Annotated in this window: 56 protein-coding genes, 2 tRNA genes and 1 pseudogene (1 of these 59 cut by a window edge); 27 read left to right on the top strand and 32 right to left on the bottom strand. The window is 59.7% G+C overall.

Translation table 11 applies throughout. The features are described from left to right. The 6 genes in view from CFE428DRAFT_RS37405 to CFE428DRAFT_RS37395 are tightly spaced (at most 9 nt apart) and all read right to left on the bottom strand, a layout consistent with a single transcriptional unit that may run on beyond the window. Positions 1-68 carry the start of a hypothetical protein gene (locus CFE428DRAFT_RS37405; protein WP_006980581.1) on the bottom strand. The gene continues 79 nt to the left of window position 1, outside the view, so the window shows 68 of its 147 coding nt (coding positions 1-68); its start codon is at positions 66-68; the stop codon falls past the left edge of the window. Next, entirely contained in the window at positions 65-1,453 is a 1,389-nt protein-coding gene (ccoG, locus tag CFE428DRAFT_RS15750) for a cytochrome c oxidase accessory protein CcoG (RefSeq protein ID WP_006980580.1), read from the bottom strand. The genes CFE428DRAFT_RS37405 and ccoG overlap by 4 nt, the downstream gene beginning before the upstream one ends. A gap of 3 nt (positions 1,454-1,456) precedes the next feature. Beyond that, positions 1,457-2,047, bottom strand: coding sequence for a cbb3-type cytochrome c oxidase N-terminal domain-containing protein (locus tag CFE428DRAFT_RS15745; RefSeq protein ID WP_006980579.1), 591 nt, complete (start codon positions 2,045-2,047; stop codon positions 1,457-1,459). Further along, the gene (locus CFE428DRAFT_RS37400; protein WP_006980578.1) at positions 2,040-2,207 is read right to left on the bottom strand and encodes a hypothetical protein; all 168 of its coding nucleotides are present in this window, start codon (positions 2,205-2,207) and stop codon (positions 2,040-2,042) included. Before CFE428DRAFT_RS37400 ends, CFE428DRAFT_RS15745 begins: the two co-directional genes overlap by 8 nt. 9 nt (positions 2,208-2,216) lie before the next feature. Next, a complete protein-coding gene (ccoN, locus tag CFE428DRAFT_RS15740) occupies positions 2,217-4,544 on the bottom strand; it encodes a cytochrome-c oxidase, cbb3-type subunit I (RefSeq protein ID WP_006980577.1) in 2,328 nt (775 codons plus the stop codon). Further along, on the bottom strand, positions 4,534-4,734 hold the full coding sequence (locus CFE428DRAFT_RS37395) for a hypothetical protein (RefSeq protein ID WP_006980576.1): 201 nt from the start codon (positions 4,732-4,734) through the stop codon (positions 4,534-4,536). The genes ccoN and CFE428DRAFT_RS37395 overlap by 11 nt, the downstream gene beginning before the upstream one ends. A 392-nt stretch (positions 4,735-5,126) precedes the next feature. Between CFE428DRAFT_RS37395 and CFE428DRAFT_RS15730 the strand changes: the two genes are divergently transcribed. From CFE428DRAFT_RS15730 to CFE428DRAFT_RS41140, 7 genes are read left to right on the top strand one after another with little or no spacing between them, the layout of a single operon-like run. After that, a complete protein-coding gene (locus CFE428DRAFT_RS15730) occupies positions 5,127-6,026 on the top strand; it encodes a helix-turn-helix domain-containing protein (protein ID WP_006980574.1) in 900 nt (299 codons plus the stop codon). A 59-nt stretch (positions 6,027-6,085) separates the two neighbouring features. Next, a complete protein-coding gene (locus CFE428DRAFT_RS33785) occupies positions 6,086-6,766 on the top strand; it encodes a PAS domain-containing protein (RefSeq protein WP_006980573.1) in 681 nt (226 codons plus the stop codon). A 59-nt stretch (positions 6,767-6,825) separates the two neighbouring features. Next, positions 6,826-7,266, top strand: a complete 441-nt coding sequence (locus tag CFE428DRAFT_RS15720) for a sensor histidine kinase (RefSeq protein ID WP_162145273.1) — start codon at positions 6,826-6,828, stop codon at positions 7,264-7,266. Positions 7,267-7,290: 24 nt separating this feature from the next. Further along, entirely contained in the window at positions 7,291-7,737 is a 447-nt protein-coding gene (locus CFE428DRAFT_RS15715) for a response regulator (RefSeq protein WP_006980571.1), read from the top strand. Between the two features lie 9 nt (positions 7,738-7,746). Beyond that, positions 7,747-9,144: a hybrid sensor histidine kinase/response regulator gene (locus CFE428DRAFT_RS15710; RefSeq protein ID WP_006980570.1), complete on the top strand. Its 1,398-nt coding sequence runs from the start codon at positions 7,747-7,749 to the stop codon at positions 9,142-9,144. After that, a complete protein-coding gene (locus CFE428DRAFT_RS15705; RefSeq protein ID WP_202797442.1) occupies positions 9,141-9,806 on the top strand; it encodes a response regulator transcription factor in 666 nt (221 codons plus the stop codon). The genes CFE428DRAFT_RS15710 and CFE428DRAFT_RS15705 overlap by 4 nt, the downstream gene beginning before the upstream one ends. Further along, positions 9,764-9,871: a hypothetical protein gene (locus CFE428DRAFT_RS41140; protein WP_202797441.1), complete on the top strand. Its 108-nt coding sequence runs from the start codon at positions 9,764-9,766 to the stop codon at positions 9,869-9,871. The genes CFE428DRAFT_RS15705 and CFE428DRAFT_RS41140 overlap by 43 nt, the downstream gene beginning before the upstream one ends. Before the next feature lie 113 nt (positions 9,872-9,984). Here CFE428DRAFT_RS41140 and CFE428DRAFT_RS15700 read toward each other — a convergent pair whose 3' ends face one another. The 8 genes from CFE428DRAFT_RS15700 to CFE428DRAFT_RS15665 all read right to left on the bottom strand — a co-directional run bounded on the left by CFE428DRAFT_RS15700 (position 9,985) and on the right by CFE428DRAFT_RS15665 (position 16,351). Continuing rightward, positions 9,985-10,503 carry a pyridoxamine 5'-phosphate oxidase family protein gene (locus CFE428DRAFT_RS15700; protein ID WP_006980568.1) on the bottom strand — a complete coding sequence of 173 codons (519 nt, stop codon included), beginning with the start codon at positions 10,501-10,503 and terminating at the stop codon, positions 9,985-9,987. Between the two features lie 25 nt (positions 10,504-10,528). After that, positions 10,529-11,149, bottom strand: a complete 621-nt coding sequence (locus CFE428DRAFT_RS15695; protein ID WP_006980567.1) for an SCO family protein — start codon at positions 11,147-11,149, stop codon at positions 10,529-10,531. Then, positions 11,146-11,946 carry a formylglycine-generating enzyme family protein gene (locus CFE428DRAFT_RS15690; protein WP_006980566.1) on the bottom strand — a complete coding sequence of 267 codons (801 nt, stop codon included), beginning with the start codon at positions 11,944-11,946 and terminating at the stop codon, positions 11,146-11,148. Before CFE428DRAFT_RS15690 ends, CFE428DRAFT_RS15695 begins: the two co-directional genes overlap by 4 nt. Positions 11,947-11,950: 4 nt before the next feature. Beyond that, positions 11,951-13,501 carry a copper-containing nitrite reductase gene (gene nirK, locus CFE428DRAFT_RS15685; protein WP_006980565.1) on the bottom strand — a complete coding sequence of 517 codons (1,551 nt, stop codon included), beginning with the start codon at positions 13,499-13,501 and terminating at the stop codon, positions 11,951-11,953. A 294-nt stretch (positions 13,502-13,795) separates the two neighbouring features. Beyond that, positions 13,796-14,323: a universal stress protein gene (locus tag CFE428DRAFT_RS35750; protein WP_006980564.1), complete on the bottom strand. Its 528-nt coding sequence runs from the start codon at positions 14,321-14,323 to the stop codon at positions 13,796-13,798. After that, positions 14,298-15,302: a universal stress protein gene (locus tag CFE428DRAFT_RS15675; protein ID WP_006980563.1), complete on the bottom strand. Its 1,005-nt coding sequence runs from the start codon at positions 15,300-15,302 to the stop codon at positions 14,298-14,300. Before CFE428DRAFT_RS15675 ends, CFE428DRAFT_RS35750 begins: the two co-directional genes overlap by 26 nt. 296 nt (positions 15,303-15,598) lie before the next feature. Next, a tRNA-Gly gene (locus CFE428DRAFT_RS15670) sits at positions 15,599-15,669 on the bottom strand. A gap of 16 nt (positions 15,670-15,685) precedes the next feature. Continuing rightward, positions 15,686-16,351 carry a type II secretion system protein gene (locus CFE428DRAFT_RS15665; protein ID WP_006980562.1) on the bottom strand — a complete coding sequence of 222 codons (666 nt, stop codon included), beginning with the start codon at positions 16,349-16,351 and terminating at the stop codon, positions 15,686-15,688. 254 nt (positions 16,352-16,605) lie between these two features. Here CFE428DRAFT_RS15665 and CFE428DRAFT_RS15660 point away from each other — a divergent pair, with 254 nt between their 5' ends. Together CFE428DRAFT_RS15660 and CFE428DRAFT_RS15655 are read left to right on the top strand one after the other, a co-directional pair. Further along, the gene (locus tag CFE428DRAFT_RS15660; RefSeq protein WP_006980561.1) at positions 16,606-17,529 is read left to right on the top strand and encodes an aldo/keto reductase; all 924 of its coding nucleotides are present in this window, start codon (positions 16,606-16,608) and stop codon (positions 17,527-17,529) included. Between the two features lie 35 nt (positions 17,530-17,564). Then, positions 17,565-18,482 (top strand): NADP-dependent oxidoreductase, encoded by a 918-nt coding sequence (locus tag CFE428DRAFT_RS15655; protein WP_042725106.1) that lies wholly within the window; start codon positions 17,565-17,567, stop codon positions 18,480-18,482. Between the two features lie 127 nt (positions 18,483-18,609). Here CFE428DRAFT_RS15655 and CFE428DRAFT_RS35745 read toward each other — a convergent pair whose 3' ends face one another. From CFE428DRAFT_RS35745 to CFE428DRAFT_RS15630, 6 genes and pseudogenes are all read right to left on the bottom strand, one after another. Then, positions 18,610-18,819 carry a DUF2188 domain-containing protein gene (locus CFE428DRAFT_RS35745; RefSeq protein WP_006980559.1) on the bottom strand — a complete coding sequence of 70 codons (210 nt, stop codon included), beginning with the start codon at positions 18,817-18,819 and terminating at the stop codon, positions 18,610-18,612. Between the two features lie 143 nt (positions 18,820-18,962). Further along, positions 18,963-20,396, bottom strand: a pseudogene (locus CFE428DRAFT_RS15645) (cytochrome B6); the annotation flags it as partial. A gap of 212 nt (positions 20,397-20,608) precedes the next feature. Then, on the bottom strand, positions 20,609-22,663 hold the full coding sequence (locus CFE428DRAFT_RS15640) for an amylo-alpha-1,6-glucosidase (protein WP_006980557.1): 2,055 nt from the start codon (positions 22,661-22,663) through the stop codon (positions 20,609-20,611). Continuing rightward, positions 22,632-24,563, bottom strand: a complete 1,932-nt coding sequence (gene treZ, locus CFE428DRAFT_RS15635) for a malto-oligosyltrehalose trehalohydrolase (RefSeq protein WP_006980556.1) — start codon at positions 24,561-24,563, stop codon at positions 22,632-22,634. The genes CFE428DRAFT_RS15640 and treZ overlap by 32 nt, the downstream gene beginning before the upstream one ends. Positions 24,564-24,601: 38 nt before the next feature. After that, positions 24,602-24,766 carry a hypothetical protein gene (locus CFE428DRAFT_RS37390; RefSeq protein ID WP_157447536.1) on the bottom strand — a complete coding sequence of 55 codons (165 nt, stop codon included), beginning with the start codon at positions 24,764-24,766 and terminating at the stop codon, positions 24,602-24,604. Between the two features lie 4 nt (positions 24,767-24,770). Beyond that, on the bottom strand, positions 24,771-25,019 hold the full coding sequence (locus tag CFE428DRAFT_RS15630) for a hypothetical protein (protein ID WP_006980555.1): 249 nt from the start codon (positions 25,017-25,019) through the stop codon (positions 24,771-24,773). Positions 25,020-25,218: 199 nt separating this feature from the next. On the opposite strand from CFE428DRAFT_RS15630, the gene CFE428DRAFT_RS15625 reads away from it, so the two are divergent. Further along, complete coding sequence (locus CFE428DRAFT_RS15625) at positions 25,219-25,719, top strand: YciE/YciF ferroxidase family protein (protein WP_006980554.1); 501 nt, start codon at positions 25,219-25,221, stop codon at positions 25,717-25,719. A gap of 64 nt (positions 25,720-25,783) precedes the next feature. Here the strand turns inward: CFE428DRAFT_RS15625 and CFE428DRAFT_RS15620 are convergent, their stop codons facing one another. After that, positions 25,784-26,122: a hypothetical protein gene (locus tag CFE428DRAFT_RS15620; RefSeq protein WP_006980553.1), complete on the bottom strand. Its 339-nt coding sequence runs from the start codon at positions 26,120-26,122 to the stop codon at positions 25,784-25,786. 98 nt (positions 26,123-26,220) lie between these two features. Between CFE428DRAFT_RS15620 and CFE428DRAFT_RS15615 the strand changes: the two genes are divergently transcribed. The 4 genes from CFE428DRAFT_RS15615 to CFE428DRAFT_RS15600 all read left to right on the top strand — a co-directional run bounded on the left by CFE428DRAFT_RS15615 (position 26,221) and on the right by CFE428DRAFT_RS15600 (position 29,574). Continuing rightward, complete coding sequence (locus tag CFE428DRAFT_RS15615) at positions 26,221-26,712, top strand: DUF421 domain-containing protein (RefSeq protein ID WP_006980552.1); 492 nt, start codon at positions 26,221-26,223, stop codon at positions 26,710-26,712. 61 nt (positions 26,713-26,773) lie between these two features. After that, positions 26,774-28,069 (top strand): Nramp family divalent metal transporter, encoded by a 1,296-nt coding sequence (locus CFE428DRAFT_RS15610; protein WP_083805197.1) that lies wholly within the window; start codon positions 26,774-26,776, stop codon positions 28,067-28,069. A gap of 11 nt (positions 28,070-28,080) precedes the next feature. Beyond that, complete coding sequence (locus CFE428DRAFT_RS15605; RefSeq protein ID WP_083805184.1) at positions 28,081-29,121, top strand: ATP-dependent DNA ligase; 1,041 nt, start codon at positions 28,081-28,083, stop codon at positions 29,119-29,121. Between the two features lie 117 nt (positions 29,122-29,238). After that, the gene (locus CFE428DRAFT_RS15600; RefSeq protein WP_157447535.1) at positions 29,239-29,574 is read left to right on the top strand and encodes a hypothetical protein; all 336 of its coding nucleotides are present in this window, start codon (positions 29,239-29,241) and stop codon (positions 29,572-29,574) included. Positions 29,575-29,961: 387 nt separating this feature from the next. On the opposite strand, the gene CFE428DRAFT_RS15595 is transcribed toward CFE428DRAFT_RS15600, so the two are convergent. Next, entirely contained in the window at positions 29,962-30,552 is a 591-nt protein-coding gene (locus CFE428DRAFT_RS15595; RefSeq protein ID WP_006980548.1) for a cysteine hydrolase family protein, read from the bottom strand. A 90-nt stretch (positions 30,553-30,642) separates the two neighbouring features. Between CFE428DRAFT_RS15595 and CFE428DRAFT_RS15590 the strand changes: the two genes are divergently transcribed. Then, on the top strand, positions 30,643-31,161 hold the full coding sequence (locus CFE428DRAFT_RS15590; RefSeq protein ID WP_006980547.1) for a hypothetical protein: 519 nt from the start codon (positions 30,643-30,645) through the stop codon (positions 31,159-31,161). A gap of 20 nt (positions 31,162-31,181) precedes the next feature. Here CFE428DRAFT_RS15590 and CFE428DRAFT_RS15585 read toward each other — a convergent pair whose 3' ends face one another. Then, positions 31,182-31,532: a four-helix bundle copper-binding protein gene (locus CFE428DRAFT_RS15585; RefSeq protein WP_006980546.1), complete on the bottom strand. Its 351-nt coding sequence runs from the start codon at positions 31,530-31,532 to the stop codon at positions 31,182-31,184. 216 nt (positions 31,533-31,748) lie between these two features. Here CFE428DRAFT_RS15585 and CFE428DRAFT_RS15580 point away from each other — a divergent pair, with 216 nt between their 5' ends. After that, the gene (locus CFE428DRAFT_RS15580) at positions 31,749-33,275 is read left to right on the top strand and encodes an FAD-dependent oxidoreductase (protein WP_006980545.1); all 1,527 of its coding nucleotides are present in this window, start codon (positions 31,749-31,751) and stop codon (positions 33,273-33,275) included. A 547-nt stretch (positions 33,276-33,822) separates the two neighbouring features. On the opposite strand, the gene CFE428DRAFT_RS15575 is transcribed toward CFE428DRAFT_RS15580, so the two are convergent. Further along, positions 33,823-34,713, bottom strand: a complete 891-nt coding sequence (locus tag CFE428DRAFT_RS15575; RefSeq protein WP_006980544.1) for an SDR family oxidoreductase — start codon at positions 34,711-34,713, stop codon at positions 33,823-33,825. Positions 34,714-35,108: 395 nt separating this feature from the next. Between CFE428DRAFT_RS15575 and CFE428DRAFT_RS15570 the strand changes: the two genes are divergently transcribed. The 4 genes from CFE428DRAFT_RS15570 (at position 35,109) to CFE428DRAFT_RS15555 (ending at position 38,647) form a co-directional block, all read left to right on the top strand. Next, positions 35,109-35,672 carry a TraR/DksA family transcriptional regulator gene (locus CFE428DRAFT_RS15570; RefSeq protein WP_006980543.1) on the top strand — a complete coding sequence of 188 codons (564 nt, stop codon included), beginning with the start codon at positions 35,109-35,111 and terminating at the stop codon, positions 35,670-35,672. A 45-nt stretch (positions 35,673-35,717) separates the two neighbouring features. Then, entirely contained in the window at positions 35,718-36,806 is a 1,089-nt protein-coding gene (locus CFE428DRAFT_RS15565; protein ID WP_006980542.1) for a DNA topoisomerase IB, read from the top strand. 55 nt (positions 36,807-36,861) lie between these two features. Continuing rightward, positions 36,862-38,064: an NAD(P)/FAD-dependent oxidoreductase gene (locus CFE428DRAFT_RS15560; RefSeq protein WP_006980541.1), complete on the top strand. Its 1,203-nt coding sequence runs from the start codon at positions 36,862-36,864 to the stop codon at positions 38,062-38,064. Between the two features lie 76 nt (positions 38,065-38,140). Further along, positions 38,141-38,647: a ferritin-like domain-containing protein gene (locus CFE428DRAFT_RS15555; protein WP_006980540.1), complete on the top strand. Its 507-nt coding sequence runs from the start codon at positions 38,141-38,143 to the stop codon at positions 38,645-38,647. Positions 38,648-38,838: 191 nt separating this feature from the next. On the opposite strand, the gene CFE428DRAFT_RS15550 is transcribed toward CFE428DRAFT_RS15555, so the two are convergent. Together CFE428DRAFT_RS15550 and CFE428DRAFT_RS15545 are read right to left on the bottom strand one after the other, a co-directional pair. After that, positions 38,839-38,912: transfer RNA gene (locus CFE428DRAFT_RS15550), tRNA-Gly, on the bottom strand. Positions 38,913-38,931: 19 nt separating this feature from the next. Then, on the bottom strand, positions 38,932-39,603 hold the full coding sequence (locus CFE428DRAFT_RS15545) for a type II secretion system protein (protein WP_006980539.1): 672 nt from the start codon (positions 39,601-39,603) through the stop codon (positions 38,932-38,934). A gap of 151 nt (positions 39,604-39,754) precedes the next feature. Between CFE428DRAFT_RS15545 and CFE428DRAFT_RS15540 the strand changes: the two genes are divergently transcribed. Both CFE428DRAFT_RS15540 and CFE428DRAFT_RS35740 read left to right on the top strand, forming a co-directional pair. Continuing rightward, positions 39,755-40,549: an alpha/beta hydrolase gene (locus CFE428DRAFT_RS15540; protein WP_049975654.1), complete on the top strand. Its 795-nt coding sequence runs from the start codon at positions 39,755-39,757 to the stop codon at positions 40,547-40,549. Positions 40,550-40,620: 71 nt separating this feature from the next. Next, positions 40,621-40,776 carry a small basic protein gene (locus CFE428DRAFT_RS35740; RefSeq protein WP_006980537.1) on the top strand — a complete coding sequence of 52 codons (156 nt, stop codon included), beginning with the start codon at positions 40,621-40,623 and terminating at the stop codon, positions 40,774-40,776. A gap of 90 nt (positions 40,777-40,866) precedes the next feature. On the opposite strand, the gene CFE428DRAFT_RS15535 is transcribed toward CFE428DRAFT_RS35740, so the two are convergent. Both CFE428DRAFT_RS15535 and CFE428DRAFT_RS15530 read right to left on the bottom strand, forming a co-directional pair. Further along, a complete protein-coding gene (locus tag CFE428DRAFT_RS15535) occupies positions 40,867-41,688 on the bottom strand; it encodes an arylamine N-acetyltransferase family protein (RefSeq protein ID WP_042725104.1) in 822 nt (273 codons plus the stop codon). A gap of 719 nt (positions 41,689-42,407) precedes the next feature. After that, positions 42,408-43,565: a XylR family transcriptional regulator gene (locus tag CFE428DRAFT_RS15530; protein ID WP_006980535.1), complete on the bottom strand. Its 1,158-nt coding sequence runs from the start codon at positions 43,563-43,565 to the stop codon at positions 42,408-42,410. An 89-nt stretch (positions 43,566-43,654) separates the two neighbouring features. On the opposite strand from CFE428DRAFT_RS15530, the gene CFE428DRAFT_RS15525 reads away from it, so the two are divergent. From CFE428DRAFT_RS15525 to CFE428DRAFT_RS35735, 5 genes are all read left to right on the top strand, one after another. Beyond that, positions 43,655-44,221: a DJ-1/PfpI family protein gene (locus tag CFE428DRAFT_RS15525; RefSeq protein WP_085951227.1), complete on the top strand. Its 567-nt coding sequence runs from the start codon at positions 43,655-43,657 to the stop codon at positions 44,219-44,221. 469 nt (positions 44,222-44,690) lie between these two features. Next, on the top strand, positions 44,691-45,602 hold the full coding sequence (locus CFE428DRAFT_RS15520) for a sugar phosphate isomerase/epimerase family protein (protein ID WP_006980533.1): 912 nt from the start codon (positions 44,691-44,693) through the stop codon (positions 45,600-45,602). Positions 45,603-46,051: 449 nt separating this feature from the next. After that, complete coding sequence (locus tag CFE428DRAFT_RS15515; protein ID WP_131989993.1) at positions 46,052-48,154, top strand: c-type cytochrome; 2,103 nt, start codon at positions 46,052-46,054, stop codon at positions 48,152-48,154. Then, positions 48,151-49,446, top strand: a complete 1,296-nt coding sequence (locus CFE428DRAFT_RS15510; RefSeq protein ID WP_006980531.1) for a DUF7133 domain-containing protein — start codon at positions 48,151-48,153, stop codon at positions 49,444-49,446. The genes CFE428DRAFT_RS15515 and CFE428DRAFT_RS15510 overlap by 4 nt, the downstream gene beginning before the upstream one ends. Before the next feature lie 16 nt (positions 49,447-49,462). Beyond that, positions 49,463-49,642, top strand: coding sequence for a hypothetical protein (locus CFE428DRAFT_RS35735; RefSeq protein WP_006980530.1), 180 nt, complete (start codon positions 49,463-49,465; stop codon positions 49,640-49,642). A gap of 851 nt (positions 49,643-50,493) precedes the next feature. On the opposite strand, the gene CFE428DRAFT_RS15505 is transcribed toward CFE428DRAFT_RS35735, so the two are convergent. The 4 genes from CFE428DRAFT_RS15505 to CFE428DRAFT_RS38250 form a co-directional block, all read right to left on the bottom strand. Continuing rightward, the gene (locus tag CFE428DRAFT_RS15505; protein WP_157447534.1) at positions 50,494-51,315 is read right to left on the bottom strand and encodes a toprim domain-containing protein; all 822 of its coding nucleotides are present in this window, start codon (positions 51,313-51,315) and stop codon (positions 50,494-50,496) included. Between the two features lie 289 nt (positions 51,316-51,604). After that, the gene (locus CFE428DRAFT_RS15500; RefSeq protein WP_006980527.1) at positions 51,605-53,323 is read right to left on the bottom strand and encodes a DEAD/DEAH box helicase; all 1,719 of its coding nucleotides are present in this window, start codon (positions 53,321-53,323) and stop codon (positions 51,605-51,607) included. Continuing rightward, the gene (locus tag CFE428DRAFT_RS33780) at positions 53,320-54,225 is read right to left on the bottom strand and encodes a ParB N-terminal domain-containing protein (protein WP_006980526.1); all 906 of its coding nucleotides are present in this window, start codon (positions 54,223-54,225) and stop codon (positions 53,320-53,322) included. The genes CFE428DRAFT_RS15500 and CFE428DRAFT_RS33780 overlap by 4 nt, the downstream gene beginning before the upstream one ends. After that, positions 54,218-54,466 (bottom strand): hypothetical protein, encoded by a 249-nt coding sequence (locus CFE428DRAFT_RS38250; RefSeq protein WP_042725102.1) that lies wholly within the window; start codon positions 54,464-54,466, stop codon positions 54,218-54,220. The genes CFE428DRAFT_RS33780 and CFE428DRAFT_RS38250 overlap by 8 nt, the downstream gene beginning before the upstream one ends. Between the last annotated feature and the right edge of the window lie 507 nt (positions 54,467-54,973).

Raw genomic sequence — 54,973 nt, 5'->3', positions numbered from 1 at the left:
GCAGACATGGCGAAGAGGTAGCCGGCGAGGATGAACAACCAGGGACGATTGAGGATGGCTTCTTTCATGGCGTGGTCAGGAAGTCGGGGCCGACAAACGACACCGTCTTTTCAATTTGGGTTTCGTGTTCGAGGGAACGGATGCGAACGGTTACAGGAAAAGAGCCGTGCAGTTCGGAGCGCGAGGTCACCAGCACCAGCGTGCGCGTTTCTTCGCCGAGCGGTCCGACCTCGACGGCCGTTTCGCCACCGGTGGCGCGGAGAGATTTCACATTGCCCGCGACGCTCATGGAGAAGTGCTGCACGGTATTGCGCTTGTTGAGCACGCGGACGAGGAACTGGTTGCGGACCTCGTCGCCTTCCACGACGTAGGGCATCCCTGTCATCCGAACGACGCTGACAGTGACCGGCCGTAAAGTGGAAATGGCCGCGGTCATCGCAGCGGCGCCGAGGAGCAGCAGCGCTGTGTAGAGAATGAGGCGGGGCCGGAGGATGTGCCGCGACTTTCCGGTAAAGCCGTTTTGCGAATCGTAGCGAATCAAACCACGGGGGCGATCCAGCCGGGTCATGATTTCATCGCAAGCATCGATGCAAGCCGCGCATCCGATACATTCCATTTGCAAGCCCTGGCGGATGTCGATGCCCGTGGGGCAGACGCTCACACAGCGGCGGCAATCCACGCAATCTCCTGCGCCGGTTGCCCCTTTCTTGCCTCGCGGTTCCCCGCGCTTGGTGTCGTAGCCGATGACCAGCGAGTCGTTGTCGATGAGGGCCGACTGCAGACGCCCGTAAGGACAAATGACGATGCAAAATTGCTCGCGAAACCAGGCGAAGTCGAACCACAGCGCGCCAGCGACGAGGAAGACGAAGAGGAAGCTACCCCAGTTTTCCCCCGGCGCATGCCGCATCATGACATATAGCCGCGGCAGCGAGACGAAGTAGGAGAGGAAGACGTGGGCGATCACGAGCGCGAAAAGGGCGAAGAGCGCCTGGGTGAGACCGCGGCGGATGGTTTTTTCAAAAGTCCATGGCAACCGATCCAGTCGCTCGCGGGCCGGCACGCTTCCCTCCACCCAGCGTTCGATGCGGCGCACCGTGTCGAGAAAAAGGGTTTGTGGGCAGGCCCACCCGCACCACACCCGGCCCAGGAGCGCGGTGAGGTAAAAGAGCGAAAAGCCGAGGCCGCTGATGAGGAAAAATGCCACCCACAGATCCTGCATCACGAGCGTGAGGCCGAAGAAGTGGAACTGGCGCTGGGCCAGGTCGAGAAACACCGCGGGATTTCCGTTGATGGGAATCCATGGGAGCGCGACATAGACCAGGAGCGCGGCCACGCCAAACAGGGTGCGCCAAGTGGTGAACCGCCCTTGTGCGGTCGCAGGATGAATGAATCGCCGCGAGCCATCCTCACGAATGGTCGTAACAGATTCGAGACTGGGCGTAGTCGGGATCATGGGTTAGTTGCCGGCGACGGGTGTCTGCATGACCTGGCCAGGAATCCAGGGCGGAGCCTGCTTGATCGGTTCTCCCCGTTGGTGATGGCTGAAGATGAAGGCGACCACTTCCGTGATTTTTTGTTGGCCCAACACCGGCCCCCAAGTCGGCATGCCTTTTTCGATCTCGCCCTTTTCGATGGTGTTGGCGACTTCGAGTGGAGTGCCACCGTGGAGCCAGTATTCGTCCACCAGGCTCGGTCCGATTTGCCCGGTCAAGGTCGGCAGGTGACAGGAAGCGCAGTTCGCCAGAAACGTCGCCTTGCCAGCGTCTACGGTTTTTTGGTCCCGGCTGAGCGTCCAGAGGGAATCGTTCGTCAGCACGCTGGATTTCGCCGAGGCTCTCTCCCGATTTTCCGTCATTTGGATCTCCACCGCGAGCCCGGGTTCATGCCCAAAGTGAAACTCTTGATAGTAGAGCCAGTAGCCGATGGCAAAAGCGATCGCCCCCCAGAGGGTCATCAACCACCAGTTGGGCAGTCGCTTATCGTATTCCTGGATACCGTCGTAAGAATGGGGACGGATCAGCTCTTTCTCTTCGGACGGGTTATTCATGAGAATCCTTTTCCAACGGGAGCGCTTCGAGGTGACGGACGCGATCGCGTCCCAGACGCAGCGCGCGAGCGAGGGTGAGAAGAAATACGGCAGCGAAAATGCCGAAACTCAGGATGGTTAATGCGCGCTGCCAGTCTTCGACGAGGATGCGATGAAACATAGGTAGGTGTTATTTGGAGGCGGTGGGCGCTTGGGCAGATGTCGAGTTGACCTTCTCGGATTTGCCGAGCTTCTGGAGATAGGAGATCAGGGCGACGATCTCGCGGTCTGGCGGGATCTCCGCGCCGGCGGCTTTTAAGTCCGCGGCGATGGTCTGTTCCTGGATCGTGACGCACTGGGTGAGTTCCTCCGGCGTCTGCTCGGCGAAAGGAACGCCCAGCCGGCGCTGGACTTCGATCTTGTGCGGCAGCAGATCGACCTCCGTCTTCTGCGTGTAAAGCCAGGGATAGTTCGGCATGATCGAGCCCGGGCTGATTTGCCGCGGATCGCGCATGTGATGGAAGTGCCAGATGCTGGGATATTTTCCACCTTCGCGTGCCAGATCCGGGCCGGTGCGTTTGGATCCCCACTGGAACGGGTAATCATAGATCGATTCGCCGAGCTTGGAGTAGGCACCGTAACGCAGCACGTCACCCACCAGTGTACGGATCATTTGCGAATGGCAGTTGTAACAGCCCTCGCGCACATAGATGTCCCGGCCGGCGAGTTCCAATGGCGTGTAGGGTATCTGCCGAACCCCCTCGATGCACTCCGCCTTGTTGACGATGATGGTGGGGACGATCTGGACGATGCCGCCGATGACCACGGCCAAGGTAGTCAAGGCCGTGAATGGCAACGAATTCTCGAGTAACTGTTCATACCATTGGTTCCAGGTCGCCTTGCTCACATCCTTGTGGATGAGAAGGGCGAGACTGATCGAGAATATGCCGACGAAGGAGAAGGCGGAATAGATTCCGCTTGTCGCTGCCCAGCCGACGGCGAACAGGACATAGAGCATCGAGTAAACCACCGGGGCATTGATGAAGCCGCGCTTCAGGCCCATCGGCCTGGCGGGATGCGCGGGTTCGACGAAGACCTCGATGGTGCCGTTGACGGGCTCCGCGCCATGCGCTGTCTTGAAGATGTTCCAAGCGAGCATGATGAAACCCGAGAGATACATGGCACCGCCGAGGGCGCGGATGTGCATGAGCGATTTGGTCGAGGTGACGGCATCGAGGAAGTTCGGATAGGCGAGAACGGTGCCGGACTCGCGAGTGGCGCTGAGCATCAAGCCTTGAGTAATCCCCGAGACCCACATCGCGGCGACGTAGAGAAGGATGCCCACGAGGCCGAGCCAGAAGTGCATGTTGGCCAGCGAGGGCGAGTAGAGTTTGCGATTCCAAAGGCGCGGCGCCAGCCAGTAGAACATGCCCGCGGCCATGAAACCGTTCCATCCGAGGGTGCCGCTATGCACGTGGCCGATCGTCCAGTCGCTATAGTGTGAGAGTGCGTTGACCGACTTGATGGCCAGCAGGGGACCTTCAAAGGTCGCCATGCCGTAAAAGGTCACGCCGGCGGCGAAGAATTTCAGGACCGGGTCGGTGCGTAGCTGGTGCCAGGCTCCGCGGAGGGTGAGCAGGCCGTTGAGCATGCCTCCCCAGCTTGGCGCCCAGAGCATGAGTGAAAAGATCATGCCCAGCGATTGCAGCCAGGAAGGCAGCGCGGTGTTGAGCAGGTGGTGCGGTCCCGCCCAGATGTAGACAAACACCAGCGACCAGAAATGGACGATGGACAGCCGGTAGCTATAGACCGGACGCCCCGCGGCCTTCGGCAAGTAGTAATACATGATGCCGAGGATGGGAGTGGTCAGGAAGAAGGCGACGGCGTTATGTCCGTACCACCACTCCACCAGGGCGTCCTGCACACCGCCAAAAACCGGATAGCTATGGGTGAAGCTGGTCGGAAGCGAAAGGTGATTGACGATATAGAGCATCGCCACGGTGATGATAGTGGCGATGTAGAACCAGATGGCGACGTAGAGTGACGGCTCGTTGCGGCGCGCGATGGTCCAGAAGAAGTTGATCGCGAAGACGACCCAGATGAGAGCGACGGCGATATTGATGGGCCAGATCAGCTCCGCGTATTCCTTGCCGCGCGTCAGACCGAGCGGCAGGGTGATCGCCGCCGCCACGATTATGGCCTGCCAACCCCAGAAGTGCAGCTTGGAAAGAAAATCCGAAGCCAGCCGTGCCTTCACCAGGCGTTGCAGCGAGTAGTAAATGCCCGCGAACATCATATTGCCCACGAAAGCGAAGATGGCGGCATTCGTGTGCAATGGACGCAGGCGGCCGAAGGTGAGATAAGGGCTGTTTAAATTGACCTGCCAAAACGCGAGCTGGGTGGCGATGACCACACCGACTAACATGGCGACGATGGCCCAAAAAATGGAGGCCACCATGAAATGGCGTACGGTGCGATCATCAAACTCGATGACGGTCTTTGTAGGGTTATTGGTCATAAGAATGGCGCGGGCGCTGAGCCGATTTCCGGTGTCCCTTTTCAAACGTGCGTGGCTCCTCGCCGCTGAGAGGGAGGAGTGCATCGCGTTCACTCGACCCACGTGGGTCCGTCACGTCCCGGAGAAACAGGGCGACGAAGAAAAGAACCAGCACGACGCCGATAAAGACCATGAGGAGGAGAACGTTCATAGCTTCGCCGGTGTCGGCGGGTTGGTGCGGGCTGCGGGAGATGGAAGAGAGTCAGTCCGCCAGGAGGCGGTCTCGATAGCGCGCGTCTTCTCGCAGCAGCAGCGGGAGCAATCGGAGCATTTGGCCGGGGCCATGGATTTGCGAGCGGTGGTCTTGCGTCTCATTGATAAGGGCATCATGTCCCAACTCGCGGACCCGCTGCTTAACCGGCATTGCGCAAGATTGCCCCTCTCTTGCATAAGTTTCGCTTTAGAGGGACCTAGGACTTTTTCCTAGTTCTCATGGGAGAAGATGCCCGGTCACGGATGGACCTGTGGCTAATTGGGGCCAAAGCACAAAGCGCTTAGGATCGGAATCGTCACCAGCCGAACTCCCAACCTATTTCCCATACCGTGAATATCACCGCTGCCAATCACACCGTTCTGGACCGCCTCAGCCGCTCGGAAATCTACAAAGACTACGAACGTGCTTTCAACGAAGCCACCGGCCTGCCGCTGCAGCTCAGCCCCATTGACGACTGGCATCTCAGTCATCGCGGGCGGCGCCATGAAAATCCCTTTTGCGCCTTGCTCGCCAAACAGAACAAGGCGTGCGCAGCGTGCTTGCAAACCCAGCACGAGCTTTCGACGACGGCTCAAAATGAAGCGAAAACGGTGACCTGCTTTGCCGGGCTTTGTGAGACAGCGGTGCCCTTGAAAGCCGGTGACCAGCTCATTGGATATTTGCGCACCGGCGAAGTGCTTCCGCAGCCGCCCACCGCGCAGAGCTATATGAAGGTGGTGAGGCAACTGGAAAAACTGGGGGCAAAGGTCGATTCCGAGAAATTGCGCGAAGCCTATTTTCATTCGCGGGTTTTCTCTCCCAAACGGTATGAAGCGGTGCTGAAACTGCTCCAGATTTTCGCTCAACACCTTTCGATGATGGCCAACCAGGTCGTCTTCCGGAGCGAAAATGCCGAGCCGCCGAACATCGCGCGGGCCCGCCAGTTTATCGATGAACATCACGGCGAAGATCTTTCGCTGGCCGCAGTCGCACAGGCCGCGCACATGAGCACCTTCTACTTCTGCAAGCAGTTCAAGAAGGCGACCGGCCTGAGTTTTACCGAATATTTAGGGCGCGTGCGTGTGGAGAAAGCGAAAGAGCAGCTTCTCAAGCCGCACATGCGGGTCAGCGAGGTGGCCTACGAAGTGGGATTTCAATCGCTCACTCATTTCAACCGGGTGTTTAAGAAGCTAAACGGTGAGTCGCCGACGACATATCGCACGCACCTCCCGTTGGCCATGGCGGCGTGATGACATATTCGTTCGACCACAATGTTCGGTCAGTGCCATATTCCGACAGTCGATCGCCCATGAATTCCATATCCTCGAAGCCTCACAAACCGGTGGTCGATAACGGGGAAGTTGCGCGCGAACTCATCGATATCAAAGCGGCCCTGGACGCGCATTCCATCGTGGCGATTACCGATGCCGCGGGAAGAATCACCTATGTCAACGACAAGTTCTGCGAGATCTCCAAATACTCGCGGGAGAATCTGCTGGGGCAGGATCACCGGATCATCAACTCGGGTTACCATCCCAAATCGTTCTTTACCGACCTCTGGAGGACCATTGCCAGCGGCAAGGTGTGGAAGGGAGAAATCAAGAATCGCGCGAAGGATGGATCCTACTATTGGGTGGATACCACGATCTATCCATTCCTGGATGCCAAAAATCGGCCGTATCAGTACATCGCCATTCGAACGGATATCACCCAACGCAAAGAGGACGAATTGCGGCTGAAATTTTTGGCCGCGGAGCTGGCTGCCAAAAACAAAGAACTCGAGACCGTCGTCTACGTCGTCTCGCATGACCTGCGTTCTCCGCTGCTGAATGTGCAGGGTTTTGGGAATGCCTTGGTGCGGGCATGTGAACAATTGAACGAGCGGCTCAAATCCTTCGAAGACACCGAGATGAAACGCCTGTTCGACGTCGAGATCCCCAGGGCACTCCATTTATCGAAGCCGGCGTCACAAAGATGGACATGCTCCTGACCGGCTTTTTGCGGTTCTCGCGGCTGGGGCGGGTGTCGCTACAGATTCAATCTGTGCCCATGAACAAGCTCGTCCATGGAGCCGCTCAGGCGCAGAAATTCCAAACGGAGGAGGCAGGAGCGAGCGTCAGGATCGACCATCTTCCCGACTGCAAGGGAGACCCCACGCTCATCGGGCAGGTATTTTCCAATTTAATCGATAACTCCCTCAAGTATCGCGCCAAGGAGCGTCCTTGTGTCATCTCGATTACCGGCCGTGTGGAGGGTGACCAGGCTATCTATTGTCTGGAGGACAATGGAATCGGCATCGCAACCGAGCATCAACCGCAAGTTTTCGAGCTGTTCCATCGACTGGATCCCAAGAAAACTCAGGGAGAAGGTCTGGGGCTTTCAATCGCCCAGCGTGCCTTGGAGCGGCAGCAAGGCCGTATCTGGTTGGAATCGCGGCCAGGAGAGGGGACTCGTTTTTTTGTAACGCTGCCCGCGATTGCTTCCACGTAAACGGAGCGTTATAGCCATGCTGTTATGAGCGATATTCCCACCATTCTCATCACGGACGACGACGATGGCCATGCCTTCCTCATCGAGGACAATCTGCGCCGCTCCGGCGTGAATGCGCCCTTCCTGCGATTTAGCGACGGACAGGAAATCCTGGACTTCCTTTTTAGCCGCACCCAGGAACCGTCATTTGAGCCGGATCAGCCGTATTTGTTGTTGCTGGATATTCGGATGCCCAAAGTCGACGGAGTTACTGTGCTCCGCCAGATCAAGGCGGATCCGAAGTTGCGCAAGCTGCCGGTCATCATTCTGACCACGACCGAAGACCCGCGCGAGGTTGAGCGGTGCCACGACTTGGGATGCAACGTGTACATGCAAAAGCCGGTATCGTACGAAAACTTCGCGGCGGCGATCGGCAAACTCGGGTTGTTCCTCTCGCTTTTGCAATTGCCGCGATTCACGCCTCAATCCTGAAGAGTCCCGATGACCGATGTTCCTCCGAAAAAAACTGCGCGGCTGTTGATTGCGGATGACGAAGAAGGGCTTCTCTACCTCATGGCGGACGGCCTGCGACGGGAGGGCTACGAAGTGGAGTCATTTGACTCGGGAGAAGAGGCGCATCGATGGTTGGCGCGCGAGCGGGCCGACTTGTTGGTTCTCGATCTCAAGTTGACCGACCTGCCGGCCCTTTCCCTCATCGAGCAGCTGCGCAAAGAGGGTCGCGAATGTCCGTTCATCATCGTCACTGGACATGGCGATGAACGAACGGCGGTGAATGCGATGAAGGAGGGAGCGCTCGATTACGTGATGAAAGATGCGGGCATGCTCGAACTTCTGCCCAGCATCGTGCGCCGGGCGCTTGCGGTGGTGGAACGCGAAAGAAAATTGAGCGAAGCAAATGAAACGATTCGTTTGCGTGACGAGCGTCTGCAGCATGTCATTCAAACTGCGCTCGACGGTTTTTTACGTTTCGAACGGAACGGCCGCTTGTTGGAAATCAATGAGGCGCTGTCCGAGACACTCGGTTACAGCATGAACGAGATGCTGGGCAGATCCATTTTCGATTCGGAAGCGGTGGCTTTCCCTCGGGAGGTAAAAGAGCACGTGGCCACGTTGGAAGTAGGCGGGACTTGCAAGTGCTTTACCCAATTGCAGCGGCGCGACGGAGCCCCGATCGAGGTCGAGGTTTCGATGAGAGACGATCAGGGAGAGATATTTGCTTTCGTCCATGATGTCTCCGAACAGCGCCGATTGGAGCGCAAGGTCCTGGAAATTGCTTTCGACGAACGGCGTCAATTCGGCCGGGAGTTGCATGACGGTCTCGGCCAGCAGCTCACGGCGTTGGAGTTGATGACGCACACGCTGGCTCGCGAACTGAAAGTCGTCGCGCCGAAACAGGCGAAAACCGCTTGGGAAATTACCAAGTACATGCGGCGTGCGGTGACGCAAACGCGTGAGTTGGCGCATGGCCTTTCCCCCGTGGCGGGAGATGGCGAGGGATTGATGCAAGCGCTGCAGGAGCTGGCGGAGATGGCAAAAACGGCGGGAACGCCCTGTGAGTTCGAATGTCCGCAGCCGGTAAAAATCAAGGATGAGACGATCGTGGGGAATCTCTACCGAATAGCCCAGGAGGCGATCGCCAATTCTCTCAAGCATGCCGCCCCGAAGCGCATCACGCTGCGTCTTTTGAATGAAGGTCCAGACATCCATCTCGCTGTCGAAGACTGCGGACGCGGCTTGCCACGGGGCAAGTCCGCCAAACCGGGAATGGGGATGCAGGTGATGCAGCATCGGGCGCGGGTCATCGGCGCCCAATTGCAGATTCATTCCGCTCCCGGAAAGGGTGTAAAAGTGATTTGCTCCCTGCGAAAGCCCTCGTGAAAAAAACCGCTGCTTCCAAACCTAAAAAGCGGACTGTTCCATCCGCGAAACCGCTCCCGCCCAAAGAAGCGCCGAAAAAGCGCGTCTTTCTGGTCGATGACCATCCGATGATGCGCGACGGCATGGGACGCTTGATCGACAGCGAGCCCGGGTTGACCTGTTGTGGCGGCGCCAAAAGTGCCGAAGAAGCCATCAGTGAGATTGCCCGATGCAAACCCGACCTGGTCATTACCGATATTACGCTGCCCAAGCGTAGCGGTCTCGAGCTGATCAAGGACATTACGACGATGTATCCGGAGGTCGCTGTTTTCGTCTATTCCATGCATGACGAGAACTTTTACGCGGAGCGATCCTTGCGGGCGGGGGCGCGTGGATATCTGATGAAAGAAGCGGGTAGCGAGAAGATGCTCGAGGCCATTCGCCAGGTTCTGGCGGGAGAGGTTTTTGTTAGTGCCTCCATGGCATCGAAAATCCTGAAGTCATTCTCGGCGCCGCCGGCGCGCGGTTCGAACTCGCCCGTGCAAACATTGACCGACCGCGAATTCGACGTGTTTCAACTCATCGGGCAGGGCAAATCGACCAAAGAGATCGGGGCCAATTGCATCTCAGCCACAAGACGGTGGCTGTCCATCGCGGTCATATCAAAGACAAGCTCGGGCTGACCAGTTCGGCCGAGTTGGTGCACCAGGCCATTCGCTGGGCGGAAAATCCAATTCCAAAGAGCTGAGGACCGTCCCGTTTGCGACGCCGGTGGTTCGGGCTCGTCCCCGAACCGATCGGAGCCTGGAGCGAGACACCGTGCGACCGCTCGCGGTGTGTATTGAGAGGAGCTTCGGACGGCTAGGCGTTCGGTGGAGATGGATGGGCGTGTGCGAGGAGTTCCGGAGATACGGTGAAGTGCAGCGCGTTGCAGGGGGATGTGCATTCGATCACTTCCACGGTGGTTTCGATGACGACGAACCCGGGGGCTTTGGCGTACTGCTTGAGAAAATACGCGTGCGACTTGTCTTCGATCTTCTGCCAGACGCGCTTGAGAGTCGGCGTGTCGGTCAGCACACGCGCTCTGCCGATCAGGTTCAGGATCAAGCTGAGATTGTGATTGGAGAACATCCAATTCACTGAGGGATGATGCTTGATTTGTTCTACTTTGCGGCTGTGAGGATGCGTCAGCGTGTAAAAGCGAGGAAAGTCATCGAAGGAGAGGGTGGACATCCAGCGCACCTCCGGTTTCCCGTCTTGATTGATGGTACTGAGCACGCCGAAATGACGTCCGTCGACCAGTCCTTTGGCTACGCCAATGATGTCATCGCTATCTTCGATATCGAAGCTGTCATTTTCAAGGGTGGGGGCATTATTCATAAATGTAATTCCAGGGTTCGCGCTTTCATGGCTTCCCTTGGGTGGCGTGCTCCAGGGCCGCGATGATCGGCTGCAATTCGCTGCGGATGCCGGCCTGCTGGTGGACGACTTCACCTTCGGTATTGAGGACGGTGATGAGATTGGAATGCATGAACTGACCCCGGGCGTCCTTTTGAAAATTGACGCCCAGGATGGCCGCGAGTTCGCGCACCTCATCGGGCGCGCCGCGCAGCAGCGTCCAGTGTTCCGTGGAGAGGTGCATCTTTTCGCGATAGGCATGCAGCACCTCGGGCGTGTCGCGTTCGGAATCGAAGCTGACGAGCAGGAAATCGACGTTGCCCCGCAGCTTTTCCGGAAGTGCTTTTTCCATGTGCTTCATGTCATCGACGATGATCGGGCAGGAAGATTCGCAGGTCGTAAAAAACATCGCGACCACCTGCAAGTGACCCCGGAACACACCGAGCCGAATCTCGCGGCCGATATCCGAGGTCCAGTCGCTTTCGAGCTGATAGATGGAGCGATCCGTGAACGGCGTGCTGGCCGAAAGTTCGCGGCAGCACGGCGGCTTGGCGTCCTCGGCGAAGGCGCACGGCCCAAAAAGCCACATCGTGCCGGTGAGGAGTGCGAGGCGAGTATGGATGTTCATAGATCTTTGGCGCAGCGGAAGCCGAGATTGTGCAGGGTGTAGGAGGCATTGAGGCTGCTCCGGAAACCGAAGCGCATGAAGGCCGGGTAGTTGGCGCGATCACTGGCCCCAAGCGAGCCGGCACCGCAGAAGAATTGGCGATCCAGGCCGGTGTCGCCACGGGCATCGCCCGTGACGAAGCTGGAATTGAAATCACTGGTCCATTCCCAGATGAGTCCGTGCAGATCGTAAACGCCGTAGAAATTGGCGCGGCTGGCTGCGACGGGTGGCAGCTCGGCGGGCGTGGGGCTGGAATACCAGCGAGCGACTGCTTGAAGAAATGCGGGTTCGTTCGCTCCGTCCGACGAGGAAAATCCCGCGCTGGCGGCGAGTTCCCATTCCGTCGTGGTCGGCAGGCGCCGGCCTTTCCATGTGGCATAAGCTTTGGCGGCAAACCAGGAGACGAACACCACGGGCCGGTGGGCATTTTCCGGGGGACCGAAGTCGCGGTCGCTGGTCCACTGTTGGAGATATGCTTCGTCGGCAAAGAGGCGCTTCACCTGCGAACGCTGCCAACGCGGGTTGGCGGTCACGAACGCGAGGAAGTCGGCGTTGGTGACAGGGCGGGCGTCGAGCGCGAAAGAGGGGACCGGAATTTCTTTCGGATCCTTTTCGCCTCGAAAGAGCGGACGGTAATTTCCGGTAGGAACCACGACCATGTCCGGCGGCATTTCGGCGCGGACGCGCGAGTCAAAGCCGGGCCAGGCAGCCATCAGCCCGAGCAACGCGGTCAGGATCTTTTTCCAGGATGCACGCATAGGATCATTGGTGCGCGGCTTCCGCCCGCACTTTGCTGACCTCTTCGACGGTCACGGCGTCGCCTTCGTTGCCGAAGCTGTTGCGCACGTAGGTGAGCACATTGGCGATTTGCTCGTCGGTGAGCATGACGGGTGGCATCACCCCGTTGTAATCGGCGCCATTTACCTTCAGGGGACCGGTGTTGCCTTTGATCACGCCCATGATGCTCCGCGCCTTGTCCGCCATCAGGTAGTCCGACTTGGCGAGCGGGGGGAACACGCCGGGCAGACCGAGTCCCGTCGGCTGGTGACAGGCAAAACACGTTTGCAGGAAAACTCGTTTGCCCTTTTCCATTTGGATTTCCTTGTTCAGGCCGGAGATCTTTGGATCGGCCTTGATTGCCATGGCCACCTTGGCCTGCAACTCCGCGACCGATTTGCCGGCCGCGATGTTCTCGGGTGCTTGTTTGCCGAGGTAAATGGCGTCCACCTCCTTGCCGGAATAGACGATCAGATTTTCCGGCCCATCGACTTTGAGCATGCCGAGCGCCCCCTTGTTGAAAGCGCGGTACAGCGAATGATCGACGAGGATGAACGTGCCGGGCACGTCGACCTTGAATTCCACGATAGCGGAGCCGCCGGCAGGAATCATCGTCGTCTGGACATTGTGTTGGGTCGCCGTCGTGCCTCCTTCCTGGTAAACGTTATCGAAGATTTCGCCGATGACGTGAAATGAGGAGGTCAGATTCGGGCCGCCGTTGCCGACGAAGAGGCGGACGCGCTCGCCCACTTTGGCCTTGAGCGCGTTGTCGCCGACGAGCGAACCGACGGCGCCATTGAAGACGACATAGCTAGGGCGTTCATCGAGGGCCTTTTCCTGGTCGAAGGCTTGCAGACCTTCTTCGCCGAATTTCCCTTGGGTGTAGAATTCGCCCTGCATGACGTAATACTCGTGGTCGACGGGAGGCAGACCTTCCTTCGGTTCTACCAGGATCAGCCCATACATCCCGTTGCCCACGTGCATGGGGACAGGGGCTGTCGCGCAATGGTAGATGTAGAGGCCTGGATTGAGCGCTTTGAAGGAAAACTGCGAGGTGTGCCCCGGCGCGGTGAAAGAGGAGGTCGCCCCGCCGCCCGGCCCGGTGACCGCATGCAGGTCGATATTATGCGGCATCTTATTGTCGGGATGGTTGCTCAGGTGGAATTCCACGAGATCACCCTCCCGAATACGGATGAAACTGCCGGGGACGTCGCCGCCGAAGGTCCAGAAGAGATAATCGACACCATCGGCGAGCTTCTTGACGACCTCACGGACTTCGAGTTCGACGATGACTTTGGTTGGATGCTTGCGCTGGATGGGCGGAGGAACGTTGGGCGCTTGGGTGATGACGGCGCGTTCCTCACCGACGACTTCGGGGTCGACGATCTTTACCGCAGAGTTTTTGGTCGGGAAGCTTTCCGTTTCCGCCGCGGTGACGAGGACCGTGGAGAAGAGGATTGCGGTTAGTAGGGAAATCCCGGTACGCCGAAGATTGTCGAATGTGAATGGAACAAAGTTTGAGATGGCAGCGGTCATATCACGACCATCCTAGTTGCGATCGCATGGGTGCCCAATTGGGGGGAAGTCCATCCTTTTGCGGGACGATTTGCCGAGGTGGCCTAGGAAAAATTCCTAAATCGAAGGGGCGATATGGATGGGGCTGATCTTGGAATGCTTTCTTACTGCACGGGTGAGCCGATGTAGTGCGCTCGTCGGCCGCCGCCGATTGCGAGGTCATCGATTTGCGGATGTGGCCATGGCCGCGAGGCCCTTGCTATGGCGGGTTCGGCGCTGTCTCCTTCGCATGCGGATGCGCGGCCGCGGGTATCGCTAAACGAATTCGCGTTCCGGTTCTCGCAGGGCGAGCACTGGACATGGGGCGAGGCGGACGATTTTTTCGCAGGCGCTCCCATCCAGCAGCCGGTGGAGGCCGGTGCGACCGTGAGTGGTGATCACGATGAGGTCGGCACAGCTCGATCTCGCGGCTTCGATCACGCCGGAAGGAACGAAGTCATCGTACACCGCAATGTCCACGTCGATGTCCTCCGGAATTCGCGCTTTGCGCAGATCGCTTAACTCTTTCCGCATTTCGACGGCGGGATCTGGAGGAAGCACCATCCACGAGGGGAATTCCGGAGAGTAGGTCAGCGGTTCGACGACGTACAACAGGGTGATTTTCGCTCCGAATTGCCGGGCGAGAGGAATGGCGTAGTGCAGCGATTTGAGTGACAACTCCGAAAAATCCACCGGCACGAGAATGTTTTTCACCTGCACCGATTTCGAGACCGCGTCGCCGGTGAGACCGCTGCTCGAGGGAGGAGCAGGTATAGGCTCATTTATAACTGATTGTGGGTTCATGATCGTGGTTTTGTTTCTTCTGGGACTGAGCAAAACAGGGAGCGCTGTCACCAAATTGGTAGGGGACAAGCGCGACGTTGAATGGCCCGTAGTGCAACACGCCGGGCCAAATCGGCTGGTTGTTTCCTCTCGCGGCGGACGAAGCTCCGACTCCGAAGGCGATGAGGTCTGCCCGGACCGCACTGGCCATCTCGATGAAATGCGCATCCGAGCGGGCAAAGCCGTATTCGAAGCGGACGCGAAGACGCGGGCGTCCCAGCAGCGTCTCTACAAGTCGCCGAAAGAATTGCTCCTGCGCCTTGGTGGTTTGACGAACCAAATTGTCTGCCTCTGCCTTGCAATGGAAACCCGAACCGGTCGGGGGAAGCACCTCAGGCTCTAGGACGGCAACAGTCACGTCGCATGTCCCCAATTCCCGCAACCACTTGACCCATCGCAGCGCGACCCACGATGCCGACGAGAAGTCGATCCCAACCAGCACCCGAAGCTCGCGCTCGCCTGACAACCATGCCTTTAACGGCGCGGGTTGGCGGACGAACAAAGCAGGTACGGGAGTTTCCCGGGCCACTTCGAGCGATACTCTGCGAGCAGCCTCGCCATCGAGCGGTGCACCCAGCACCAGGAGTCTCGCGTCGTGCTCGGCGGTTTCGGTAAGCAGCGACATTGCCGGTTCGCCGGAATGGAATGCGGTAATAATCGGGATACCGCTTGACCGAAGATAGTCCGCAGTTTCCTCAAATTGGTCGCGCAGAAAGCGACGGAGCGATTCGTTGAGGTTTTCCGGCAGCCGTTGCCGGGCGGCAGACTCGTGGGCGTGAACCAAAAGCAGCGGTTCATGGAGCGCCCTGGCAAAACTAGCCGCTATTTCAACCGCGAACGTTGCACTTTCTGAGAAATCCAGTCCGCAGGCCACGCAAGCCGACGCAGCGTGCAGATCATTGCCTTGATCATCATTGGGGGATGGCAGTCGATCCGACATGCTGTCAATCTAGTGAGCGAACCCGTTTGCGCTGCACTGTGGTTGCCGTTTGTTGGCCATATCTTGGCGCATTCTCCTTGCACGCCACGCCGTTCCGCGCGCTTCTCCGCCGCGTAAGTGGAAGACCTTCGAGGAGACCAATTGGCAGCTTGGTTCGCGATCGAACGTCCGGGAATCCTGACAGCGCTAATGTCTTATCAGCCGGTAACAAGCGGGATTTCCTCCAACCCCTCGCCTGACCGGGGCGTCCAACCGCCCTTTCAAGTGCGGTTCTCCCCTGTATTTTGGTGGTTGGGAGCGGGTGAAGGGAATCGAACCCTCGTATGCAGCTTGGGAAGCTGCCGTTCTACCATTGAACTACACCCGCGAGGCCGGGCAGTGGATTACTGCCAGGTGATCACGTCGTCGGACGCGGAACCGTTCTGACGAAAGGTACCATCGCCTTTGTTACCGAGCATTCCATCTTTGCCAATCGAAAAAACGCCGACGGGCACTCGCGGGGCATTAGTTCCTTGAAAGTCGCTGTAGGGCAGATTGGTGATGCGGTTATCGCCGTCCGCATCGATGGAGATGCGGTATTCGTTCCCCCAAGGGTCGACCAGCGAATCCTTCTTCACCGTTCCCGCGTCTTGTGTCGCGATTCCATCCTTGGGTGCTGTGGGATTGGAGACGACCTTGCTCGGAAAGTAAGGAATACCCTTCGGATTGTATTGGTTCGGCGTATTGAAGTCCGGCCCGACGTTGCGCAGGATATCGAGGAGAGCCTGGTTGCTGAGATGTGAGTCGCCGAAGAGGACATCGGTGGCCGCATTCGGATCGGGCACGTTGTTCCCGAGCGGATATTTGCCGTAATCGGAGTAGTAGGCGTTGATGGCGGTGATGAGACTCAACTCGGTCTGTTTGGCGCTTGCCTTATAGACCATCTGCTTCGCGACAGGGATCGCGACCAGTAACAACCCGGCCAGAATGGCGATGATGGCCATGACCGTCAGCAGCTCGATGAGCGTGAAGGCGGTGAGATTACGACGCAGCGAGGAACGTGTATTCATAGGGGGAGGAAAAAACCGCTGAGCGTAGTATATCCGCCCCGCCCCTAAAAAACAACCGAAACCAATGTACAAATGGGAGCGGGATCTCCGTTGGATTCCGTTCCCTACCGTGAGTGCGGAAGGCAATGACCTTGCCGCATTGGAATCGTGAAGTCGAGTGATAGGGCGGAAAGAGGGAATCTAAGGGAGCGCCCCTACAACCGGCGCTCGAGCTGGCGGCGAAGCGGCTGGACAACAACTCGCGCCCTTTTTGCATGCCCGACATTCCCCTGAAACCATTCGGTAAGACCGGCGTCAAAATTTCCGCTCTCGGTTTGGGCGGCCATCATTTGGGAAGCGCCTGCGATGAAACCGCGGCCATCGAAATTGTGAAGGAGGCGCTCGAAGGAGGCATCACCTTCTTCGACAATTGCTGGGAATATCACCGCGGGAAATCCGAGCACTGGATGGGCAAGGCTTTGAAAGGAGCGAGGGACAAAGTCTTTCTCATGACCAAGGTGTGCACCCACGGGCGAAGCAAAGCGGTCGCGATGGGCATGCTCGAGGATTCGCTACGCCGCTTACAGACCGATCACCTCGATATCTGGCAAATCCACGAGGTCGTCTATTTCAATGATCCGGATCTCATCTTCGCTCCCGGTGGCGCGGCCGAGGCCCTGCTGGAGGCCAAGCAGCAGGGGAAGGTGCGATTCATCGGTTTTACCGGGCACAAAGATCCGTCAATCCACTTGAAAATGCTGGAGCATGATTTCCCGTTCGACACCGTGCAGATGCCATTGAATTGCTTCGACGGCACATTTCGAAGTTTCGAAAAACAGGTCCTGCCGGAAGCCATCCGCCGCGGCGTCGCCGTGCTGGGGATGAAAAGCCTCGGCGGTTCTGGTGAAATGGTCACCAGCGGAACGATTACCGCGGAGGAGGGACTTCGCTATGCCATGAGCCTGCCGGTGGCGACGACGATCAGTGGGATCGATTCTCTCGGCGTACTTCATCAAAACCTGGAGATTGCCCGAAATTTCAAGCCGATGACGGAGGTGGAAATGGAAGCACTGCGCCAGCGGTGTCACCAGTTTGCCGCGGATGGACGCTACGAGAAGTTCAAGACCACGAAATTCTACGATGGAGACGTGGGACGGGAACAACACGGCTATCCCTCGGCGAAAGAATTGCCTCTTTGATGAGTTAGCTATCGAGGGAGCGCGATTATCCCACCGTGAAAGCCGTGCAAATGATACGAGCAGGCGGAGCCGAATCCTTGGGGGTGGTGGAAATTCCCGAGCCGGAAATCCACGACGATGAAGTGTTGGTGCTGGTGCAAGCCGCCGGCGTCAATCCGGTGGATACCAAAATACGCGCCGGCACGTTCCCGCGTTTCCACCCAGTCCTGCCGGCGACCCTCGGCCGTGATATCAGCGGAACAATCATCCGCTCAGGTTCTGAGGTGTCCGAGTTTCGCACCGGCGAAGAGGTGTTCGGCATGCTCGATTATGATCGCGGGAGTTACGCCGAATTGGCTGCCGCCTCGCCACGCGAAATCGCGCGCAAGCCATTCGGCATCAATCATCTCGAGGCAGCCGCACTTCCCGTGGCAGCGTTGACGGCCTGGCAGGCTCTTTTTGAGCACGGGAGATTGCGCAAGAGTCAGCGGGTCTTGATTCATGGAGCAGGAGGAGGGGTGGGGCACTATGCGGTGCAGTTTGCCGCGTGGTGTGGGGCCGAGGTCCTGGCTACCTGTGCGGGAAGCGATGTCGATTTCGTGGGATCGTTGGGCGCGGGAAGACCGATCGATTACCAATCCGAGCGCTTTGAAGAGATCGCCACGGGCATGGACCTCGTTCTGGATTTGATCGGTGGAGAGATTCGCCAACGTTCATGGTCGACGCTGAAATCGCGCGGCATTCTCGTGTCGACGTTGCCTAACCCGAAGCCAGACGGGCGCGCCGATGTGAGCGGCCGGGAGGTCGTAGTCTATTCGAGCCCTGCGCAATTGGACGTCATCGGTCGCCTGGTCGCTGACGGACGCGTGAAGGTGCATCTCGACCGGATATTCCTATTCACCGAGGCGCAGAAGGCGCACGACCATCTCGAGCGGGAACATTCCCGCGGCAAGACCGTCTTGCGGTTTCCGTGAGTCCATATAGTCGAACACTTCTTCATTTCCTACAATCAAATGAAGGGCGAGAAGCTTCGGATCATGGGGCGTCATGGCCCCAAAAGAGCCGTCGAGTTGATCAAACGGAGCCCCGCCTAAGAGGGGCTCAATCCTCCACGGCGATGGTCTTTTCGACCTGCCCATCTTCCTGGTGAATCGCGATCTCGCTCGCGCCTTCTCGCTGGGCATTCTCTTGGGCGAGGGCGATGGCGCTCTCGCGATCATCGGCGTCGCCGACGCTGGTCCCATCATCTTTTTCAACGATCCAGCGACCGGTGAGACGCAACACGTGCAGGCTTTTATTTTCGAGTGGCATATTTGGGGAATCGAATCAGCGACGGAAGTTTCCCTTCAGGAAAACCGCCGATCGAAACATCCGGTGCTCCTCAGATGCATCCTGATCAAAATCGCCCGCTGGTGACGGTGAGTCTGTTGGCGGCGCACAGATCCGCCGCTTTCTCAGAGAGTCCGCATGAAAGCGACCAGGTCCGCTTTCTCCTGAGGATTGAGCTTCAATTCGAGGATCAGGTTGAAGAACTCCACCGTGTCTTCGAGGGTGAAGCAACGTCCGTCGTGCATGTAAGGCGGACTGTCTTTGATTCCGCGCAGCGTAAAGGTCTTCATCGGCCCCAGTGGTGCCTCGTTGACGAATCGTTCCAGCTTCAGGTCGTGCATTTGCTGATCCATGTAGATGGGCGCCGGGTGGCAAACCGCGCACTGCGCTTTGCCGAAAAACAAATCCTCGCCACGGATTTCCGCTTCCGTCGCCTTGCTGCGGTCGAGCCGGCCTTCCACGTTCAGCTTCGGAGCCGGCGGGAAATCGAACATGTTTTGCATCTGCGCCATGTGGCTGACTTGCACGCGGTTGAGGATATTCGCACCCTTTTTGAAAGCGTGAATTTCGTCGCCGTTGAAGTAAGCCGTCCGCTGCTCAAATTCCGTGAAATCTTCCACCGAACGCAGGCTGCGCTTCGAGCTATGGATTTGTTGATTGTAAAGTCCTCGCAAGCTGACCGTATCGAGGCGCATGCGGCGTTGCTCTGGCCGATCGTCGGGATTGAGGTGGATTTGTCCGGTGGTGTGGCCGTTCACGTGGCAGTCCAGGCAGGTGACCCCCAAGCTGGGTTCTTCGCTCTTGCGGTCGTCCGTGGGATTGAACTCTTCCTGGGGGAACGGCGTGACCAGCATTCGCAAGCCATCGAGTTGCACCGGCGTCAGGATATCTTTGAAGAGCCGGTAATAGTTATTGATTGAGACCACCTCGCCGCGGGAGACATCTCCCAATTCCGGTCGACTCTGGAGAAAGATGGCCGGCGGAAATTCCGGAAGAAACGCGTCCGGTAGATCGAAGTCGACATCGAACCGCTGCAGCCGGGGAAACATTTTGATCTGCACTTGAGGAAAAACCTGCCCGCCCGGCGCCTGTTTGGGGTGGGGTAGAGAGGGATAGGGAAAAGTTCCATCTTTGCGGATCTCCTCCGGAGACATCTTCGCCAGGTCCTCCCACGTGATCCCTTTCGGAAGCCGCGCCGTAGGGCCGATCGGGACTGGCTTTCCTCGCGACATCTTCACTTCCGGGTCAAACTTCGGTGTCAGGATATAGCGATGCTCGAGCAGTTTGCGCTGTTGCGCCATGACCTCGTCTTTCATCGCCTTGTCTGCTTTCTCGATTTCCATCGGCGATTCCATCGGTTTCTTCGCACCGAGGGGATCTCGATAGAAGTCGAATCCGAGTATCTCACCTTTGTCCGGTTGGTCTTTGAATGCATTGGACGAAGGCATGGCCTTGTTCGCCTCGAAGATATCGGACTTGTCGTGGTCCGTCTTCGTTTGTTCCGGCCGGGAAATCGGTACTGGATGCTGCGTTTGCGCCTCCTGCACGGCATCGGACGCCTGTTTGGGCGGCGGGCGCCGGCGTTTCGCCGATGCTGAAGTAAGCCGTGCCGCAGATGAACGTAAAAAGAGAAACCACGATCCGAGTACTTTTCCTTTTGCTCATGCTGAACCTTCGCTTTTGCGAGCGCCGATGAGCCCTTTCGCCTCGTCAGGGCGAGCGCTGAACATGCATTCGGGTTAAGCCGGAAGAGGGACTTCCCGGGATGCGCTCACGATTTTTTCTCCCCCGTCTTCACCCAGCAGCGGAGCACTTCCGCCACCGTCCACGCTTGCGCGATGCAGCCCCGGGGAGTGAAAGGTTCCTCCGCATCGAAGATCTCACTCATCGAGCCGATACAGGCGGTGCTGAGGTGGGCGAGCAGGCCGGAGAGGAACTGGCGTGCGCCGCTGCGGTCTTCAGGATGGACCTTCAACCAGGCATCGATGAAGGGACCGATGAGCCATCCCCAAACGGTGCCCTGATGATAGGCCGCATCCCGGGCACGGAGATCGCCGAAGTAGCGCGACTTGTAATCCGGATGGCCGCGGCTCAGCGAGCGCAGCCCTACGGGCGTGAGCAACTCTCCGCGAACTTTTTCCAGCACCGCCGGCCACCGTTCCGGAGCGAGCACGGGATGCGGAAGCGAGATCGCGAAGATCTGGTTGGGGCGGCACGCGGGATCGTCACCTTGCTCTCCGTCGACGACATCAAAGAGATAGCCGAGCTCGTCGGACCAGAACCGCTGATTGAATGCCGTTCGCACTTGCTCGGCGTTGCGGGCATAGGCGTCTGCTTCGGCTATTCGGTTTTCCTCGCGCAGCCAGCGTTCCAGGAGCCGCAGCGCATTGTACCAAAGTGCATTGATCTCCACCGCCTTGCCTCGCCGCGGGGTAACGACCCAATCCTCGACCTTGGCATCCATCCAGGTGAGCTGGTAACCCTCGGCGCCCTGCCGGAGCAGTCCGTCTTTGGGGTCCACGTGAATGCCAAAGCGTGTGCCGTGCAGGTGTTTCTCGACGATCTCGACGAGCTTCGGCAACAGGATGACCAAGGTGGTTCGATCCCCGCTGGCTTCTAGGTAGCGCTCGAGTGCGTGGAAGAACCAAAGCGTCGCATCGGCGGTATGATACAACCCTTCCGACTCACTTTCCGGGAACATATTCGGGATCAATCCATCACGGATGTAGTGGGCAAACGTGCGCAGGATCCAGCCGGCTTCCACCTGTCGTCCGGTGAGCAGGGTCAACCCCTCGAGGCTGATCATGGTGTCACGTCCCCAATCCGTGAACCAATGATAGCCCGCGATGACGGTTCTCACTTCATCGCCCGCGGCTCTGGCGCGCGCCGCATCCTCCACGCGACCGGCGGGGCTGATGATGAATTGGTCGGCCGCCAGCACCAGTTCCGCCGCTTCGCCCTGCTGCGTCTCGGGAGGCGCCGCCGCAATCAGCCGCCGCCGGCGCTCGCGTTCCGAAGCAAAGGCCTCGGAGGGAGTCAGAGCGAGGACGCTGTTCCACGGCTCGGTCGAGGCGACGAGTGTCACCGAACCGTGCGGGCGCAGCTCGATGAGAAAGTTACCAGGAATCCACAGGGAGCCCAAAGAGCGATAACCACGCTCCGCTTCCATTTGGTAACTGATTTCACTCCGAAATGTCCCCGCGTGCGTGAAGGCCGCGGAGCCATCTTGCACGATCATGCGCACCGGTGGAAAAGGCGCCGGCCCCTGCACTTCATAATGATGATTGTGAATATTTAAAGTGTAGCCTTCTCCCAAGCTGCCCCCGACGTCGTTTTCATGCGGGCGGAAATGGAACGCCGGTGCGAGTTCCAGCCGCAGCGTGTCCTGACCCGTCAGGAGCCGGTAGGTGATGTGCACCGTGTTTTGGCCATGGACGAGCAGGATCGATCTTTCCACCACGTGCCCTTCGATCTCGTAACGCCAGACCGGCAGACCATCCTCCAGGCGAAATTCCCGAATGAAATGGCATTTTTCATCCGGGGTATCCGGCCCGCATTTTTCATCGCCGCCAAATTGGAGCTGCCGGCTTTCGGTTGGATACAGATATTCCGCCAGATGGTTCAACATCACGATGCGTCCCAACGGCGCCGGGAGTGCTGCCACGAGCAGGCCATGGTAACGACGCGAAACCATGCCGGAGATCGTGCCTGAGGCGTAACCTCCGAGTCCGTTGGTCAGCAGCCATTCCCGGCGCAGGAAATCCCGCGCGGTTTCCGCGCGGGTATTCGACAAATCAATTTTTCGCAGAAGGGTCGGAGGATTCATGGGACGCTGGTATGAGTTTCGGAACCAGCAAGGCGGCTGCGTCTGCCGGAATGCGCCAATTGTCTTCTTCGGTTTTCAGAGGGGTGATGCCATTGCCGCCGTACGCGGGGTCTTCGCTCGACCACACGAGTTCCCATTGCATCTCGGCGGGCGGAGCGAGCAGCGGCTCTGGTGCGGGACTGAAAATGAGTGCCGGACCCAGATTGACGATCAGCAGGCGGTCATCTTGCGAACGACCGAAGAATCGCAAAAGGAATGCTCGTTCGCCCAGCGTGGCGCCGTCATAAGCTCCACGCTCCGCTTTGCCCAGCAACGGATCTTCCTTTCGCAGCCGGAGAAGATCCCGGTGCAAACGGTAGACGTCGCCGTGCTTCTCGCGTTCGGTGAAATCGAGTTTGCAGCGCAGAAAAGTCTCCTCGTTTTCCGGATCGGGCAGCATGGCAGTCGCCTCCGGCGACGCGATACTGGGAAACTGGCGCAGAAATTCCGCACGGCCCGCCGCGACTTTTTCGGCCAGCTCCGGATTGTGATCCGCGAAATAGACGAAGGGAGAAGAGGCGGCGAATTCCTGGCCTTGAAACAGCATCGGCGTTCCCGGCCCAAGGAGGAGCAGAGCCGTGAGCGCACGAGCGCGTCCCGCGTTTCCCAGGTCGAAGAGACGCTTTCCCCACAGCGAGTTGGCGACCTGATCGTGGTTTTCCAGAAAGGTGACGAAGTGCGTGGGCCGCAGTTCCAGGCTCGGAGTGCCACGCCGGGCTTTCTGCCATTCATACCGTTGCCCTTGGTAGAGATAGCCCCACTTGGCGGCCGAGATAAATTCCTGCGCGGTGCCGCGGTAGTCCGAGTAATACGCTTCCATGCGTCCCGTTAAGGCGACAATTGCGCTGTGATGATAGTCGTCGTTCCAGAGGGCATCCATTCCATATCCGCCCTTTTCAAACGATCGGACGAGGCGCGTCTGCTGCGGTTCGTTCTCCGCCACGAGATAGGTCGTCCGGCCGTTGGCCGCGGTGCGGACAGCTCTGCTGATCGCGGCGATAATGTGCTCCTTCGAAGAATCGAAAATCTGCTGCGTCGCATCGACGCGCAATCCGTCAAAGTGGAATTCGGCGATCCAATAGGCCGCGTTCGTGAGGAAATATTCCCTCACCGGTCCGCTGTTTTCTCCATCGAAATTCAGCGGCTCTCCCCATTCGTTTTGATAGCGCTTGCTGAAGTAGTCGGCGGAAAATTCCGGCAGATAGTTTCCGTCCGGGCCGAGGTGGTTGTAGACGACGTCGAGGATCACTTCCAAACCACAGGTGTGTGCCTGATTGATAAAATGGCGAAGGTCGCCGGGTTCCCCATAGAGGCGGGTGGGGGCAAACAAGGATACGCCGTCGTAGCCCCAGCCGTAGCGGCCAGGGAAATCGGCGACCGGCATCATCTCGATCGTCGTAATGCCGAGGTCCGCCAGCGTTGCGAGTTGCTCGGCGGCCGCCCGCCACCTTCCTTCGCGGGTGAAGGTTCCCACGTGCAATTCATACAAGACACGTTGGTCATTGGTCCGGCCCTTCCAGTTTCCATCCGACCATTCGAACGTGCTCGGATCAATGATCCGCGAGGCGGCATGAGGACCGCCCGGTTGGTAACGAGATGAAGGATCGGGAAAGGCACCGTGCTGGAGCTGCAATTTGTAATGAAGTCCCGGTCGTGCCGGGGAAACGAGGCCGCTGAAATATCCGTTACCTTCCGCCTCCAAGGGGAACGTCCCGAGGCTCTGTTGCAATTGGCAGTCCTCGCCCAACTCAACGGCGACGGTCGCGGAGCGAGGAGCCCAAACCCGGAAGTGAGTGCCGTCGTCGTGGACCTCTGCGCCGATGGGTAGCTGCCGGCTGATCGTTTCGTCTCTGGCTTGCATTCCATTCACGGCGGTTCGCGGAGCGCATCGAAGCGCCGCTACTTGTGCGATCGCTTCTTACGACGTGCCGCCTTGGCGCCCTCTTTACCCAAGGCGGTACGAGTTTTCTTCGGAAGATGTGAGATCGTGCGCTTCGATTTCGCAGCTGCGGCCGCTTTTTTGATATTCGACTTCGCTGCTTTCTTTTGCCGGGTCGTCGTCATGAGATCAGGATTTCTTTTTCCGCGAGCTGGCCGCGCCGCCTTTTCTCCCGCCCTTTTTCGCCGGGCTCTTATTGGTCTTTTTCCCGCGACCCGAGCCGCTCTTTTTCCCGCCGCCGCTGGACTTATTGACCGTCGCCCAGGCACGGCTTTTCGCTTCCTTCTTCTTCACCCCTCGCTTTTCGTAACTTTCCTCAATGTGCTCAGCCTTGCGTTTCTGTTTGCTGGTGTATTTGGATTTGGAACCTTTTGGCATATTGTTTTGTTCGTGTTGGAAAGGCCGGGTGTATGTATGTTTACAGCACTTTCAGCTTGGGGATTCCGGGTGCGCTTCTTCCTACGGTTTCGATAATTCGGCGGCAACCGCAGCAGTCGCCTTACGGTGGGAACCTGACCGTGATGTCGGTGCGTGTGGCAAGCCGACCGCCCGACGGGGGGAGAGCGAAAAGGAAGGTATGAAACTCAAAACTATTGAAGATCTTTTTCATCACGAACTGAAAGACCTCTACAGCGCCGAAAACCAATTGGTCAAAGCGCTGCCGAAAATGGCGAAAGCCGCTTCCAATGAAGAATTGAAAGCCGGCTTCGAAGAACACCTGGAACAGACCAAGGGACACGTGGAACGGCTGGATCAGATCGCCGAGATGATCGGCAAGAAGCTGGGCGGCCACAAATGCAAGGCGATGGAAGGCCTCGTCGAAGAAGGCGCGGAACTCATCAGCGAAGATGCCGAAGATTCGGTGCGCGATGCCGGCCTGATCGGCGCCGCCCAACGGGTCGAGCATTACGAGATCGCCGGCTACGGGACAGCGATCGCCCTGGCAAATACCCTGGGTCAGCGCGAAGCCGCTTCGCTATTGGGGAAAACTCTCCAGGAGGAAAAGGAGACGGACGCCAAGCTGACGAAGCTGGCCGAAACGCAGGTCAATGAGGCGGCCCCGGCGGGTGGCGAGTAACGCCATTCGTTTCATCAGGTAGGGAGATGCAGCGCCGACCGGGTGCTGCATCTCTTTCCCTTTTTTATTCGGCTCTCTTTTCCACCTCGCGACGATAGTCCTCGAACGTCTGCAATTCGTCCGGGCGAACATGGAGGAAGCCGGGCCATTCCGCCGCGCTCTGGTCATCGATGAAAATGTGCGGCTTGTGCAGAAACCCGGCGAAACATCCTTCGATGCCGAGCTTCTGCGCCGTCGCTCGCGCGTGATCTTCGCCGCCCGTGCTCCAGCAGTACAGAAGCGCGCCTTGTTTATGCAACTCGCACACGTGTCGCACCACCGCGGGCTTCGGCCGGTCGCCTTCGTCGGTCTTCTCGACCAGCGTGTCGTCCACATCCACATATACAAAAAGCAGATCCTTCATACCCGGACTTCGCGGAATCTCTCGTTCATGGACTTGTGCCGACCGTCCGTTTGTTCGCCCAAATGCGATTTAGAGATACAATTTCGAACTAACACGAGATGAAGACCTTATACTCGCTGTTTGGGGAGGGGGTGGAAGCGCAGCATCTCACCGTCGGCCAAGTCTTGCTGCGGGCGGTGGTGGTGTTCTTCGCTACGCTCATCATCGTGCGCTTCGCGAACAAACGTTTTTTCGCGCGAAAGACGGCTTTTGACATCATTCTTGGCTTCATTCTGGGATCGATCATGGCGCGCGCGGTGAACGGGTCGGAGCAACTGATTCCCACCATTGTCGCGGGCTTCGCCCTCGCCATTTTGCATCGACTCCTCGGTTACCTTGCATGCCGGTGGAAACGGTTCGGTGATCTCATCAAGGGTTCCACCCAGACTTTGGTCGAGGCGGGAAACGTCCACCAGCGCGAGATGACCCAGCATCACATTACGAACGAAGATCTGCTCGAGGAGCTTCGCCTCAAAGGCGTCGAACGTCCGGCCGACGCGAAATTCGCCATCCTGGAACGCAGCGGCGAGATCAGCGTCGTGCCGAAATGATTCCCGCTTTCCGCGAAAGAGAAAGTGGATTGCCCACTTCGTTTGCCCGTCGATGAAATCCATGTCGAAAGCGCCTTCCGAAAACTCGGCCAAAGCCTCCGATCACACGGGCAACCGGTTCACGCGTTTTTTGCGAATATTGGGGCCCGGTCTCGTGACCGGAGCGGCCGACGACGATCCCTCTGGAATCGCGACTTATTCCATTGCCGGAGCTCAGCATGGCCTGGGGCTGCTTTGGACGGCCTTATTGACCTGGCCTCTCATGGGAGCCGTCCAGATGATGTGTGCCCGCATCGGCATGGTGACCGGAATGGGCCTGGCTGGTGCTTTGCGAAAGAAGGTTCCCAAACCGTTGCTGGTCACCGCTTCCTTTGCTCTCTTTGCCGCGAATACTATCAACATCGGTGCCGATCTTGCCGGCATGGGCGATGCCATGGAGATGTTTACGGGGATCAATTCGCATTATTGGGTGCTGCCGTTCGGGGTGGCGATCGCGGTAGCCACGATTCGTTTTCGCTACGACGCCATCGCCAACATTCTGAAGTGGCTGGCCTTGGTGCTCTTCGCCTATGTTATTACCGGATTCATCGTGAAGCCCGATTGGGGATTGGTCGCCCGGCACACGTTCATACCCACCTTTCCCAAAGATCATGACGCTTGGGGAACGTTGGTGGCGCTGCTGGGCACGACGATCAGCCCCTATCTCTTTTTCTGGCAGAGTTCTCAGGAAGTGGAAGAGGAGAAATCTCGCGGAAAAAAGAAGCTGGCCCAGCGCCGGGGCGCTTCGGATCGGCACATCGAGGACCGCAAATGGGATGTAGGCGTCGGAACTCTCGTGTCCAACGCAGTCATGTTCTTCATCATTCTCACCACCGCTCTGACGCTCCATAAGTCGGGCCACACCCACGTGGAAACCTCGCGGCAGGCCGCCGAAGCACTTCGGCCATTGGCCGGGAATTTCGCCGCCATCCTGTTTACGGTCGGCCTGGTGGGGGTCGGCTTTCTGGCCGTTCCCACGTTGGCGGGTTCGGCCGCTTACGCCTTCGCCGAGACGTTCGGCTGGCGCCAGGGCCTCGATGAGCAGTTTCCTCGCGCCCGTGCATTTTATGTCGCGATCGTCACGGCGGTCGCCCTCGGCGTAGTACTCGATTTGTTGAACGTTAGCGCCATGCAGGCGCTCTATTGGAGCGCCGTGGTCAACGGTATCCTCGCTCCCTTTCTTCTCGTGGGCATCCTGCTCGTGGCCCGCGACAAAGAACTGATGCAAGGCCAGCCCAGTTCCCGTTTGAGCATGGTCGTGGTCACGATCACGACCGTCCTCATGTTTGGCGCCGCCATCGGCATGTTCGTCTTTTAAGGAATTCGCCCATGCCGGCTTCGTTGCCAATCCATCCTCCGCTTCCTCCCATGGAGGCCTTGTCGGTCGAGACGATTCCTACGGGCAAGGAATGGCAGTATGAGCCGAAATGGGACGGATTTCGATGTGTTGCCTTTCGAGACGGAAAAAGCGTGGAGCTGCAATCGAAGTCCTCGCAATCGCTGACCCGCTATTTTCCGGAAGTAGCAGCCGCGTTGGGAAAGCTCAAAGCGCCGCGGTTTGTTCTCGACGGCGAGATTGCCGTGCCGGAAGGCCGGGGATTTTCTTTCGATGCCCTGCTGCAGCGCATTCATCCCGCCGCCTCGCGGGTAAAGCGTCTCGCCCAGGAGACGCCGGCGATCTTTGTCGTCTTCGATTTCCTGGCGGACGAAAAGGGCACTTCCTTGTTGGAAACCATTTTCAGTGAGCGCCGTTCACGCCTCGAAAAATTTGCGGCGAAATATTTCGCCGGGCAGGATGGGATTCGGCTTTCGCCGAGCACGCCGAAGCTTGCCCAGGCGAAGAAATGGCTTTCGCAGACTGGAGCGACGCTCGATGGCATCATGGCCAAGCGCCGGGATCTGCCCTATCGATCCGGCGAACGGGATGGGATGCAGAAGATTAAGAATTTCCGCAGCGCGGATTGTGTCGTCGGAGGCTTCCGCTACGGGACATCGAGCCCGTTGGTAGGCTCGTTGTTGTTAGGCCTGTACGATACGAATGGCTTGCTCAACCACGTCGGTTTCACCTCCAGCATTGCCGCGGCGGACCGGCCCGCTCTAACCAAAAAGCTCGAAAAATTAATCGAGCCGCCGGGCTTCACCGGCAGTGCCCCCGGCGGCCCAAGCCGGTGGAATCGCGGGAAAGAAAACGTCTGGAAGCCGCTCCATCCGAAGCTGGTCGTCGAAGTCTGCTACGATCATGTGACCGGCAACCGCTTCCGCCACGGCACTAGGCTCCTGCGTTGGCGGCCAGACAAGAAGCCTGCCCAGTGTACGATGGATCAGCTCGACCAAAAGCAATCGAATCTCCTGCGGTTGCTTCGGTCCTAGCGCTCAGGGAAAGCAGGAAAAACTGTCACGCGGGAAGACGGCGCGCCCGGTTCTGTCGAGACAAGCTGGCACAATTTCCAGCGCGACCTCCCTCGTAGGGACGCTTTCGAGAACGGCATGAAAATTGATGAGGGATCTTTTACACAACGAAACCACGAGATCCCTCTCATGTTTCACACGATTACTGCCCTTCAAGAGGTGACTGTGACCGTCTGGAAACAGTCCCCCAATCACACCTCCAAGCCGCTCCTGCGACGCGTCAGCGACCAGCCTCAGTTTCACGAGAAGTTGGAGATGAAACTACGGCCGGGCCAAACGTTGGATGAAATCGTCATGGTGCTCGCCGTCACCGACCACTACGGCGGTTTTTTTCAAAAATGGCCGGACCACCCCCTCGAGATCGGTGGCGCGACAGACTGCGGCGGATACCTTCGCATCGAACGCGTGAAATAACCCCCACTGCTCACTGCACATTGCGCAGAGCGGGCAGACGCTGCTTTAACCGCTGCGAACAGGGATCTTCCTAAGTTCGCCGTGGCCGGAGAGATCGCGCGTTTTACATGCACGCGGCGACCTCGGTTGAACCCCCATATGTCGTTCACGTCATGGTTTCAGCGCGTGCCTGACGGGGTGCCTGACGGATGGGCAGGCCTCCGATTGCGGACACGAGGGCTGCGAGACTCGGTAGTGGCGGAGGGCTGCGATAGAGTGCGCTGCCACGTGAAATTTGACTCGCATGGAATTCGTTTGGCCCGCGAATCACGCAGATGACTCGAATGAAAATACGTTTCGCGTGATTCGCGTGATTCGCGTGATTCGCGGGCACTTTTTTACAGCCTATCAATCAGCTCGGAAACGCAGCTTCGCCGAGGGGCGGATATCTGCTTTTAGGAAGCGCTTCATGTGTTCGCAAGCGCGACGGTGAGCTGCGGCGGTTTCTGCCGCGGAGCAGTCGACGGGAATGGAAAGCTGATAGTCCCGCATATAAGCGTCATCCGCCGTGAAGAGGACACAGATGTCCGTGGCGAAGCCGGTCAGGATCAGCTTTCGCGCGCCCAAGTGAGACAGGAGAACGTCCAGTGAAGTGGAGAAGAAGCCGGAATGCTTCGGCTTGAGAACGAAATAATCATCGTCCGCCGGCGGGAGAAGTTTTGCGATCGGCGAGCCGGGACACTTCTGATCCACACACCGTGCAACCTGTTTGCGAAAATCCGACCGCCAGCGTCCGAAGTTGTCATTGACGTAGATCGCAGGAACACCCGCCCGATGGGCCCGCTTTTTCAAGGCAACGAGCCGTCGGGCGGCCGGCAGCGCGAAGCGCAATAACTTGGGACCCTCTGGAAAATCGAAGTCGTTAATGACGTCGATGAGCAGCAGGGCCCACTCCGATTTGTCCGGGGCCACACCGTGAGGATCGCGAGGTGTTTTCATTGCACACAGGTTTCGCTTCCAGCGGGCGAGGCGCGCTTCATGGAGAAAACAGGAACAATCCGCGAGCCGCGGCGCTGACGATCTCCAAGTGTGAAAACCGCACGATTCGCGACCGTCACGGAAAAGAGCGGAAAGCCTCAGACGTATCTGGCGCTAATGGATCCCGCCAAGGACCGGACACTTCAGGCAGCCATCAAGGCGCACCGCGTCATGACTTTGATCCAAAACTCGACGGGCAAAGCGGCGGATCACGGTCTCGTCGGCTTCGAAAAGGGAACGAATCGTCAATTTCTGATTTTCCCCAAATCGATTCAGCGTTTCGCCGGCAGCAAGGTGGTCGGCATCAAATACGATCTCTTCAAGTCGCCGGAGCTGCCCAAAAAGGACCGGGCGCCTCGTCCGAAGAAGAGAAAACCACCGGTCTCTGTGAGACGGAAATCAACGGCTTCGCCCGATCTGAACGTGATTCCCTTCGCCACGGAGACCGCGGACCATGAATCTCATGACGTCGCGCAACTCAAGCGGCAAATCCGACAGGCCATGTCTTTCCTGGAGGAAGGCAAAGAGGTCGCCGCCTTCAACACCTTGAAAAAGGCGCTGGAAAAGTAGAAGGCTGGCCGTCGATTCCGCTAAAGGGGTTGTGAGGAGTGAGCCTGCGACATCTCGAGGCAAAGTTTCGCGCAGCGCCGGCAGGCCGCGGCACAGTGCTGACAGTGATCCATCTTGTGCCGGCCGCATTCCGTCCCGCAGGCTTCGCAGACTTCCGCGCAAATCGCGCAGACGCGGACGGCGAAATCGGAATCACGCGCCATTTCGCGCGCGGCCAATGCGCAGATATCAGCGCAACTGCGGTCGAGCTCGATGCAGCCGACCATCATTTCGACGTCGTCTTCCTCCAGACAGGAGGCGGCACAGTTTTCGCAGGCGGTGACGCAGGCGTGGCAGGCTTCAATGCAAGCTTGGTATTTCTCAGGGTCCATAGGATTGATTCTTGGGTATATGGCTATCGCCACCGTGGGCGTAGGCCAACGGAGCGGGGGATCGATCGGTTCGTAACCTTATCTTACGCATGCACCCACGGTGTTGGAGATCAGGGGCCACCCTCATTTGCTGTTCGCCGAGGCTTTCCGCGAAAAAGAAATCGGCGCGTCACAAGCCCGTCTCACCGAGGAGCATCGAACTCCTTTCTATACCGCATGAAAACGACACCACTTTGGCCGGACACCGCGAAGATGCCGAAATTCGCCCGCTTGGGAAAAGACCTAAAAGTCGATGTCATCGTCATCGGCGGTGGTATCACCGGAATCACCGCCGCCTATCTTCTCCGCAAGGCCGGCGCGTCCGTGGCCCTGCTGGAGCGGGGACGCCTCGTTTCCGGGGAAACGGCCCACACCACCGCGCATCTCACCTATGTCACGGACACTCGCTTGAGCGATCTGGTGCAACGCTTTGGGCACAACCACGCGCAGGCCACGTGGGACGCCGGCCTCGCGGCCGTGCGGCAGATCCATCAGATCGTCGACGACGAGCAGATCGACTGTGAGTTTCGGTGGGTGCCGGGATATCTCCACGCACTCCCGCGAAAGGGGCGGGAGGAGGCGCCCAGCCTGCAGGAAGATGCCCGTCTCGCGGGTGAACTGGGATTCGATGCGATCTACATCGATGAAGTACCGTTAATGCGCGTGCCGGGCGTCGCTTTTGCCGACCAGGCAAAATTCAATCCGGCAAAGTATTTGCGTGGTCTTTTGCGTGTGCTGCGAAAAGAGGGCTGCCACGTGTTTGAAAAGTCGGAGGCGTCGTCCATCGAGATCGATCCGCCCACCGTCCAGGCCAATGACCATACCGTTCGCGGAAAATACATCGTCATTGCCACGCACGTCCCTTTGCAAGGCGCCACGAACACCGCCAGCGCCGCCCTTTTCCAGACCAAACTAGCCTCCTATAACACCTATGCTATCGGGGCCAATATCCAGCCGGATATTCTGCCGGACGCGTCCTTTTGGGATACCGGCTCCCCTTACTTTTATCTACGCATCGATCGATATCGCGATCACGACTATGCCATTCTGGGAGGCGCCGATCACAAGACCGGCCAGGCTCGCGATCCCCAGAAGCACTACGAACGCGTCGAGAAGCGGCTCCGTCAAATCTTCCCGAAGATCACGATCGATCACTGGTGGTCTGGACAGGTGGTCGAGACAAACGATGGCCTTCCTTACATCGGTGAGATCGTTCCCCGCCAATTCATAGCCACGGGATTTTCCGGCAACGGCATGACCTTTGGGACGCTGGGGGCGATGATGGCGTGCGATGCCTTTGCCGGCCGTCGCAATCCGTGGAGTTCACTGTTCGATGTTCATCGCAAGACGCTGTTCGGCGGCACGTGGAATTACCTGAAGGAAAACAAGGACTATCCTTACTACATGCTGAAGCAGAGCCTGGAAAAGCCCGGCGCCAATTCTCTTCGCGCCGTGGCGCGCGGCGAAGGGAAGGTGATTCTGCTCGACGGTAAAAAGATGGCCGCCTATCGCGATCCGCAAGGGAAAGTGAGTGTGAAGTCAGCCGTCTGTCCGCATATGGGCTGTATCGTGCGCTGGAATGGCGTTGAGAAGACTTGGGATTGTCCCTGTCATGGATCGCGTTTCATGGCTACCGGCGAAGTGATGGCTGGGCCAGCCGAGGCGCCTCTGAGTGATCCCAAAGAAGGGCTCTTCGCTGTTTGAAGTGGGTGCCAACGGCTTGGCGTTTGCCCCGCGGTGAAATTATGGCAGTGAGCGCGAAGCGCCCCAACCATCGTTGTCATCCTGAGCGCAGCGGGGAAGCATGGGCGGAGTCGAAGGACCTCTGATCTCTGTGGGTTTTTGCGCGGAGCGTCGGTAAGCTCTCGAAGAGAAAATGTCTTCTCGGTGAAGCGGGTGAAGAGAGGATATTGGACTTCCCCCTTCTTCAGTACGGCAAAGATCATGGTTTAGCGAATAACAGCAACGATTGTATCGCAATCCCGTCGTTCGGTTACACGGCTCCGCGCAAAAACCCACGGAGATCAGAGGTCCTTCGACTCCGCCCATGTTTCCCTGCTCCGCTCAGGATGACACGTTTTTTCGGGGCGCTTCGCGCGCACTACGATGATTTCACCGCGAGCATAGGCAGTTCGTAAGCCACCCACTTGAAACAGCGAAGAGGCCAAAGAAGAGGAATGAATAGGTAACCCGGATTGGAGATTAGGGATTAAGAGATTTCTCCGGTTGATCCTTTCCCCGCGAGGGGTGTTTACAGCGGTGTCCTGCCGCCAGTGGCGCCATAGATTTCGCCGGTGACGAAGCTCGCGAGGGGCGAGGCGAGGAACACATAAATAGGAGCCATTTCGGCTGGTTGGGCGGGACGCTCGAACAAACTGTCCGCGCCAAATTTCTTCACTCTCTCCATCTCCATCGTCGATGGAATCAGCGGAGTCCATACGGGACCAGGAGCAACGCCGTTGACGCGGACGCCTTTCTTGCTGGCCAGTTCCGCCATGGTCCGGGTCATGTTAGCGATCGCTCCTTTGGTCGCGGCGTAATGCAGGAGATGACCGCTGGGATCGAAGCCCTGGATGGAGGTCGTATTGATAATGACCGACCCCGGATTCATGTGTCGCAGCGCCGCCCGGCTGAGGAAGAATGTCGCATAGACATTCGTCTTGAAAGCACGGTCGAATTCCTCGGTGGAGATTTCCTCCACTTCCGGATGCGTGCTTTGATAGGCCGCGTTATTGACCAGCACATCGATCCGCCCGAATTTCTGCAGGCATTGTTTGATGATTCCTTCGCAATGGCTCTCGTCACGAATGTCACCGCCGATGCGCAGCGCCTTTCGACCGGCCTTCGTCACCCACTTTTCTGTCTCGGCGGCATCCTCTTCTTCATTGAGATAGGAGATGACGACGTTGGCGCCTTCCCGGGCAAAGGCGAGAGCCACCGCGCGACCGATACCGCTATCGGCTCCGGTAATCACCGCGGCGAAGTCCTGCAGGAGACCATTGCCGCGATAGGATTCTTCCCCGTGGTCGGGGCGAGGGTTCATCTCGGTAGTCTCACCCGGCGGCGCAATGCGTTGCTGGCCCTCGAAAGGCGGTTGCGGTTCGCGAGTGCGTGGATCTCTGGAAGTAGCGGTGGTGTTCATGACGAGTATTGATGAGTTCGATTCCCCTCGCGTCTTGGACTGATCAGAGTTGCCGCTGCCGGTCGGGTTTCGCCCCGCTTGCCGAGTCAGGTTCGCCGGTCAGGCTTCCCGGAGTGCGGGTTCCTCATGCTCTGCACATTGCCCCACTCTGCCGGATCGCACTCGGCAGAGTGGGGCTTTTTTGCTACCCAAACGAGATAGCGAATCCGGATGCTAGGGAACTCCTCGTGGCCTGCCAATCAGGGGAAAGCCTGTCTCGTGTATCCGCAAAGTCATCGCTTTCCGCCGCGCAGATGGAAATCCCGGAGAACAGCGCCGCAGTGTGATGATGAGCGGCAAATCGCAGGGGACCACGGCAGCGGTGAATGCGAAGAATGAGAAAGGAGATTTCCGTTATGGCAGATCCAACCAATGAAACTTCGCCGGCTTCGGCGCCGGGCTTCGGCCGCGACGGCACGGGCGCCGGCGCAATGACGGACCGGAAAAAAATCGATCCACGGTGGCGAGGTTATTACGACGCGCTGTTGCGAGAACGGGATCATTGCATTGATCTGGTGAGCGGTCTGGCCACCACCGCGCGCGAGGCCAATCCGAATCCGATTCAAGACGGCCTCGCCGATACCGCCACCGATCTCAACCAGGCGGATGAGAGCAGGGGAGTCCTGTCGCACGATCAGGATTTGCTGGTGGAGATCAATCATGCCCTCTCAAAGATTGAGGAGGGGACCTATGGCGTGTGTGAACTCACCGGCCAACCGATTCCTGCGGAGAGACTGAAGGCGGTGCCGTGGGCGCGATTCACGCGAGAGGCGCAGGCGGAGTTCGAGGCACGTGGGGAGGCGTCGAAGGTGAAACTCGGGACGCTGGGGGATTTGGACGAGGGTCGGCCGCCACGGGTGGAAGACGAGGACGTTCCTGCCGAATCTGCAAACGAGCCTGGCGACAGGAAGGACGGGTAGCCCCGACAACAGCCGCGACCGCAGTGGGTTGCGATTCGGTGGACGGTGATTTCTGCGTTTTCCTCCGCCAGCAAAGTATTCGCTCCCGTCGAAGCGAAACGAGCTCGTCTCCGGTATTCGTCCGATGAGAAGCCGGGTATTCAACGGAAGAAAAGTGGCCAGGGGTTTCGCTTCGTTGCGCCCGATGGGCGGAGGGTCACCGATCGGGAAACGATCAATCGCATCAAGCACCTGGCGATTCCGCCGGCGTGGACGGACGTGTGGATCTGTCGCTTCGAAAACGGCCACATTCAAGCGACGGGCCGCGATGCGCGTGGCCGCAAGCAGTACCGCTATCATGAGCGCTGGCGCGAGCAGCGAGACGAAACGAAGTTTGCCCGGATGCTGGAGTTCGCCCACGTGCTGCCGAAGATTCGCCGGCGTGTGCGGGCCGACCTCCGCCGGCGTGGTTTGCCCCGGGAAAAGGTGCTGGCCACCATCGTGCGGTTGCTGGAGAGCACGTTGATTCGCGTGGGCAATGATGAGTACGCGCGCGACAACCACTCGTATGGGCTAACCACGATGCGCAACCGGCATGTCGCGGTTCATCGGGAGAAGTTGCGTTTCACTTTTCGCGGGAAAAGCGGCAAGAAGCATGAGATCAGCATTCACGATCGGCTGCTCGCCCGCATTGTGAAGAAGTGTCAGGAGATGCCCGGCCAGGAGCTGTTCGTCTATGAGGACGAAAGCGGCGCCATCCGCGACGTCGATTCGCAGGATGTGAACGAATACCTGCGCGAAATCACCGGCGATGATTTCACCGCCAAGGACTTTCGCACCTGGGCGGGGACGGTGCTGGCGGCGATTGCCCTGCGGGAGTTCGAGGCCGTGACGCTTCGCGGGCAGTTGAAGAAGAATATCGTGCGCGCGATCGAGGCAGTAGCGCGGGTGCTGGGCAATACGCCGACGGTGTGCCGCAAATGCTATATCCACCCGGAGATTCTGGAGTCCTACCTTTCGGGAAACACCATCGCCACCATCCAGCAGCGCGCGGCAGGGAAAATCCGTCGCGGATTTGCTCATCTCAGTTCCGCGGAATCGGCCGTGCTGGTTCTCCTGCAGAGTCGCTTGAAGCGCCGGCGAAAGCGGTCATGAAGTGGGAATTTTCGGTGATCGACGACGAGGGAAATCCGGTCCGAGTATAGAGGCTGTGGATCTCGTTTCGCCCCATCCCTTTTGGCTGCTGAAGAATGGTCTGCCGCATGAGTATCCGTCGCTGCAGGAGGACGTGCGCTGCGAGGTGCTGGTCCTCGGCGCCGGGATCAGCGGCGCCTTGATTGCGCATACCCTGGTCAAGGCCGGTTGGAATGTGGTCGTCGTCGACAAACGGGATGTCGCCGGCGGCAGCACCAGCGCCAGCACGGCGCTTTTGCAGTATGAGATCGATACCCACCTCGTGGATCTCATCCGGCGGATGGGCAAGCGTGATGCCCAGCGCGCCTACCGCGCCTGCCACGATAGTATCGATACCATCGAACGACTTGCCGGAGAGGTGGGAGCAAAGTGCGCCTTTCGCCGCAAAGACAGTGCTTATCTCGCCACGAAGCACTCGGAGATTCGCCTGCTCCAACAAGAATGCGCGGCCCGCCGGGAAGCGGGCATCGCGGTCGACTTTCTCGACGAAAAGGAAATCGGTGCGCGATTCTCCTTCTCCCGGCCCGCCGCGCTGATTTCCTCGCAGGCCGCCGAACTGGATGCGCACCGCCTGACGCACGTTTTACTGGCCGACGCCGTCACTCGGGGAGCGCGCGTATTCGATCGCACGATCGTGACCCATTTGGAGCCCGGCCGTCGGGGAGTGCGGTTGAAGACCGATACCGGGCAACTCATCCACGCCACCCATGTCGTCATGGCGACCGGTTACGAATCCCAGGCATTCCTTCCCCAGCGGATTGTCCGACTGAAAAGCACCTTCGCCCTGGCGAGCGAAGCGGTGCATCGATTTCCTGGCTGGTGGAAGCGATGCCTGCTTTGGGAGACCGCCCGTCCCTATCTTTATCTCCGAACAGCGGCGGGCGGGCGCATTCTGGTGGGCGGTGAAGACGTTCCTTTCCGTAACCCGACGGAACGTGATCGCCTCATCCAGAGCAAGACCGCGCGATTGGCTACGCGATTCCATCGCCTGTTTCCCGAGATCCCTTTGCGCGTGGACTATCGGTGGGCCGGCACGTTCGGAGAAACGAAGGACGGCCTTGCCTATATCGGATGCATTCGGCAGATGCCGCGTTGCCATTTTGCCTTGGGATTCGGTGGCAACGGCATCACCTACAGCGCTGTCGCCGCGGCGATCATTCGCCAGACGCTGGCGGGACGCCGGCATCCGGATGCGCATCTCTTCGGCTTCGATCGCTAATATCAGGCGAGCCCCTGACATCTTCCGGCGCATCCGTGGCGAAGAGAAGGACGGAACATCAAACCCGATAAATCCTATGAGTCTTTTCGCTCCAACCTTCAACAATCTCCGTGAACTTTACCTCAACGAGCTCCGCGACCTTTACAGTGCGGAGACCCAACTGATCGACGCTCTGCCGAAAATGGCGGAAGCGGCGACGTCTTCCGCTTTGAAAGAGGCCTTCACCAGCCATCTGGCGGAGACCCGGACGCACGCCCGCCGCCTGGAGCAAATTTTTGCCGCGTTGAACGAAGAGCCCACCGGCGAGACCTGCGCCGCCATGAAGGGCCTCATCTCCGAGGGGGAAGATTATGTCAAAGCCGGTGGAGACGACTCCGTGCGCGACGCTGGCCTCATCGGCGCCGCCCAGCGGGTTGAGCACTACGAGATGGCCGGCTACGGGACCGTCCGGGCTCTGGCGAAACGATTGGGAGAAAACTCCGCTGCCCAGATTTTGCAGATGACGCTGGAGGAAGAAGGCGCGGCGGACAAAAAGCTCACCGCCATCGCGGAAAGTCAGGTCAATCCGGTCGCAGCGATTTGAGGAGAACCGCTCACGTGCCTGGTTTCCGCACCCGTGGGGTTCGACCTCACGGGTGCGCTTCGGCGTCGCTAAAAAAGAAGACGCAGGCGAGGGAGCGAAATTAATTACGGGCGGTCTGGCCGGCGTTGAGCAGGAGGATGCGGCGAACTTCCTCGACGGCCTGTGGGTTCTGATGTTCAGAACCTCGAGAATGGAGCGGGTGAAGGGAATCGAACCCTCGTATGCAGCTTGGGAAGCTGCCGTTCTACCATTGAACTACACCCGCGGCAGCTGGAAAGCTTCGCTTACTGCCAGGAGACGATGTCGTCGGAATTGCTGTTCGTGCCGGAATTCCGATACATGCTGTCACCCTTGTTCCCGAGCATTCCGTCTTTGCCAATCGAGAACACGCACACGCCCGTGAGGGGAGCGGTTTGTCCCTGGAAGTCGGTGTAAGGAAGATTGGAGATCTTGTTGTCGTAGTCGCCGTCGATGCAGACGCGATACTGATTGCCCCACGGATCGATGTAGGAATTCTTGGTCACGCCGTTGGCTGCATCCTGCGTGGCGAAGCCGCTCTTGGGATTGTTCGGGTCCGAGGCGGTCCTGCCGTCGAAGAAGACGATCGCGCGAGGATTGTATTGGTTCGGCTGGCCGGGCGTCTGTCCGATATTGCGGAGGATATCGAAAAGGACCTGGTTGGCATTGGTGCCGTCACCGAAGATGACGTCCGAGGGGCTCTGGGCGTTGGCCAGGTTGCCGAGAGGATACTTGCCGTATTCCGTGTAGTATTGCTTCACCGCAGTCGCGATGCCGGTCACCGCCGTGCGGGCTTCGGCCTTGCGCGCCTGATCCTTCGCCACGCCGATGGCGGGGAAGAGCAAGCCCATGAGGATGGCGATAATGGTGATGACGGTCAGCAATTCGACCAGGGTGAATGCCGAGATCCGATTAGAGGGCTGGGGGCGATTGTTCATTGGAAAAACCTTTATTAGGAAGCTACTGATGAGAAGCGTGATGACAACAGAAAATCTGTCTCTACACGAAAATTCGAATCGCACCGGTGAAATAGAGTGGCCGTCTGCGCAAGAGGAATTTTTATCAGTCGACGGAAATGCTTCCCTGTTCGTGCGTTACGCGCGCCCTGCTGAAGAGGCGCGCGCTTGCGTCGTGCTGGTGCATGGGCTGGGCGAATACTCGGGACGCTATGGACACGTGGCTCGGGCGCTGGTGGAACGGGGTTTTTCCGTCGTCGGATGGGATCTGCGCGGGCATGGCCGGTCCACCGGCACACGGGGGGATATGACCAACGGCGAAGCTTTGGTAGAGGATCTGGCCGCGGTCTGTGCCCGGTTTCGCCCGAAGACGACACCGCTTTTTCTCTTTGCCCACAGCTTGGGCGGACAGGTCGCCCTGCGGTTTTTGGAGAAGAACGCGACGGTGTGCCGTGGGGCGGTGATTGCCTCCCCCTGGCTGCGCCTGGCCTTCAATCCGCCCTGGTGGAAGCTCCTGCTGGCCCGGTTGGCGATGCACGTCTGGCCGAGTTTCATTCAGGCGCGGGACATCAGCCCCGAGCGACTCTCGCGGGATGCCGCGCACCTCGCTGCCTTTCCAGACTTGAATCTGCTGCACCAATCCATCTCGGCACGGATGTATTTTTGGGCGCTGGCGGGCGGCGAACGGATCTTCGCCGGAGCCGCAGCGGTGCGTACGCCGCTGCTTTTGCTGCACGGAGACCATGATCCGGTGACCTGCCATCGCGCCACTGGTGAATTCTTCGAGCGCGTGGGCAGCGCGGACAAAACGCTGCGGATTTTTCCCGGCGCCCGGCACGAGACGCACAATGAATTGGATCGCGGGCAGCTGCTGCAGGAGGTGGGGGATTGGATCGCCGCCCGGGTGGCGCCCTTGGAAAAGACGTAATTTTTCCCTTTGCTCCGGGAAAAATATCCGTATAGTCCGCGTCCCTTTTCCTACCAAAAACGAACCTTTTTATGTCTCAACATCGCAGTCTCAAAGGCCAAAGCACCATCGCCGCGAAGCGCAACGTCCTGAAGCGTTTCGAGCGCGTCGAACTTCTCCAGCAACGTGGTCAGTACAAGCAGGGTGACAAAGTCGTCGGCCTGCGCAAGACCAAGCCGAACGAGTAATCGCACGGCGCTTGAAAGCGCCATCGCCTGATTCTTTTTTTTAAAACCGCCGAATGCCTTGTGCGTTCGGCGGTTTTGCTTTTCCCGATTTCACAAAAGCCACGCCGCTCCCGGGAGGTGGAATTGCGCGTCGGCGGGCAGTTGCACGCCGAAATGTTCGGCCAGCACGGCCAGCAATTCCTGCTTCGAGGTGAGCAGGCGGATGTTCGCCTGGCCGCGCCCGTCGCGGAGGATGAGCCGGTTGTCGAGCAGGGTCACGCGGCCACCATCGGGTCCGGCGCGGGCGACGAGGATGTTGCTTTTGAAGTGCGATTTCGGGTGGGTGGAGGTGAACCAGTTGGCCACTTCCCGGTCGATCATCGGCATCGTTTCCAAGGTGAATTCGCAGATGTCCTGCCATTCGCCGCCGAGGCGCACCTGGTGGTAATAGATCGCGCCTTCCTTGATGAGCCGGCGTGGTTCGTGGGGCGTGGGTTGCTCCGTATCGAGCTCGAGGCGCAACGCGTACGAGGGGCTCATGCCGCCCACGCCGACATCCGCGAGCCACGATGCGCCGTCGATTTCCACGCGACTGAACAGATGGGTGCGCGGCGGGGTGAAGTCGCGCGGACGTTGCCAGCGCGCGCGGGCGCTGATCGGCGTGACGTCGAAGCCGAGCGCTTGCAGGACGAGCTGGAACAAGCCGTTCTGTTCGAAGCAATAACCGCCGCGGCGTTCGTGGATCAGCTTCCGCTCGATCGCCGCGGGATCGAGGGAAATGCCGCGCCCGAGCAGCACATCGAGGTTTTCAAACGGAATGGTCTGCACATGGCGCAAGATGAGGCCATTGAGCGTGGCCAGGGTCGGCTCACGCGGGCCGGTGTAGCCGATGCGGCGAAAGTAAGCGTCAAGGTCGATCGAGGGCTCTGACATGCGGGGCATGGTAGAGCATTTTGGACGAAACAGTAGTCCGGGCTGAATTAAACGCGGAGGCCGCAGCGCGGCGAAGCCGCAACCAAAAGGGGAGCCACGAACATGCGAAAAGACAGGGAAGGGAAAGTGACCCGCGAATCACCCGAATGACGCGAATGATCTGCCCTCATTCGTGTTATTTGCGTGATTCGCGGGCCAAAAATTCTACGCGTCGTGCGGACATTTTCATGGTTAGCACTGCAGCGCGGCGAAGCCGCGGATTTAGGGACACCGGAAAATTCGGCCGCAGCTCACTGGGAGGGGCGACTTCCTGGAAAAAACCCTGCGTCGCGGAGCGACGCCCTCAAAGAGAGGCGCTGCGCGCATCGGTTTTTCGGTCAGCGACTAGGAAGTCGCCGCTCCCAGTGGCGCCATCCCCTTCGACATCTAAATCCGAGAAAAGATGTGGGTAATGCTGGCCGCCCGACAGGGGCAGGATTGCTCTGAAGATTGGGGAGCGCGCGGGAGCCCTTCGACAAGCTCAGGGCCTTTCCCTCGGCAGGCTCGGGACCTTGAGCTTGTCGAAACGGGAGCCTGTCGAAACGGCGCGTCCCTCCGTTAGAGACGGAGAAAAAAGTGCCCGCGAATCACGCGAATGACACGGATGGGGTATCTTTCATTCGCGTTATCTGGGTGATTCGCGGGCCTAAAACCTAACTGCCGATTTCTTTCACACCCTCTTAGATTTGCACCCGCCGCCATGCGCCTGGGGTGACGCCGTGGGTTTCCTTGAAGGCGGCCTGCAGATAGTGGCTGTGGGCGAAGCCGGTTTGCGCGGCGATGGTGTCGATGGTCAGATCGGTCTCGCGGAGCAGACGTTCCACTTCGCGGAAACGGACGCGCAGGATCTCTTCCTTCGGGGTGCGCTGGAGCGCGGCTTTCATCCGGCGGTCGAGAGTGCTGCGGGAGGCGTTCAGCTTGTGGCAGAGTTGGTCGACATTCAGGCCATGGAGCGCTTCTTCGCGGATGAGCCGCGCGGCGTGGGCGACGAAGGGATCGTTGATCACCAGGCTGTCGGAGGAATGCCGGACGACGATGCCCTTGGGCGGAATGAGGACCGCCGAGCGCCGAAGACGCCGGCCGCGCATAAGCTGATCGAGCATCTCCGCGGCGGCGTAGCCCACGGCCTGGCCATCGTAGCGCACGCTGGTCAGCGGGGGAGTAGCAAAGGAGCAGAGCGTCTCTTCGTTTTCCGCGCCGACCACCGCCACCTCCTCGGGCACGGCGACGCCGGCCCGCTGGCAGGCCTCGAGCAGGCGCACGCCGAGCTGATCGTTGGCCGCGAAAATGCCGACCGGTTTGGGCAGTTCCTGCAGCCAGGCGACGAGACGGGCCTGGCTTTTTTCCCAATCCTTCGCGCTGTCCGAGGTGGTCTCGGGGAGCCGCGAACAGCGCGCGCCGAGCGCTTCCACCGTGGTGACGAAATTTCGGATGCGTTCGACGAAAAAGCTCTCGGTGTGCAGGCTGTAAGCCGCGAATTGCCGGTAGCCGCGTTCCAGGAAATGTTCGGCGACGGACGCGCCGATGAGCCGGTTATCCATCCCCACGTAGGGACGGCTGCCGCCGAAATTGGTGGTGCGGAGTTCGATGGCCGGCAGGCCCGTGGCCTCGATGAGACGCCCCATTTGCGGAGTGAAGGTGCGGGTGAGAATCCCGTCGCCATCCCAATCGCGGAGCCACGCGGGCGGCGAGGAATCGAGCGCGCGCAGCTCCAGAAAAGTCGACCACGGACCGTGCGCCGCGATGTAACGCCGCACCCCGGCGAGGAGTTCCCGGGTGTAGGTGCGCGTCGTTTCAATGAGCAGGGCAACGCGAGGAGTGCGGCGGCGGGTGGGCATGAAAAGGGGAAAAACGCGGTGACGAAAAACCTGAGGATGAGTGCAACATAGTTGCAGTGACACGCCGCGCCAAGCCGTTAAGGTGCGACATCGTGAAGCCCAAAGTTCTTGTCATTGTCGGTGATGCCACGGAAACCGTGGATACCCTTTACCCGTATTATCGTTTGATCGAAGGCGGCTATCAGCCGGTCGTCGCCGCGCCGGAAAAGCGCAAGTACCAGATGGTGCTGCACGAGGTCAAACCGGGCTGGACGATCACCAAGGAATGGGAGGGCTACAGCATCGATGCCGAGATCGCCTTCAAGGACATCCAGCCGGAGGACTACGCGGGCATCTTTTTCAGCGGCGGACGGGCGCCGGAATACATCCGCGAGGACCAGGATCTGCTGCGCATCACGCGCTGGTTTTGGGAAAACAAAAAGCCGATGGCCAGCGTCTGCCACGGCGTGGAGATTCCCGCCCGCGCGGGGATCGTGAAGGGGTTGCGCATGGCCACGGTGGCGAAGTGCCAGTTCGACCTCGAGGTCTGCGGCGGCATCTATGTGAATGAGCCGTGCGTCATCGACCGGCACATGGTGAGCGGGCGCACCTATCACGACAGCGGCCATTTCGTGGGGCCGTGGATTCAAATGCTGGATGCGCAGCGCGGCGCCTGAATTTCCTGAGAGACTGTGAAAGTGCCCGCGAATGACGCGAATGACACAAATGGGCGTATTTTTCATTCGCGTCATCGGTGTGATTCGCGGGCCAAATAATCTCGCTGCCGCTTTATTTCACAGTCTCTGAACTCCTTCTTCCATGATGACCCGCAGAACATTCTTCCTGGGCGGCTGTGAAAAAGTGCCCGCGAATTACGCGAATGACACAAATGGGTGTATTTCTCATTCGCGTCATCCGTGTGATTCGCGGGCCAAATAATCTCGCTGCCGCTTTATCTCACAGTCTCTGAGCTCCTTCTTCCATGATGACCCGCAGAACATTCTTCCTGGGCGGCTGTGAAAAAGTGCCCGCGAATTACGCGAATGACACAAATGGGTGTATTTCTCATTCGCGTCATCCGTGTGATTCGCGGGCCAAATAATCTCGCTGCCGCTTTATTTCACAGTCTCTGAGCTCCTTCCTCCTATGATCACACGCAGAACATTCCTTCAAGCATTGGGTGCAGCGGCGGTCGGCTCCGCGGTCGCGGCGCCGGAACCGTTCCGGTTGCGCTACGTTCTTTCCTCCGCGCTCTACGGCGAGACGCCGCTCGACATCATCCTGCCGGAAGTTTCGAAAGCGGGCTGTGAGGCGATCGATATCTGGTGCCGGGCGCACGGCAATCAGCGGGAGCAAATCACCGAAATGGGCGATGACGCCTTCGCCGCGCTCCTGGCGAAAAATCATACCCAGCTCGGGGTGACGACGCGCTATCCGCTCGGACCATTCAAGCTGCAGGAGGAGATGGTGTGGTTGAAGAAGCTCGGCGGGAAGATCGCGCTCTGCGGTTGTTCCGGGGCGAAGAATCCGCAGGGCGCCGAAGCCAAGGCCGCGATCCAGGAGTTCATCGAGAAGATGAAGCCGCATGTGGCCAAGGCAGAAGAACTGGGCGTGACCATTGCCATTGAGAATCACGCCAATACCGCGCTGCATCATCCCGATTCGTTGCGCTATTTTGCGGAGTTCAATCATTCGCCGGCCATGGGCGTGGCCTTCGCCTTTCATCATTTGCACGAGTGGCAGGAGCAGATTCCCACGCTCCTTCGCGATCTCGGTGCGGCGCAATTGCCGTTCATCTATTTCCAGGAATACTCCGAGGGGATCAGCAAGAAGGTGGCGAAGGAAATCGAGATGCAGCAGATGCCCGGCTTCGGCGGCTCGCTCGATTACCACGCGGTCTTGAAAGCGATGCGGGAGATTCGTTTTGCCGGCGTCGTTTCGCTCTTCATGCACCCCACGCCGCGCGGCGTACCGATCCTGCCGACGACGGCGGAAGTCACCGCCGCGGTGAACAAATCGCGGGCCTACGTGGAAGGTGTCCTGAAAGAAATCGCGTGATGGAGGGGATGATGAGATCACTGCCAGTGAAGGGTCTGATTGGGGAAATGGATATCCAAAGGGCGGTGAAGCGGCAGGTTATCCCGAAGGGATATCGGACCGTAGCCGGGGGTAGAGCGAGCTCGGCGAGCGACACCCCCGGATATCCATCCACCACGATTCCCACCCCGGAGGGGTGGAGGAGCCATCTGTCAGCGAGCAATTCCGGCACCGCCTCCGGGGTGCATCGCAAGGAGAGGCGGTTCCCGGGGGTGACGCTCGCAGACTCGCTTACCCCCGGATATCCATCCACCACGATTCCGACCCCGGAGGGGTGGAGGAACCATCTGTCAGCGAGAAATTCCGGCACCGCCTCCGGGGTGCATCGCAAGGAGGGGCGGTTCCCGGGGGTGACGCTCGCAGACTCGCTTACCCCCGGCTACGGTCCGGTATCCCTCCGGGATAAAGGCATGCGCGCACTCGCTAAAGCAGTGCTCCTTTCCGTGCTCTTGCTCATGGCGGCTGCAACTCTGCACGCGGAGCCGCTGGTGGTGGGCTTCGAGCGGTTTCACCAGGATGCGCCGACGGTGGAAGGCGGGCGCCTTCTTTATAACGAGCTCGGCTGCGTCAATTGCCATGGCGGTGACACGGGATTGCCCGCACGCCGCGGACCCGATCTGAGCAGCGCCACCCGCCGGGTCGAGGTGGCGTGGCTGCGGAAATTCCTGGCGAATCCCTCAGCGGCCCATGCCGGCTCGACGATGCCGCAGATTCTTTCCGCGGACAAACCGGAGGACATCGAGGCGGTGGTCCACTATCTCGACTCGCTGCAGCCAGCCTCGCCATCGAAGACAAAGCCGAAGCCGCTCGGGCACGTGAATGCGGGGCGGGGTGGGGAGCTCTTTCACACCTTCGGCTGCGTGGCCTGTCATGCGCCGCAGGCGGATTACACGCCGCCGGAAGGAATGCCCAAGGCGGCGGAGTTTACCTATCGCTCGATCGGCTTTGCCAACCTTGGCGAAAAATGGTCGCTGGCCACGCTGGCCGCATTCATCAACGACCCGCTCAAGGTCCGTCCGGATGGGCGCATGCCGAAGACCGCCATGGAGCTGGATGACGCCGTGGACATTGCCGGCTATCTGCTGCATTACGAATCGAGCGAAGGGAAATCCGCGCCGGGGCTCCCGCCCTTCAAAGCGGACCCGGCACTGGCGGAACGCGGGCGGGCCATCGTGGCCGCGGCTCGTTGCGCGGCCTGCCACCAATTGCCGCAGGACGTGACGGCGAAACCGGTCGCGCTGACGCAGCACGAAGGCGGTTGCCTCGCGCCGCAAGCGGCCTCCGGAGTGCCGCACTATGCATTGAGCGGCCCGCAGCGGGCCGCGCTGCAACTCTTCCTGGCGAAGCGTGAGCAGCCGGCATCGCTAAAACAACTCACCGATCTGACGCTCGAAGCGCTCAACTGTCTCGCCTGCCACGAGCGCGACGGCCGCGGCGGGCCGGATGCCGCGCGCAAGGCTTACTTCCTCGGCGATCACAATCTCGGCGACGTCGGCCGGTATCCGCCACCGCTCACCGGCATCGGGCGCAAGCTGCAGCCGGAGTGGCTGCAGAAAGTGCTCACTGGCGAATATCGGGTGCGGCCTTACTTGCAAACGAAGATGCCGATCTTCGGCGTCGCGACGCAGAAGCTGGGCGCGATGTTGACCGCGACCGATGCGCGGAAAGAAAGCGCGCTGACCGGTGGCGACGACACCGCCGGGCGCAAGCTCATGGGCACGCAAGGCGGCATCGGCTGCATCACGTGTCATCGCTTCGGCGAGCACGCGTCGCTCGGCATTCAGGCGCTCGACTTGAGCAATCTGGGCCAGCGCATCCAGCCGGCCTGGTTGAAGGAATATCTCATCAATCCCGCGGCCTATCGGCCGGGCACGCTCATGCCGTCCTTCTGGCCGGAAGGCAAGGCCTCGAATCGCGAAATCCTCGGCGGCGACACCGACCGGCAGATCGCCTCCATCTACGCCTTCGCCGCCAGCGCGAACGGGGAGCCGGAAGGTTTTCCGCCGAAAGGCGGCGGCCAGTTTGAGCTCATCCCGAAGGATCGCCCGATCGTGCAGCGCACCTTTATGGAAGGCGTCGGCACGCACGCCATCCTCGTCGGTTTTCCCACCGGCGTGCATCTCGCTTACGATGGCCAGAACGCGCGGCCGGCGCTGGCCTGGAAGGGCAAATTCTTCGACGCCTACAACACCTGGTTCTCGCGCTTTGCGCCGTTTGAGAAGCCGCCGGGCGAAGCCATCGTCTCCTGGCCGGCGCCGGCGGCCGCGCCGCCGCAGTTGCGCTTTGGCGGATACCGGCTCGATAAGCAGGGCGTGCCGACGTTCCTCTATGCGATCGATGGCGTGGCTTTCGCAGAGCGTTTCGAGGGCGTCCCGAATGGCCTGCATCGCACCCTCACCTGGAATGCCGCGGCGCGGAATGCGCCGGCGATCACGCATCCCGCCGGCGTCAGCGTCACCGAGGATCCCGGGAGCGCGCCCGGCCATCGCAGCTTTACCTATTTGTGGAAATGAAAGCGTCCTTCCTGGCTCTCACCCTGCTCGCTTCCGCTGCTGTCGCCGGGGCGGCGGAGCCCTACGAGATCGTCGATATCCTCACCGCGAATTCGCCTTCGGCCTCGCGGAGCAAAGAATGGAAACCGAGCGAAGGAATTCCGCTCGAGGTCAGCGGGATGGATTGGACGCCGCAGGGCAAACTGGCCGTGGCGATTCGCAAGGGCGAGGTCTGGATGCTCGATGGCGTGCTCGGCGCGCCGGACCAGGTGAAGTATCAGCTCTTCGCCTCGGGCCTGCATGAACCGCTCGGCGCGTTGTGGGATGGCGATAGCCTGCTCGTCATGCAGCGCACGGAAATGACGCGCCTGCGCGACACCGATGGCGACGGCGTGGCCGACGAATATCTCACCGCGGGCAACGGGTGGAACGTCTCCGGCGCGTATCATGGTTACGCTTACGGTCCGCGGCGCGATGGGCAGGGGAATCTCTGGGTCTCGCTGAATGTCGACATGGGCGACCATTCCGATAACAAGGCGCCCTGGCGCGGCTGGACCGGCACGATCGGTTACGACGGCCACTTCCAGCCGATGTGCGCGGGGATGCGCTCGCCGTGCGGCCTCGGGGCCAATCTCGCGGGCGATATGTTTTGCGTGGATCAGCAGGGGACCTGGGTGCCGGCCACGCCGATCTATCATCTGCGCAGGGGCGCGTTTTTCCTGAACCCCGAGGGGATTGCGTCGGAGAATCTGCCGAACTCGCCGCTCAAGCTCTCGGCGAAGGTACCGGAGAAAGTGCCGTATCCCGAGGCGGTGCGCGCGTTGCCGGAAATGCGCGTGCCGGCGGTCTGGCTGCCGTACGTGAAGATGGGACGCAGCGGGACCGATCTCGCGGTGTGCAATGCGGGCGGGAAGTTCGGGCCGTTCGATGGCCAGATGATGGTCGCGGAATTCACCGATGCGAAGGTCAGCCGCGTCTTCATGGAAAAGGTCGGCGGCGAATACCAGGGCGCGGCGTTTCCGTTTCTCAGCGGCTTCGCCTCCGGGATTGTGCGGCTGCTTTTTGCGCCGGATGGCAGTCTCTTCGCGGGCATGACCAGCCGTGGGTGGTCGTCGCTCGGCACGAAATCCTATGGCCTGCAGCGGGTGCGGTGGAATGGGACGATGCCCTTTGCCATCCGCGAGATGCACGCGGTACCGGATGGGTTTGAGCTGGTCTTCACCCTGCCGGTCGATGCCGCGACCGCGGGGAATCCGGCGTCGTACTCGATGACGAATTCACACTTACCTCTATTCCGGGGCGTACGGCAGTGATGAAATCCAGACGCAAGTGAATGCCATCACCAGCGCCACGGTGAGCAGCGATCGGCTGCGAGTGCACTTGAAGGTCGAAGGCCGGCGCGAGCTGTATGTGCACGAGTTGCATTGCAATGGGGTGCGCTCGGCCGGCGGCGCGCAGCTTGATCACGCGGATGCGTACTACACGCTCAATCATATTCCGAAGTTGTGAGAGGGGGGATAGATAGCCGCTCCCCTCGCGGTTATTCTGGGCGGGGGCGGCTCAAACACTAGCGGGCGTCCCCGGTAGCGCGAAGCGCCCCGAAAAAAACATGTCATCCTGAGCGGAGCGGGGAAGCATGGGCGGAGCCGAAGGACCTCTGACTTCCGAGGGTTTTTGTGCGGAGCTTCTTCAATTGACGCGCGGCCACGCGCATGGCGTGAAGGCTCCGCACGAGAACCCGCAGAAATTGGAGGTCCTTCGACTCCGCCCATGATTCCCCGCTACGCTCAGGATGACATTTTTTGGGGGAGCGCTTCGCGCATTTCCTGCCACACGCTTATTGCTGCAGCACTATCCCTCCTCGCGGTCATTCTGAGCGGAGTGGAGGGAGTGTAACGACCGGAACGCAGTCGAAAGCCGAGTCCGCGAGACGCCTATGGGACTGTGGGGCAAACCCGGCCGAACAACCAGCGAGACGCCCATGGGACTGCGGGGTAAACCGGACCGAATAACCAGCGATGATCGCTGGTAAAGCGACGGGGTTTGCCCCGCAGTCCCATAGGCGTCTCGCGGACTCGGCTTTCGACTGCGCGCCCCGCCGCCTTCGCCCTCCGGGGCGCTCCGCTCAGAATGACCGCGGGGAGGGATAGTGCGGCAGCAAAGAGGCCGGACCCAAGCATGGGAAGTTGCCGGTAACCTGGAGAAACAAGAAGGGGGGCAAGAGAAAGGGTAACTCCCCTTCAAAGCTAACACCGATCCACTCACCAAGCCCCATCGAAGACCGCACCCAGCAGCAAAGAAAACCCCTGCATTCAATCCCTGACCCAGTATATATAGGCCCCCACTTATGATGTAAAGACTTATTTCTTGTACCAGAGTAAGTTTTTCACCATGGAATCCAATAACTCATGACTTCCACCCGCCCGGAGGAAGCCACGGAGGTCTTTCGTCGGCGGGACGAATAACTTGGCCGGCCGGGGAATGACTTCCAGTAAGGCGCGCGCTCCGCCCACTCCCGGTCCGTCATTGTCCGTCACCACGATCACTTCGTCCGGCCAGAGTTGCCCGATGATATTCAGGATGATCTCCGTCCCGCCGCGGCAGGACGCGCGGCCGACCGGGAAGAAACCCAGGTCCAGCGCCGCCGCGCTGTCCGACGGCCCTTCACAGATCAGCAGCCGCTGATTCGGCACGATGGCGTGATACGCCCCGTACGGATAGAAGACCCCCGCCTTGGAGCCGGTGACCGCGAACTTCCTGCCGTCGCGGGAGCGCAGGCGGATGCCGATGGGATGCGCGGCGTTGTAACTGGTGCCGTCATACATCGGGATGGCCAGGGCCTTCCGCTCCTCGGCATAGGCCGCGCCCAGCCAGCGCAACGACTGGGCAGACACGCCCAGCAGTTCCGCCTCCTGCTCCAGTCCCGGGTGCGCCGCCTTCCAATAGCGTTGCATGATCACTCCCATGTCCGGCGGCGGCGGCTGCGGTTTGGGCAGAGGCGGCGGTAACATCGGGGCTTCGCCGTCGAAGGAATGGAACCAGCCACCGTTCTTCAGCGGACGCGGGCTTTCCACCCGCATGCAACACCAGCCTTTTCCGCCCCGGCAACACCAGTCCGGCTTCCGGCAAATACCGCACGGCTCCCGGCGGGAAACGCGCTGCCATCGATCATGCGGGATCATAGCGGAGTCGGCCGGAAAGCGGGACGGGGAATGGCCACAAAAAGGCCCAAGAGGCACAAAAAAATGTTCCTCGGGCAAGTGGTGGCGCTCGTCGATATCCGGCGGGTGAAACTGCCGTCTTCCGCAAAGAGACTTTGAAATAAAGCGGCAGCGAGATTATTTGGCCCGCGAATCACACAGATGACGCGAATGAAAAGTACGCCCATTTGTGTCATTCGCGTAATTCGCGGGCACTTTTTCACAGTCTCAAAGACCTGCTTTTGTGCTTTTTGTGCCTCTTTGTGGCCATTCATTGCCTTATTGAGGTTGAGTTTTCGCAGTGGTCCTGAGTTATCGGGGACAATCCCGGCGGTAACTTCCAGTGGTTCGCCTGGATGGCGGTGATGAGTTGCGCGGCGCGGTCAAAGCTCATGCTTCCCGTTTCAAACCCGTAGCGCTTCAACACCGTCGCTTGCTTCAGCGAGCAGAGATGGTTGTTCCAACGATAGAATTGGGCGTCGATTAACTTCCGGGCATTGGCATAACTCAGGGTGTCGGGATCGATCCCGATCTTATTGATGAGCAGGGCCCGCTGCTTCGGCGATAACTCCTTGCCCGACCGGTCGGACTCCTCGAGCACCGGCTGCACATCGAAGGCATCGAAGGGATCCACCTTTCTCGCGGTGAACCGCGCGCCCACGACCAGCCGGCGCCGCCGCTCCTCTTCCTCCCGGCGCCGGCGCTCGGCCTCCTCCTTGCGCTGGGCCACGAGCTGTTCCTTCTCGGCGAGCACGTCGCAGACGTTGCGCGGGGCCTTCGCCTTGTGCAGGGCGAGCAGCGCCAGGTCTTTCACTTCCTCGCTGTAATCGCCGCCGAGGATATCCGTCGCGGTCATGAGCTTGTGCCGCCCGCTATTGCCGACGAAGTCGACCAGCAGGCAGGCTTTCTTCGCACTGGCGGCGATGGCCGCCCGGCGCTCCGCGGGCGTCGCCGGGCCATCGACCACGCCGGGCAGCGGACGGGTGGCGCGGCCGGCCATCTGCGCGTAGAGCGCGCGGCTCTTCGTCGGGCGGCCCATGACGATCACTTCCACGCCGGGCGCGTCGAATCCCTCGGTGGCCACGCCGACGTTGCAGAGGATCTGCGTCGAGCCATCGAGCACGCGGCGCATGATCTTGCGCCGCTCCTCCCGGTCCGTCGCGCCGCAGACAAATTGCGCGATGCCGGCCCGGTGCCGGTTGAGGATGTTACAAGCCATCTCGGCCTGTTTGACGCTCGAGGTGAAGAGGATCGTCTGGCGGCTGCCGGCGATCTCGATGGTCGCGGCGCACGTGCCGTGCATCACGCGTTCCTGTTCCATCACGCTCGCCAGCTCGGCGCTGTTCAGGTCGCCCGCGGTCGTGTGGATCTGGCTGTAGTCGAGGCCGTCGATGGTCACCATCTGCTGCTCCACCGGGACCAGCCAGCCATCGTCAATCGCGGCGCGCACCTCGTAGTCGAAGGCCACCGACTCGCAGACCAGCCCGAGCGCCGCCTGGTCCGCGCGATCCGGCGTGGCGGTCACGCCGAGCAGCTTGGCTTTCTCGTTGCGCAGGAAGTATTCGAGCACTGCGCGATAACTGGCCGCGGTGGCGTGATGAAATTCATCGACCACGATGGTGTCGAAGTCTTCCGGCCGGAAACGTTCCATGCGCCGCCGATTGCCGCCGCTGACCAGCGTCTGGATACTGGCCACCACGACGGGCGTCTTGTGAAAGAGGCTGTTCGAGGCGACCTGCTCCGCCATCTCGACCTCGGCCTCCAGCCCGGTGACCGCCTCGATTTTCTTGACCGCCTGGACGATCAATTCCTCGCGGTGGGCGATGACCAACGCGCGGCCCGGTTGCCGGCGACGGATGATCTCCGCGAAGAGCACGGTCTTGCCGCAGCCGGTGGGCAACACGCAAAGCGTCGACTGGTGCTTCTTCCACTTTTCCTCCACGGCGTCGGCCGCCGCGGCCTGATAATCCCGCAGGGTGAAGGTGCTCATTGGACGCAGGCGCTGTTGCGGACCGCCTTGAGCTCCGCGGGGACACAGGTGTCGTAAAAGAATTTGCCGACGATGCCGCGCCCCTTGCAGGAGAGGCACTGCGTGCGGCCATAACCCTGGCAGGTGGGACACACCGCGAAGGGCACGCTGTTCGAGAGGATCGAGTAAGCTTCATTCAGCTTGCCGATGACGGAATTGAGGTTGGACGGAGCGAAGAGAATGTCGTCCTGCTCGTGCGCGGATTTCGCGGCCACGCGGGCCTGCGAGACGAGTTTGAGCAACTGGTCGACCTCGGGTTTCCGCTGCCAGAGCGCGAGGATTTCCTCGGGGATGGCGTAACCCGTGGCATCGCGATGGACCTCGTTGGCGGTCTTCGTTGCCCTGGCGGCTTTCGCGGCCTTGGCGGCTTTCACTTCTTTGGCCGCGGCATTGACCGTCTTCGCGCCCTTCTCGACCGCCTTGGTTTCTGTTCCGCTCGCGAGTACCGCCCTGGCCTGCCGGACGAGACGCGGAGAAACGGCCAGTCGCTGCGCCGCCTCGGCGATGGTGGGGCAAATAGGCAAATTTGCCTCTTTGATTTTTTCGGTTCTACCACGAGGCAACCGGGCGATCTTCGCCGCCACCATGGCCCGCTGACTTTCCGTCAGGTGACGCCGATGCAAGTTCACCGAGAGGACGAACGCCAGGGCGTCTTCCCCTTGCGGAAACTGGCGGGTGCGCGGCTCGACCCCGGCGACCGCGCAGGCGCGGTAACGGTTGCGGCCGTCGAGGATCATCCCCTCGTGAATCGTGATGGGAGCCTTGAGCCCCGACGTCTGGATGTCGTTGGCCAGGTCCTTCAGGTCTTGTTCCGGCATGAGCGGGAAGAGCTCGGCCAGCGGATGGTCGGTCAGCTTATCCATGGATGGCACCGGTTTTGATTTCCCCCTCGGTGACGCCTCGCGATTCGCTCGCGGCACTGGCCTCGCCGGACGCTGTCGGCGGGAGAGTGAGTTGCGAGGTGATGTAAGCGTTGAGGCTGGCCACATTGACCAGCCGGACGCCCGCGGCCTTGCCCGGGCGGCGAATACACGCCGACTGAATCAGCCCGGCGCGCATGAGATCATAAACCAGCGTCCGGCCCATGCCGTGCGTCGCGCGCACGTCCTGGGGGCGAATCCATTCCGTGCGCGGAAGGCTGGCGTGAGGCCACCCCAAGCTGGGCCTCGTTAGCTCTGCCGAGTTGTTAGCACCGGCAGCGTGCGTAGGTATGCGTTCGTGCATGAACGCATCGAAGCACCGGTTTTTGCGCGTTTTCCGCCGCGCGGATCAAATGAACCAGGTTATCGGAATTCGCCCGCTAATTAGTCATCCGCGCGTGATGCCAGGGCGTCGATCGCCGCTTCGCGCGTAAGATAAAATAGCGCTTCTCGGAATAAAGCGATTGACGCTTTCCGGCGGCGCGAGCCGATGGGCTTTTTGGGGCTCTCCGCTCTCGTACGCGTGCGGCGAAATCACCGCAGTGAGCGCGAAGCGGCCGAAAATAAAACACCGTCATCCTGAGCGAAGCGGGGAAGCATGGGCGGAGTCGAAGGACCTCTGATCTCTGCGGGTTTTAGTGCGGAGCTTCCACGCCCAGCGCGTGACAATTCGCCTATTGTGAAACCACCT

The organism is Chthoniobacter flavus Ellin428, from assembly GCF_000173075.1.
GTDB lineage: Bacteria > Verrucomicrobiota > Verrucomicrobiia > Chthoniobacterales > Chthoniobacteraceae > Chthoniobacter > Chthoniobacter flavus.
This window is presented reverse-complemented; position numbering and strand designations above follow the sequence as displayed.

Coding starts and splice junctions, on each gene's coding strand:
- ccoG (WP_006980580.1), bottom strand. CDS start 1,453: ATGATCCCGACTACGCCCAGTCTCGAATCTGTTACGACCATTCGTGAG.
- CFE428DRAFT_RS15745 (WP_006980579.1), bottom strand. CDS start 2,047: ATGAATAACCCGTCCGAAGAGAAAGAGCTGATCCGTCCCCATTCTTAC.
- CFE428DRAFT_RS37400 (WP_006980578.1), bottom strand. CDS start 2,207: ATGTTTCATCGCATCCTCGTCGAAGACTGGCAGCGCGCATTAACCATC.
- ccoN (WP_006980577.1), bottom strand. CDS start 4,544: ATGACCAATAACCCTACAAAGACCGTCATCGAGTTTGATGATCGCACC.
- CFE428DRAFT_RS37395 (WP_006980576.1), bottom strand. CDS start 4,734: ATGAACGTTCTCCTCCTCATGGTCTTTATCGGCGTCGTGCTGGTTCTT.
- CFE428DRAFT_RS33785 (WP_006980573.1), top strand. CDS start 6,086: ATGAATTCCATATCCTCGAAGCCTCACAAACCGGTGGTCGATAACGGG.
- CFE428DRAFT_RS15720 (WP_162145273.1), top strand. CDS start 6,826: ATGAACAAGCTCGTCCATGGAGCCGCTCAGGCGCAGAAATTCCAAACG.
- CFE428DRAFT_RS15715 (WP_006980571.1), top strand. CDS start 7,291: ATGAGCGATATTCCCACCATTCTCATCACGGACGACGACGATGGCCAT.
- CFE428DRAFT_RS15710 (WP_006980570.1), top strand. CDS start 7,747: ATGACCGATGTTCCTCCGAAAAAAACTGCGCGGCTGTTGATTGCGGAT.
- CFE428DRAFT_RS15700 (WP_006980568.1), bottom strand. CDS start 10,503: ATGAATAATGCCCCCACCCTTGAAAATGACAGCTTCGATATCGAAGAT.
- CFE428DRAFT_RS15695 (WP_006980567.1), bottom strand. CDS start 11,149: ATGAACATCCATACTCGCCTCGCACTCCTCACCGGCACGATGTGGCTT.
- CFE428DRAFT_RS15690 (WP_006980566.1), bottom strand. CDS start 11,946: ATGCGTGCATCCTGGAAAAAGATCCTGACCGCGTTGCTCGGGCTGATG.
- nirK (WP_006980565.1), bottom strand. CDS start 13,501: ATGACCGCTGCCATCTCAAACTTTGTTCCATTCACATTCGACAATCTT.
- CFE428DRAFT_RS35750 (WP_006980564.1), bottom strand. CDS start 14,323: ATGAACCCACAATCAGTTATAAATGAGCCTATACCTGCTCCTCCCTCG.
- CFE428DRAFT_RS15675 (WP_006980563.1), bottom strand. CDS start 15,302: ATGTCGGATCGACTGCCATCCCCCAATGATGATCAAGGCAATGATCTG.
- CFE428DRAFT_RS15665 (WP_006980562.1), bottom strand. CDS start 16,351: ATGAATACACGTTCCTCGCTGCGTCGTAATCTCACCGCCTTCACGCTC.
- CFE428DRAFT_RS15660 (WP_006980561.1), top strand. CDS start 16,606: ATGCCCGACATTCCCCTGAAACCATTCGGTAAGACCGGCGTCAAAATT.
- CFE428DRAFT_RS35745 (WP_006980559.1), bottom strand. CDS start 18,819: ATGCCACTCGAAAATAAAAGCCTGCACGTGTTGCGTCTCACCGGTCGC.
- CFE428DRAFT_RS15640 (WP_006980557.1), bottom strand. CDS start 22,663: ATGAATCCTCCGACCCTTCTGCGAAAAATTGATTTGTCGAATACCCGC.
- treZ (WP_006980556.1), bottom strand. CDS start 24,563: ATGCAAGCCAGAGACGAAACGATCAGCCGGCAGCTACCCATCGGCGCA.
- CFE428DRAFT_RS37390 (WP_157447536.1), bottom strand. CDS start 24,766: ATGACGACGACCCGGCAAAAGAAAGCAGCGAAGTCGAATATCAAAAAA.
- CFE428DRAFT_RS15630 (WP_006980555.1), bottom strand. CDS start 25,019: ATGCCAAAAGGTTCCAAATCCAAATACACCAGCAAACAGAAACGCAAG.
- CFE428DRAFT_RS15625 (WP_006980554.1), top strand. CDS start 25,219: ATGAAACTCAAAACTATTGAAGATCTTTTTCATCACGAACTGAAAGAC.
- CFE428DRAFT_RS15620 (WP_006980553.1), bottom strand. CDS start 26,122: ATGAAGGATCTGCTTTTTGTATATGTGGATGTGGACGACACGCTGGTC.
- CFE428DRAFT_RS15615 (WP_006980552.1), top strand. CDS start 26,221: ATGAAGACCTTATACTCGCTGTTTGGGGAGGGGGTGGAAGCGCAGCAT.
- CFE428DRAFT_RS15610 (WP_083805197.1), top strand. CDS start 26,774: ATGTCGAAAGCGCCTTCCGAAAACTCGGCCAAAGCCTCCGATCACACG.
- CFE428DRAFT_RS15605 (WP_083805184.1), top strand. CDS start 28,081: ATGCCGGCTTCGTTGCCAATCCATCCTCCGCTTCCTCCCATGGAGGCC.
- CFE428DRAFT_RS15600 (WP_157447535.1), top strand. CDS start 29,239: ATGAAAATTGATGAGGGATCTTTTACACAACGAAACCACGAGATCCCT.
- CFE428DRAFT_RS15595 (WP_006980548.1), bottom strand. CDS start 30,552: ATGAAAACACCTCGCGATCCTCACGGTGTGGCCCCGGACAAATCGGAG.
- CFE428DRAFT_RS15585 (WP_006980546.1), bottom strand. CDS start 31,532: ATGGACCCTGAGAAATACCAAGCTTGCATTGAAGCCTGCCACGCCTGC.
- CFE428DRAFT_RS15580 (WP_006980545.1), top strand. CDS start 31,749: ATGAAAACGACACCACTTTGGCCGGACACCGCGAAGATGCCGAAATTC.
- CFE428DRAFT_RS15575 (WP_006980544.1), bottom strand. CDS start 34,713: ATGAACACCACCGCTACTTCCAGAGATCCACGCACTCGCGAACCGCAA.
- CFE428DRAFT_RS15570 (WP_006980543.1), top strand. CDS start 35,109: ATGGCAGATCCAACCAATGAAACTTCGCCGGCTTCGGCGCCGGGCTTC.
- CFE428DRAFT_RS15555 (WP_006980540.1), top strand. CDS start 38,141: ATGAGTCTTTTCGCTCCAACCTTCAACAATCTCCGTGAACTTTACCTC.
- CFE428DRAFT_RS15545 (WP_006980539.1), bottom strand. CDS start 39,603: ATGAACAATCGCCCCCAGCCCTCTAATCGGATCTCGGCATTCACCCTG.
- CFE428DRAFT_RS35740 (WP_006980537.1), top strand. CDS start 40,621: ATGTCTCAACATCGCAGTCTCAAAGGCCAAAGCACCATCGCCGCGAAG.
- CFE428DRAFT_RS15535 (WP_042725104.1), bottom strand. CDS start 41,688: ATGTCAGAGCCCTCGATCGACCTTGACGCTTACTTTCGCCGCATCGGC.
- CFE428DRAFT_RS15530 (WP_006980535.1), bottom strand. CDS start 43,565: ATGCCCACCCGCCGCCGCACTCCTCGCGTTGCCCTGCTCATTGAAACG.
- CFE428DRAFT_RS15520 (WP_006980533.1), top strand. CDS start 44,691: ATGATCACACGCAGAACATTCCTTCAAGCATTGGGTGCAGCGGCGGTC.
- CFE428DRAFT_RS15515 (WP_131989993.1), top strand. CDS start 46,052: ATGCGCGCACTCGCTAAAGCAGTGCTCCTTTCCGTGCTCTTGCTCATG.
- CFE428DRAFT_RS15510 (WP_006980531.1), top strand. CDS start 48,151: ATGAAAGCGTCCTTCCTGGCTCTCACCCTGCTCGCTTCCGCTGCTGTC.
- CFE428DRAFT_RS15505 (WP_157447534.1), bottom strand. CDS start 51,315: ATGATCCCGCATGATCGATGGCAGCGCGTTTCCCGCCGGGAGCCGTGC.
- CFE428DRAFT_RS15500 (WP_006980527.1), bottom strand. CDS start 53,323: ATGAGCACCTTCACCCTGCGGGATTATCAGGCCGCGGCGGCCGACGCC.
- CFE428DRAFT_RS33780 (WP_006980526.1), bottom strand. CDS start 54,225: ATGGATAAGCTGACCGACCATCCGCTGGCCGAGCTCTTCCCGCTCATG.